This window comes from Lentibacillus salicampi (genome assembly GCF_004565465.1).
Taxonomy (GTDB): Bacteria; Bacillota; Bacilli; order Bacillales; family Amphibacillaceae; genus Lentibacillus; species Lentibacillus salicampi.
Genome location: NZ_SRHY01000017.1, coordinates 1 through 57,671, shown reverse-complemented (window position 1 = coordinate 57,671; position 57,671 = coordinate 1). Strand labels below are relative to the sequence as shown.

At 44.1% G+C, this 57,671-nt stretch carries 62 protein-coding genes, 1 pseudogene and 1 riboswitch (1 of these 64 running past the window's edge); of the genes and pseudogenes, 31 read left to right on the top strand and 32 right to left on the bottom strand.

The window, feature by feature from the left end; genetic code table 11:
• Nucleotides 1-503: the 5' portion of a phosphotransferase family protein gene (locus E4U82_RS11180; protein WP_135110264.1), read on the bottom strand. The gene continues 421 nt to the left of window position 1, outside the view; only the first 503 of its 924 coding nucleotides appear in the window; it begins with the start codon at nucleotides 501-503; the stop codon falls past the left edge of the window.
• A gap of 108 nt (nucleotides 504-611) precedes the next feature.
• A riboswitch (TPP riboswitch) is annotated at nucleotides 612-726 on the top strand.
• An 85-nt stretch (nucleotides 727-811) separates the two neighbouring features.
• Between E4U82_RS11180 and thiW the strand changes: the two genes are divergently transcribed.
• The 7 genes from thiW (at nucleotide 812) to E4U82_RS11150 (ending at nucleotide 5,348) form a co-directional block, all read left to right on the top strand.
• Entirely contained in the window at nucleotides 812-1,303 is a 492-nt protein-coding gene (gene thiW, locus E4U82_RS11175; RefSeq protein WP_135110263.1) for an energy coupling factor transporter S component ThiW, read from the top strand.
• 13 nt (nucleotides 1,304-1,316) lie between these two features.
• On the top strand, nucleotides 1,317-2,120 hold the full coding sequence (thiD, locus tag E4U82_RS11170) for a bifunctional hydroxymethylpyrimidine kinase/phosphomethylpyrimidine kinase (RefSeq protein ID WP_135110262.1): 804 nt from the start codon (nucleotides 1,317-1,319) through the stop codon (nucleotides 2,118-2,120).
• 1 nt (nucleotide 2,121) lies between these two features.
• Nucleotides 2,122-2,889 (top strand): hydroxyethylthiazole kinase, encoded by a 768-nt coding sequence (gene thiM / locus E4U82_RS11165; protein WP_135110261.1) that lies wholly within the window; start codon nucleotides 2,122-2,124, stop codon nucleotides 2,887-2,889.
• A gap of 3 nt (nucleotides 2,890-2,892) precedes the next feature.
• Nucleotides 2,893-3,498, top strand: coding sequence for a thiamine phosphate synthase (gene thiE / locus E4U82_RS11160; RefSeq protein ID WP_135110260.1), 606 nt, complete (start codon nucleotides 2,893-2,895; stop codon nucleotides 3,496-3,498).
• A gap of 157 nt (nucleotides 3,499-3,655) precedes the next feature.
• Complete coding sequence (locus tag E4U82_RS19880) at nucleotides 3,656-4,450, top strand: hypothetical protein (protein ID WP_167751388.1); 795 nt, start codon at nucleotides 3,656-3,658, stop codon at nucleotides 4,448-4,450.
• 4 nt (nucleotides 4,451-4,454) lie between these two features.
• Nucleotides 4,455-4,922, top strand: coding sequence for a hypothetical protein (locus tag E4U82_RS19875; protein ID WP_167751387.1), 468 nt, complete (start codon nucleotides 4,455-4,457; stop codon nucleotides 4,920-4,922).
• Between the two features lie 108 nt (nucleotides 4,923-5,030).
• Nucleotides 5,031-5,348: a hypothetical protein gene (locus tag E4U82_RS11150; RefSeq protein ID WP_135110259.1), complete on the top strand. Its 318-nt coding sequence runs from the start codon at nucleotides 5,031-5,033 to the stop codon at nucleotides 5,346-5,348.
• A gap of 40 nt (nucleotides 5,349-5,388) precedes the next feature.
• On the opposite strand, the gene E4U82_RS11145 is transcribed toward E4U82_RS11150, so the two are convergent.
• Complete coding sequence (locus tag E4U82_RS11145) at nucleotides 5,389-5,907, bottom strand: hypothetical protein (RefSeq protein WP_135110258.1); 519 nt, start codon at nucleotides 5,905-5,907, stop codon at nucleotides 5,389-5,391.
• Nucleotides 5,908-6,073: 166 nt separating this feature from the next.
• Nucleotides 6,074-6,811, bottom strand: a complete 738-nt coding sequence (locus E4U82_RS11140; protein WP_135110257.1) for a MerR family transcriptional regulator — start codon at nucleotides 6,809-6,811, stop codon at nucleotides 6,074-6,076.
• A 175-nt stretch (nucleotides 6,812-6,986) separates the two neighbouring features.
• Between E4U82_RS11140 and E4U82_RS11135 the strand changes: the two genes are divergently transcribed.
• Nucleotides 6,987-7,400 carry a hypothetical protein gene (locus E4U82_RS11135; RefSeq protein WP_135110256.1) on the top strand — a complete coding sequence of 138 codons (414 nt, stop codon included), beginning with the start codon at nucleotides 6,987-6,989 and terminating at the stop codon, nucleotides 7,398-7,400.
• A gap of 716 nt (nucleotides 7,401-8,116) precedes the next feature.
• Here E4U82_RS11135 and E4U82_RS11125 read toward each other — a convergent pair.
• Complete coding sequence (locus E4U82_RS11125) at nucleotides 8,117-9,136, bottom strand: alpha/beta fold hydrolase (protein WP_135110255.1); 1,020 nt, start codon at nucleotides 9,134-9,136, stop codon at nucleotides 8,117-8,119.
• Between the two features lie 122 nt (nucleotides 9,137-9,258).
• On the opposite strand from E4U82_RS11125, the gene E4U82_RS11120 reads away from it, so the two are divergent.
• Complete coding sequence (locus tag E4U82_RS11120; RefSeq protein WP_135110254.1) at nucleotides 9,259-10,152, top strand: LysR family transcriptional regulator; 894 nt, start codon at nucleotides 9,259-9,261, stop codon at nucleotides 10,150-10,152.
• 152 nt (nucleotides 10,153-10,304) lie between these two features.
• On the opposite strand, the gene E4U82_RS11115 is transcribed toward E4U82_RS11120, so the two are convergent.
• The 5 genes from E4U82_RS11115 to E4U82_RS11100 all read right to left on the bottom strand — a co-directional run bounded on the left by E4U82_RS11115 (nucleotide 10,305) and on the right by E4U82_RS11100 (nucleotide 15,794).
• Complete coding sequence (locus E4U82_RS11115; protein WP_167751386.1) at nucleotides 10,305-11,345, bottom strand: DUF418 domain-containing protein; 1,041 nt, start codon at nucleotides 11,343-11,345, stop codon at nucleotides 10,305-10,307.
• Nucleotides 11,346-12,492: 1,147 nt separating this feature from the next.
• On the bottom strand, nucleotides 12,493-13,314 hold the full coding sequence (locus E4U82_RS11110; RefSeq protein ID WP_135110252.1) for a squalene/phytoene synthase family protein: 822 nt from the start codon (nucleotides 13,312-13,314) through the stop codon (nucleotides 12,493-12,495).
• 103 nt (nucleotides 13,315-13,417) lie between these two features.
• Complete coding sequence (locus tag E4U82_RS11105; protein WP_135110251.1) at nucleotides 13,418-14,980, bottom strand: BCCT family transporter; 1,563 nt, start codon at nucleotides 14,978-14,980, stop codon at nucleotides 13,418-13,420.
• Between the two features lie 237 nt (nucleotides 14,981-15,217).
• Nucleotides 15,218-15,382, bottom strand: a complete 165-nt coding sequence (locus E4U82_RS19870; protein ID WP_167751385.1) for a hypothetical protein — start codon at nucleotides 15,380-15,382, stop codon at nucleotides 15,218-15,220.
• 160 nt (nucleotides 15,383-15,542) lie between these two features.
• Nucleotides 15,543-15,794, bottom strand: a complete 252-nt coding sequence (locus tag E4U82_RS11100; RefSeq protein ID WP_135110250.1) for a hypothetical protein — start codon at nucleotides 15,792-15,794, stop codon at nucleotides 15,543-15,545.
• A gap of 70 nt (nucleotides 15,795-15,864) precedes the next feature.
• Here E4U82_RS11100 and E4U82_RS11095 point away from each other — a divergent pair, with 70 nt between their 5' ends.
• The 4 genes from E4U82_RS11095 (at nucleotide 15,865) to E4U82_RS11085 (ending at nucleotide 18,419) form a co-directional block, all read left to right on the top strand.
• Entirely contained in the window at nucleotides 15,865-16,311 is a 447-nt protein-coding gene (locus tag E4U82_RS11095; protein WP_135110249.1) for a YaiI/YqxD family protein, read from the top strand.
• Nucleotides 16,312-16,556: 245 nt separating this feature from the next.
• Nucleotides 16,557-17,132 (top strand): DUF2087 domain-containing protein, encoded by a 576-nt coding sequence (locus E4U82_RS11090; protein ID WP_135110248.1) that lies wholly within the window; start codon nucleotides 16,557-16,559, stop codon nucleotides 17,130-17,132.
• Nucleotides 17,133-17,197: 65 nt separating this feature from the next.
• Nucleotides 17,198-17,410 (top strand): hypothetical protein, encoded by a 213-nt coding sequence (locus tag E4U82_RS20305; protein ID WP_245183563.1) that lies wholly within the window; start codon nucleotides 17,198-17,200, stop codon nucleotides 17,408-17,410.
• A complete protein-coding gene (locus E4U82_RS11085; protein WP_245183562.1) occupies nucleotides 17,379-18,419 on the top strand; it encodes an MFS transporter in 1,041 nt (346 codons plus the stop codon). The genes E4U82_RS20305 and E4U82_RS11085 overlap by 32 nt, the downstream gene beginning before the upstream one ends.
• A gap of 81 nt (nucleotides 18,420-18,500) precedes the next feature.
• Here the strand turns inward: E4U82_RS11085 and E4U82_RS11080 are convergent, their stop codons facing one another.
• Nucleotides 18,501-19,913: a glycoside hydrolase family 18 protein gene (locus E4U82_RS11080; RefSeq protein WP_135110247.1), complete on the bottom strand. Its 1,413-nt coding sequence runs from the start codon at nucleotides 19,911-19,913 to the stop codon at nucleotides 18,501-18,503.
• A gap of 129 nt (nucleotides 19,914-20,042) precedes the next feature.
• Nucleotides 20,043-21,323, bottom strand: coding sequence for a CYP152 family fatty-acid peroxygenase CypC (gene cypC, locus E4U82_RS11075; RefSeq protein ID WP_245183561.1), 1,281 nt, complete (start codon nucleotides 21,321-21,323; stop codon nucleotides 20,043-20,045).
• 123 nt (nucleotides 21,324-21,446) lie between these two features.
• Between cypC and E4U82_RS11070 the strand changes: the two genes are divergently transcribed.
• The gene (locus E4U82_RS11070) at nucleotides 21,447-21,740 is read left to right on the top strand and encodes a DUF3219 family protein (protein WP_135110246.1); all 294 of its coding nucleotides are present in this window, start codon (nucleotides 21,447-21,449) and stop codon (nucleotides 21,738-21,740) included.
• 172 nt (nucleotides 21,741-21,912) lie between these two features.
• Here E4U82_RS11070 and thrB read toward each other — a convergent pair whose 3' ends face one another.
• The 3 genes from thrB to E4U82_RS11055 are packed head-to-tail and all read right to left on the bottom strand — an operon-like array spanning nucleotide 21,913 to nucleotide 25,171.
• Nucleotides 21,913-22,809: a homoserine kinase gene (gene thrB, locus E4U82_RS11065; protein ID WP_135110245.1), complete on the bottom strand. Its 897-nt coding sequence runs from the start codon at nucleotides 22,807-22,809 to the stop codon at nucleotides 21,913-21,915.
• On the bottom strand, nucleotides 22,806-23,867 hold the full coding sequence (gene thrC, locus E4U82_RS11060) for a threonine synthase (RefSeq protein ID WP_135110244.1): 1,062 nt from the start codon (nucleotides 23,865-23,867) through the stop codon (nucleotides 22,806-22,808). Before thrC ends, thrB begins: the two co-directional genes overlap by 4 nt.
• Nucleotides 23,864-25,171 carry a homoserine dehydrogenase gene (locus E4U82_RS11055; protein WP_135110243.1) on the bottom strand — a complete coding sequence of 436 codons (1,308 nt, stop codon included), beginning with the start codon at nucleotides 25,169-25,171 and terminating at the stop codon, nucleotides 23,864-23,866. Before E4U82_RS11055 ends, thrC begins: the two co-directional genes overlap by 4 nt.
• Nucleotides 25,172-25,382: 211 nt before the next feature.
• Here E4U82_RS11055 and E4U82_RS11050 point away from each other — a divergent pair, with 211 nt between their 5' ends.
• Together E4U82_RS11050 and E4U82_RS11045 are read left to right on the top strand one after the other, a co-directional pair.
• A complete protein-coding gene (locus E4U82_RS11050) occupies nucleotides 25,383-25,814 on the top strand; it encodes a MarR family winged helix-turn-helix transcriptional regulator (RefSeq protein ID WP_135110242.1) in 432 nt (143 codons plus the stop codon).
• Nucleotides 25,815-25,826: 12 nt separating this feature from the next.
• Nucleotides 25,827-26,432, top strand: coding sequence for an alpha/beta hydrolase (locus tag E4U82_RS11045; protein ID WP_209300564.1), 606 nt, complete (start codon nucleotides 25,827-25,829; stop codon nucleotides 26,430-26,432).
• Nucleotides 26,433-26,548: 116 nt separating this feature from the next.
• On the opposite strand, the gene E4U82_RS11040 is transcribed toward E4U82_RS11045, so the two are convergent.
• Nucleotides 26,549-27,397, bottom strand: a complete 849-nt coding sequence (locus E4U82_RS11040) for a VOC family protein (RefSeq protein ID WP_167751389.1) — start codon at nucleotides 27,395-27,397, stop codon at nucleotides 26,549-26,551.
• Nucleotides 27,398-27,555: 158 nt separating this feature from the next.
• On the opposite strand from E4U82_RS11040, the gene E4U82_RS11035 reads away from it, so the two are divergent.
• Nucleotides 27,556-28,317 carry a DUF3891 family protein gene (locus E4U82_RS11035; RefSeq protein ID WP_135110239.1) on the top strand — a complete coding sequence of 254 codons (762 nt, stop codon included), beginning with the start codon at nucleotides 27,556-27,558 and terminating at the stop codon, nucleotides 28,315-28,317.
• A gap of 74 nt (nucleotides 28,318-28,391) precedes the next feature.
• On the opposite strand, the gene E4U82_RS11030 is transcribed toward E4U82_RS11035, so the two are convergent.
• The gene (locus tag E4U82_RS11030; protein WP_135110238.1) at nucleotides 28,392-29,117 is read right to left on the bottom strand and encodes an EcsC family protein; all 726 of its coding nucleotides are present in this window, start codon (nucleotides 29,115-29,117) and stop codon (nucleotides 28,392-28,394) included.
• A gap of 232 nt (nucleotides 29,118-29,349) precedes the next feature.
• Here E4U82_RS11030 and E4U82_RS11025 point away from each other — a divergent pair, with 232 nt between their 5' ends.
• The gene (locus E4U82_RS11025) at nucleotides 29,350-30,957 is read left to right on the top strand and encodes a catalase (protein WP_135110237.1); all 1,608 of its coding nucleotides are present in this window, start codon (nucleotides 29,350-29,352) and stop codon (nucleotides 30,955-30,957) included.
• A 265-nt stretch (nucleotides 30,958-31,222) separates the two neighbouring features.
• Here E4U82_RS11025 and E4U82_RS11020 read toward each other — a convergent pair whose 3' ends face one another.
• The 9 genes from E4U82_RS11020 to E4U82_RS10980 form a co-directional block, all read right to left on the bottom strand.
• Nucleotides 31,223-32,824 carry an ABC transporter permease gene (locus E4U82_RS11020; RefSeq protein WP_135110236.1) on the bottom strand — a complete coding sequence of 534 codons (1,602 nt, stop codon included), beginning with the start codon at nucleotides 32,822-32,824 and terminating at the stop codon, nucleotides 31,223-31,225.
• Nucleotides 32,824-33,729, bottom strand: a complete 906-nt coding sequence (locus tag E4U82_RS11015; RefSeq protein ID WP_135110235.1) for an ABC transporter ATP-binding protein — start codon at nucleotides 33,727-33,729, stop codon at nucleotides 32,824-32,826. Before E4U82_RS11015 ends, E4U82_RS11020 begins: the two co-directional genes overlap by 1 nt.
• A 12-nt stretch (nucleotides 33,730-33,741) precedes the next feature.
• Nucleotides 33,742-34,368 carry a TetR/AcrR family transcriptional regulator gene (locus tag E4U82_RS11010; RefSeq protein ID WP_135110234.1) on the bottom strand — a complete coding sequence of 209 codons (627 nt, stop codon included), beginning with the start codon at nucleotides 34,366-34,368 and terminating at the stop codon, nucleotides 33,742-33,744.
• 201 nt (nucleotides 34,369-34,569) lie between these two features.
• Nucleotides 34,570-37,422 carry a UPF0182 family membrane protein gene (locus E4U82_RS11005; RefSeq protein WP_135110233.1) on the bottom strand — a complete coding sequence of 951 codons (2,853 nt, stop codon included), beginning with the start codon at nucleotides 37,420-37,422 and terminating at the stop codon, nucleotides 34,570-34,572.
• 180 nt (nucleotides 37,423-37,602) lie between these two features.
• Nucleotides 37,603-38,064, bottom strand: a complete 462-nt coding sequence (locus tag E4U82_RS11000; RefSeq protein WP_135110232.1) for a YndM family protein — start codon at nucleotides 38,062-38,064, stop codon at nucleotides 37,603-37,605.
• Nucleotides 38,065-38,627: 563 nt separating this feature from the next.
• Nucleotides 38,628-38,999, bottom strand: a complete 372-nt coding sequence (locus E4U82_RS10995) for a hypothetical protein (protein ID WP_135110231.1) — start codon at nucleotides 38,997-38,999, stop codon at nucleotides 38,628-38,630.
• A gap of 104 nt (nucleotides 39,000-39,103) precedes the next feature.
• Nucleotides 39,104-39,511: a secondary thiamine-phosphate synthase enzyme YjbQ gene (locus E4U82_RS10990; protein ID WP_135110267.1), complete on the bottom strand. Its 408-nt coding sequence runs from the start codon at nucleotides 39,509-39,511 to the stop codon at nucleotides 39,104-39,106.
• Nucleotides 39,512-39,516: 5 nt separating this feature from the next.
• A complete protein-coding gene (locus E4U82_RS10985) occupies nucleotides 39,517-40,206 on the bottom strand; it encodes an RluA family pseudouridine synthase (RefSeq protein WP_209300561.1) in 690 nt (229 codons plus the stop codon).
• 477 nt (nucleotides 40,207-40,683) lie between these two features.
• A complete protein-coding gene (locus E4U82_RS10980; RefSeq protein ID WP_135110230.1) occupies nucleotides 40,684-41,691 on the bottom strand; it encodes a DUF3231 family protein in 1,008 nt (335 codons plus the stop codon).
• Between the two features lie 100 nt (nucleotides 41,692-41,791).
• Here E4U82_RS10980 and E4U82_RS20300 point away from each other — a divergent pair.
• Nucleotides 41,792-41,899, top strand: a pseudogene (locus E4U82_RS20300) (VOC family protein); the annotation flags it as partial.
• A gap of 185 nt (nucleotides 41,900-42,084) precedes the next feature.
• Here the strand turns inward: E4U82_RS20300 and E4U82_RS10970 are convergent.
• From E4U82_RS10970 to E4U82_RS10945, 6 genes are all read right to left on the bottom strand, one after another.
• A complete protein-coding gene (locus tag E4U82_RS10970; protein ID WP_135110229.1) occupies nucleotides 42,085-42,666 on the bottom strand; it encodes an NADPH-dependent FMN reductase in 582 nt (193 codons plus the stop codon).
• Nucleotides 42,667-42,926: 260 nt separating this feature from the next.
• Nucleotides 42,927-43,493: an NADPH-dependent FMN reductase gene (locus tag E4U82_RS10965; RefSeq protein WP_135110228.1), complete on the bottom strand. Its 567-nt coding sequence runs from the start codon at nucleotides 43,491-43,493 to the stop codon at nucleotides 42,927-42,929.
• A 131-nt stretch (nucleotides 43,494-43,624) separates the two neighbouring features.
• The gene (locus E4U82_RS10960; RefSeq protein ID WP_135110227.1) at nucleotides 43,625-43,891 is read right to left on the bottom strand and encodes a YesK family protein; all 267 of its coding nucleotides are present in this window, start codon (nucleotides 43,889-43,891) and stop codon (nucleotides 43,625-43,627) included.
• 12 nt (nucleotides 43,892-43,903) lie between these two features.
• Nucleotides 43,904-44,929, bottom strand: coding sequence for a TolB family protein (locus E4U82_RS10955; RefSeq protein ID WP_135110226.1), 1,026 nt, complete (start codon nucleotides 44,927-44,929; stop codon nucleotides 43,904-43,906).
• A 14-nt stretch (nucleotides 44,930-44,943) separates the two neighbouring features.
• Nucleotides 44,944-45,807 carry a permease prefix domain 1-containing protein gene (locus tag E4U82_RS10950; RefSeq protein WP_135110225.1) on the bottom strand — a complete coding sequence of 288 codons (864 nt, stop codon included), beginning with the start codon at nucleotides 45,805-45,807 and terminating at the stop codon, nucleotides 44,944-44,946.
• Nucleotides 45,804-46,127 (bottom strand): PadR family transcriptional regulator, encoded by a 324-nt coding sequence (locus E4U82_RS10945; protein ID WP_135110224.1) that lies wholly within the window; start codon nucleotides 46,125-46,127, stop codon nucleotides 45,804-45,806. The genes E4U82_RS10950 and E4U82_RS10945 overlap by 4 nt, the downstream gene beginning before the upstream one ends.
• A 185-nt stretch (nucleotides 46,128-46,312) precedes the next feature.
• Here E4U82_RS10945 and E4U82_RS10940 point away from each other — a divergent pair, with 185 nt between their 5' ends.
• Nucleotides 46,313-46,666, top strand: a complete 354-nt coding sequence (locus tag E4U82_RS10940; RefSeq protein WP_135110223.1) for a DnaJ family domain-containing protein — start codon at nucleotides 46,313-46,315, stop codon at nucleotides 46,664-46,666.
• Nucleotides 46,667-46,756: 90 nt separating this feature from the next.
• Here the strand turns inward: E4U82_RS10940 and E4U82_RS10935 are convergent, their stop codons facing one another.
• Nucleotides 46,757-47,989 carry a winged helix-turn-helix domain-containing protein gene (locus tag E4U82_RS10935; protein WP_135110222.1) on the bottom strand — a complete coding sequence of 411 codons (1,233 nt, stop codon included), beginning with the start codon at nucleotides 47,987-47,989 and terminating at the stop codon, nucleotides 46,757-46,759.
• Between the two features lie 197 nt (nucleotides 47,990-48,186).
• Between E4U82_RS10935 and E4U82_RS10930 the strand changes: the two genes are divergently transcribed.
• The 11 genes from E4U82_RS10930 to E4U82_RS10880 all read left to right on the top strand — a co-directional run bounded on the left by E4U82_RS10930 (nucleotide 48,187) and on the right by E4U82_RS10880 (nucleotide 57,400).
• Nucleotides 48,187-50,214 carry an ABC transporter permease subunit gene (locus tag E4U82_RS10930; RefSeq protein ID WP_135110221.1) on the top strand — a complete coding sequence of 676 codons (2,028 nt, stop codon included), beginning with the start codon at nucleotides 48,187-48,189 and terminating at the stop codon, nucleotides 50,212-50,214.
• Between the two features lie 273 nt (nucleotides 50,215-50,487).
• Nucleotides 50,488-51,084 (top strand): 2-keto-4-pentenoate hydratase, encoded by a 597-nt coding sequence (locus tag E4U82_RS10925; protein WP_245183560.1) that lies wholly within the window; start codon nucleotides 50,488-50,490, stop codon nucleotides 51,082-51,084.
• 473 nt (nucleotides 51,085-51,557) lie between these two features.
• Nucleotides 51,558-51,983, top strand: coding sequence for a hypothetical protein (locus E4U82_RS10920; RefSeq protein ID WP_135110219.1), 426 nt, complete (start codon nucleotides 51,558-51,560; stop codon nucleotides 51,981-51,983).
• A 71-nt stretch (nucleotides 51,984-52,054) separates the two neighbouring features.
• Entirely contained in the window at nucleotides 52,055-52,375 is a 321-nt protein-coding gene (locus E4U82_RS10915) for a TIGR04104 family putative zinc finger protein (RefSeq protein ID WP_135110218.1), read from the top strand.
• A 100-nt stretch (nucleotides 52,376-52,475) separates the two neighbouring features.
• Complete coding sequence (locus tag E4U82_RS10910) at nucleotides 52,476-52,748, top strand: hypothetical protein (RefSeq protein ID WP_135110217.1); 273 nt, start codon at nucleotides 52,476-52,478, stop codon at nucleotides 52,746-52,748.
• 220 nt (nucleotides 52,749-52,968) lie between these two features.
• The gene (locus E4U82_RS10905; protein WP_135110216.1) at nucleotides 52,969-54,057 is read left to right on the top strand and encodes an IS630 family transposase; all 1,089 of its coding nucleotides are present in this window, start codon (nucleotides 52,969-52,971) and stop codon (nucleotides 54,055-54,057) included.
• Nucleotide 54,058: 1 nt separating this feature from the next.
• Nucleotides 54,059-54,343 (top strand): hypothetical protein, encoded by a 285-nt coding sequence (locus E4U82_RS10900; protein WP_135110215.1) that lies wholly within the window; start codon nucleotides 54,059-54,061, stop codon nucleotides 54,341-54,343.
• 317 nt (nucleotides 54,344-54,660) lie between these two features.
• A complete protein-coding gene (locus E4U82_RS20295) occupies nucleotides 54,661-54,798 on the top strand; it encodes a DUF3953 domain-containing protein (RefSeq protein WP_342447732.1) in 138 nt (45 codons plus the stop codon).
• 364 nt (nucleotides 54,799-55,162) lie between these two features.
• Nucleotides 55,163-56,422, top strand: coding sequence for an IS21 family transposase (istA, locus tag E4U82_RS10890; protein ID WP_135110214.1), 1,260 nt, complete (start codon nucleotides 55,163-55,165; stop codon nucleotides 56,420-56,422).
• Nucleotides 56,406-57,185: an IS21-like element helper ATPase IstB gene (gene istB, locus E4U82_RS10885; protein ID WP_135110213.1), complete on the top strand. Its 780-nt coding sequence runs from the start codon at nucleotides 56,406-56,408 to the stop codon at nucleotides 57,183-57,185. The genes istA and istB overlap by 17 nt, the downstream gene beginning before the upstream one ends.
• Complete coding sequence (locus E4U82_RS10880; protein WP_135110212.1) at nucleotides 57,182-57,400, top strand: DUF5348 domain-containing protein; 219 nt, start codon at nucleotides 57,182-57,184, stop codon at nucleotides 57,398-57,400. The genes istB and E4U82_RS10880 overlap by 4 nt, the downstream gene beginning before the upstream one ends.
• Nucleotides 57,401-57,671 lie beyond the last annotated feature (271 nt).

Here is a 57,671-nt window from a genome sequence, read left to right as displayed (position 1 = left end):
CATGTTTCAGGAACGTCTGTCCATACCGGCACTTCAAACGAATGACTGTCATTATAGGGAAAATAATGATAAGAAAAATTGGTTGCGTCGACTCGATGTATACCAGCCAATGTTTCCGCAAGACCCTCCAGCCATCCCCCCATATTGTCAGGTTTTAATTCGACAGCCCCGTCCAGTTTTGTCATAAGGACTGCCGGGACGCCACACCCCTCCCCAGTTGCATCATAAGCAATTAGCTCCGGTGCCACTACACCTGTCTTTTCAACCACCTGTAAACTTGCCGCTTCATGCTTAGCCAAATCAGGTTCTTCCTTCAGCCACTCCGGGTTATCAAACTGACGGACGACATAATGCCGGACTGATCGCCCTGTTTTTAATGATATGCTATGTAATGTGGATGATGTGCTTCCTTTCAGCTGATAAACCGCTCCAACAGAAGCATTGGGATCGACAGTATTAATGACCCATTGCAGCACATGATCCGGTAAACGATTGGCATTCATTCCAGACCCTCCCCATGTTCTTTCATTCTACCAAAGTTAATTTGAAATTTTAATAACACCATGACAAATCTACTCCCTTTTGTTACACTTAGGATGAACTAAATCATTTAAAACTACTAGGGGTGCCCATAAATGCGGGCTGAGAGGAAAGGCGTCTGAGCTTTCCGACTCTTACGGACCTGATCTGGTTAACACCAGCGTAGGGAAGTAGTCTGACGGCAATTTGATATCAGCTATTTCAGGCCAGGTCCAATCTATGGATCTGGCTTTTTTGATTGTTTCTGCCCCTAACGAAAGGAGGATCCGAATTGAACCGGACGCGTTTGCTGACAACGATGGCTGTTTTTGTGGCGATTGGAACCTTGGGTGCACAGCTCCTATGGTTCCCTGCCGGCGTTGCAAAGGCCTATCCGGTACAGCATGCTGTCAACGTCATGGCTGCTGTCACACTGGGGCCCGGCCCTGCCGTCATGATCGCCTTTATGATTGGACTGCTCCGTAACATGCTCGGTCTGGGAACATTGCTGGCGTTTCCGGGTGGCATAATCGGCGCTTTACTGGCTGGTTACCTTTTTCGCGTGACCGGCAAAAACGGGATGGCTGCACTTGGTGAAGCGATTGGCACCGGGGTTTTTGGTTCACTGTTTGCTGTTCCGTTTGCCCGCATTCTGCTCGGCAGTTCAGCCGGCGCGTTTTTCTTTATACCCTCGTTCCTTGTCAGCAGTATAACAGGCGCATTAATCGGCTGGTTTGTTGTATCGAGAGTGAAACTGGAAAATTTATTGAAAAAGCACGTTTAAGGAGGCTTTTATAATGAAACCTATTCCCGCAGCCTTAACCATTGCCGGCACTGATCCAAGCGGCGGTGCCGGTATCCAGGCTGACTTAAAGACATTTCAGGAATTGAAAGCGTACGGCATGTCGGTCATCACCTCTGTTGTTGCCCAAAATACAACGGGTGTACAGAATGTGCAGCATATGCCGGTTTCAATGATTAAACAGCAATTGGAATCGGTTATTTCCGATATCCCATTTCAGGCTTTCAAAACCGGTATGCTGGCTAACATCACTATCATGGACGCCGTGGCTGAAAAGATTTCCAGATTGGATGTTCCTTATATTATTGACCCGGTTATGGTAGCAACGAGTGGTGACGCCCTAATTTCCGGGGATTCCCGTGATTACCTGCGTGACAAATTGCTTCCATTGTCAGCACTGGTAACACCAAATATTCCCGAAGCAGAGGTGATGACCGGCAAAACCATTAAATCAGCCGAAGATATACAGCAAGCTGCCAAACAGATTGTCCATGAATTCGGTGCGGGGGCAGCCTTAGTGAAGGGTGGCCATATGCAGGGCGAGGCAGTCGACTTTTTATACGACGGTAAAAAAATGCATCCTTTCTCAGCAGAACGCATTGATACGAAAAACACACACGGAACCGGCTGCACCTATTCAGCTGCCATCACAGCCTATATGAGCCACGGCTATCAATTGCCGGAAGCTGTTCAAAAAGCTAAAAACTTTGTGACCGGGGCCATCCGTGATTCATTTTCGATCGGACATGGAAACGGCCCGACCAATCAGTGGACACATCGAACAGAGAGAGTGAACTAAAATGATCAATACCATTCAAGAAGTACGCGACAAGACGCCACTCATCCATCATTTGACCAATCAGGTTGTCGTCAATTTTTCGGCGAACGGGCTGTTAGCATTTGGCGCTGCGCCAGTGATGGCTAAAGCTGAAGAAGAAGTAACTGACATGGCTGCCAATGCAGATGGCGTCCTGCTTAACATCGGCACATTAACTGCGGATGAATTACCAGCCATGATCCGTACCGGCATTGCCGCCAATGAAAAAGGAATTCCTGTCGTCCTTGATCCCGTCGGCGTTGCTGCGACCCCATTCCGAACAACAGCTGTGAAAAACATCCTGAATAACGTGCAGCCGACCGTGATCAAAGGCAATGCGGGTGAACTCGCACACCTGGTTGAAATCCCCTGGGAAACAAAAGGCGTCGAATCAATCGGTGACGGGAATCCCGATGAGATCGCCGCAAAGGTCGCGGAAGTCTATCAAACGGCCGCTGTTGTCACTGGTGAAACGGATGTTATTTGCGCTGACGGTGATATGTTACATAATCACGCCGGTCATCCACTTTTAGGCAAAATAACCGGTGCCGGCTGTCTGCTCGGATCGATTTTAACAGCGTGCCTGACAACGGGTGAAAGCGTCGGACGACCGGCATTGACTGCCGTCCGATATTACGGGTTAGCCGCAGAATACGCCGCGAAACATCCGAATGTCAATGGCCCGGGAACCTTTCTCCCTCATTTTATCGATGCCCTATCGCTTGAACCTGCCAAACTGGAGGGGATCTAACATATGAACCTGAGAAGATATTTTATCATGGGGAGTCAGAATTGTGACCGGAAGCCCGAAAATATCCTTGAAGAAGCCGCAAAGGCCGGGATTACGGCTTTCCAGTTCCGGGAAAAAGGCGAGAGATCGCTGTCCGGACACGAAAAGTTGAAATTGGGGCGCAGACTGCGCGACATTTGCGAACATTATAACATCACCTTTTTCGTTAACGACGATATTGATCTGGTTGAACCACTGGGAGCTGATGGTATTCATGTCGGGCAGGGTGACATAAGGCTTGAAAAAGTACGGGGAATGTTTCCCGATAAAATCGTTGGACTGTCTGTAGCAAATCAGACTGAAGTTGACAACAGCCCCATCCAGCTGGCTGACTACCTCGGAGCCGGGTCAATATTTGCAACACCGTCTAAAGCAGATGCGCAACAAGCAGTCGGCCCTGAATGGATCAGAACATTGAAGCGTCAGTATCCTGACATGCCGGTTGTCGGGATCGGCGGGATTACAACGTCTAATGCAGCATCCGTCATCGATGCCGGTGCCGATGGGGTTGCTGTTATCTCAGCCATTACGAAAGCGGATAATATTAAGAGAGCTGTCAAAAACTTCTGAAAGATTTGAAAGATAGGCATAATAAGACGAAAAACGTCAAGAATAAGCACACTTAGAAAAACTCGCATTCACTCGTTCTTTAGTGAATGAATAGTTTTTCTTATAAGGTCACCCATAACTTATACTTTCTGACGTTATAAAAAATGAGGAGATGTCGTTGCAAAATTATACAAATACAAATCGGCCCCGCCGCTATAGAGCCTATGTCAGTCCTTTAGGTACGACACAAATCCATTTAAGAAATCCGTACGTGATCGCATGGTGGTCGGCTGCCTTTCCCGGAATGGGACATCTCCTTCTGTCCAAGTATCTCAGAGGATTCCTCCTGTTTATATGGGAAATTTTGATTAATGTCAATACCAAGCTAAATGTAGCTATGGTCTATACGTTTGGCGGCCACTTTGACATGGCAAAAGAAGCGCTTGAGCCGAGATGGATGCTACTCTATATTCCTGTCTATATTTATGCCATATGGGACAGTTACCGGACTTCCGTGGACCTGAACAAAGTATATATACTTGCGGCTCGGGAAAACGCCGACTTTATCAATTTCCAAATCACATCACTGGAGATTAATTACCTGGATAAACGAAGTCCGTGGGTGGCCGTTATGTGGTCCTTTTTCATGCCTGGAACTGGGCAACTGTACATTCACCGAATCGTGGTAGCCTTCTTCATTGTATCCTGGTCCGTCGTTATCGTTTATTTTTCACATTTTCTTGAAGGCATCCATTATCTGGTCTTAGGAAATATCCATAAAGCGAACACAGTACTGGATATTGAATGGCTGATGTTTATCCCTTCTGTCTACTTTTTTTCCATTTATGATGCCTATGTGAATACCGTTGAAAATAATAAACTTTATGATAATGAGCAAGCGAACTTTTTGAAGGCGAACTACCAAAGTAAAAGCTTTCAATTACCCGTAAATCGTGTGAAAAAGAACAGGTGATAACATGTATGTCATGGCAACCTTCGAACATACCATCTTTTTGGAATTAGGCATCTCGGCCCTTGAGCGGCAAAATATCCCCAAGGAACATATTCTGGCTGTCCCTCTTAATACGCGAACAGAACAACGAAAGGCTTTTGATAACATCCATCAGGCAGATGGCATTAGCCTATTTGACCTGGGGGCAGCTCTGGCAACAGCCTTCTCCGTTATTGGCGCGAGTGTTGGCTTTCATTTGGAATGGGGGCCTATCATATGGGAGATTGCCGGAGCTTCCGTCGGATTCGTTGCAGGATTTTTGATTAAATTCATAATGACGCGTAAAGCGAAACATAACCACTTAAAGAAAACGAAAGGGAAAATATCGGAACTTATCCTGATTATTCAATGTGAAAGTGACCAGGTTGAGATGATTGAAAACATTCTCTGGGATAATTTAGCCTTTGGTGTTGCTGCACTGGATCTTGAATAATGCTGTTTACATATCAGCCATAAATCCGATTTTTGGAAAAACCTTTCAGAAAAATTATGGAACCTTTGCGCCAGTCTTTCGTAAATGATAATAAGGGTGGTGATGCGGATGGAGATTATGATCTTTATAATCACAGTGCTGTTAATCGGTTTTGTCAATTGGATTGTTGCAAATGTCTTTCATACCAGCTTTCTGGATGTCTCGTTTATGATCGGAATGTTAACCACACTGATTTTATATTTCGTTAATTCTTCCGACAGTCCCGTCACGAGAGCAATGAATGCTGACATACAAGGGGAAACCGGTACAAAGGTTCATACCAAAAGTCGTCATTCGACACGTGGTGTATCTTTTTATGCAGCATTAGTCTATCTGGTGGTGGCGGCGATAGTGACCTTCACTGTTTATTGGGACGCTTTCTTTTAATATCCCCCCGTTTCAGTATGCCGGGTGGGATTTTCTTTTTCTATTGCAAGCTCTTTTCATACAACTCCGATAGTCCTTTCATTTGCTGCAAGTCTTTATCCACTTTCCAGCCTTCTTCTGTTTTCACAACGACGAGCTGTCCCAGGTCATTGATGGTTTCGATGGTGTCTCCGGTTTCGTGATCACTAATCTCAATGTCATAATCAAAACTCCGCTCGTCATCTTCTTCAACATTGCCGGTTTCAAATGAAATATGGTTGACAGACATGTCGCTTTGCCTCTCACGGGATATTTTTTCGATAAAGGTCATTACCCCATTCATGACAAGATACTCACGTTCATTTTCTGTTGCAATATCACCGCATTTTTCCTCGATTCTTTCGGGCGCCGTGAATAATTCCAGTTCGGCAATTTCCTCATAATTAATATCAAATTGGATCTCCTTAAACTCCGTCGCCGCCTCTTTTGCAGCTTCCTCAGGATCAGCACTGCAACTGGTTAAGACGATGAGTGCCGAGATAAAACTTATGAACAGACTGATTTTAATGTTAATACGCACAATCTAGCTCCTTTCATTAGCCCTCTTAGTATCATACGAATGATAATATATAATCGTTTCAATATTCGATAAAATAACCTCTCACAATCGTTTTCCATATGTAAAAGGTGTCATATCCGGTCTGCGGAACATGACACCTTCTTGGATGATCGCTGAAAGTCTGGTGTTACATTTTATTCCGATCCGTATACACGGCCATCACATCACGCATAAACACAGCCAGACCGTCCCCATACTGATCGATATTTTGCCTGAAACGCTCGTCATCAACGTACATTTGCCCGAGTCCTTTAAAGGCATCCAGTGAATAGTCGCCAATCGTATTCAAGTAATCATACCAAACTTTAATGGCAACTTGTGCTTCATCCGAATCGGGATCCTTGTGCCGGACAGCAGCAAGGTTCCGGTAAATTTGATCAAATTCTTCACCCATTGCTTTTTGTTCATCCTTTGACAGTTGATTGATTTTTGCATTTGACGCATCAACCGCTTCATCACCCCAGCGTTCACGGGCTTCCTGTTCGTAGGGATTTTTACTGAAATCAAACCCTGCAAATTTCTCCTGATCACTCATGTGAATCACTCCTTTCGCATGCTGAATGGTCTTATCAATCGTCGCAATCATGTTATCGAGTCGGACACGCTCTTCCAGCAGCATCTTACGCTGAACTTCAAGCGCCCCCTTCTTGTCAAACGATGGGCTATTGATAATGTCCTTTATTTTCTTCAAAGGGAAGCCAAGCTTTTTAAAAAACAGAATCTGCTGCAACGTTTCGAGATTCTTTTCCGAATAAATTCGATAACCTGAGTCAGTCGTCTCGGGTTTGAGCAGTCCGATATCATCATAATGATGCAGTGTGCGCACACTGATGCCAACTAATTCGGCAACTTCTTTGACTTTCATCGCTGGATCCTCCCTCAATTATTACTGTAAAGTATAACGTAACGTGATAGTCAACGGTATATTATAAAAAATTTCGCTGGGATAGGCTTGAATTTCAAAAGGCCATTCAAACGCCCATACACAAATAGACAAAACCCCATAAACTACAATTAAGGACATTTGGGGAGGATTTTTTATGAATTATAATCAACCACCTTATAACGATCAAAGGATTTTTAACTTTCCATGGCTCCAGGGCTCAGGTCCTCCATTTGGCGGACCACCCGGACAGACAGGCGGAGGTCCGCCTTCAGGATTTTCGGGCGGACAACAGCAAGTCAGCGCGCCAACGTCACCGCCTCCACCTTTCACACCACAACAGCCGCAAACACAGCAGGCTCAAAGTGACTTCAGCGTCTTCGCAATCGATCCGGGTGCAATCCAGGGATGCCTATTTCAATTCACGTATATCTGGTTGAGATGGGATTCGTTCTGGTTTTTCCCTGTATTTGTGGGCAGACGGTCGATTTCCGGATTCAGATGGCAGCGGAACAGATGGGTCTACTACGGCGTCGACTTGGATAATGTACAGTCGTTCCAGTGCTATTAACCCTGGACCGGGAATGATTATGCATCAGTTACCAAAGGAGGGATACTATCCATCATTCAACCTTGCTTTATTTCGCTTGTGTTCTAGCAGGGTTTGCACTCGCTAATGTGCCGGCATCCTCCATCATAACAGGAGAATTGACTTCGTTTTTGAATGTAATCGGTGGTATTGTCGTAATCATATTCTCGGCTGCTATCCTCTACCTTGGCTTCAGATCACTGCTGAATAAATGACACCGGGTCAAGAAAAGTGCAGGGCGCCTTGTTTACCCCCCCCCCGAAAAGCTTAAGCAAGAATTTGTAATGGCGGGTTTTGCCACGTAAAATGATTGCTTAAGACCTCGAGGGGGCAGGCGTTGGCCGGCTAAGTTCGGCACGTCCTGTGCCAACGCCGGCACTAGTACGTCCTGTACGTCGAAGCTGGACATGGCTATTGCTGACAAAGAGCATGTGCAGAGTAACGGGCTCTGACTCTAATCTGCATATTAAATTCAGGCTGGGGCAAATTATAGCATCAAAATAAAAATCCGAACAATAATGTGAAATATTTATAATCTGTTCGGATTTCTATTATATAGGGATAGCTTTTCAACTAGCGGAGGAAAAATACAGAGATTCCTGTTTAAAAACAATGATTTATGATCTCTTCGGAATTAACTTGGTAAATCAGTCACTGGAGCACTATGCGATGAACCGACTAATCATTCAAATGATAACCTATCCGTTTGTACCACTCGCCAACAAGTGCTTTAGATTGTCATCAATAAATTTGTTATCATCACTATTGATCCCGCGTCCGGCAAAATGACCCCAAATCGATTCTATTGGCTTAAAGGCAGCGTTAGGTATAAGCCTGGCCTCATATTCGTTATCGTCCGCTGTGCAGAAAAGATCGGTGCTTCCTGGCATGATGCAGGCAAGTGCTGTAATGCTTTTGAGCGCCTCATCGAAGTTTTCATTATAGGTGGGATTTGCACTAATATCAGCAAATTGACCTGTCCATAACATGGCCAGGACATTGTGCGGATCCATCTTCATAAAGCTGTTTTCCCAGACACCAACCACAAAATCCTCCAATGAATCATATTTCAACTCGCGATAAAGTCCTTCTCTGTAAAACGCCTGAGATAAGCCCCATCCCGCATAAACACGGCCAACAGCTCGCATATTTTCAGAAGTCAACTGGTTTAGTTTACTTGAATCAAAGTTAACCGCAGCCGTGAGCGCTGCTTTCATTCCGTCAAGCACCACATACGTATGTGGCCAAGTCTTAGCAGCACCATCAAAAGGTGCAATTCGTTCCACCATGTCTGGATAACTTGCTCCCCATTGGAATGATTGTATGCCTCCCATTGACCATCCAACGACAAGGGCTATCTTTTTAATACCGAATTTTTCGGTCACCAGCCGATACTGTAATTCAACATTGTCATAGATGGTTACCTGTGGAAAATTAACCCGATCAAGTGGGGGAGGTGTGTTGCTGGGAGACGAAGATAATCCGTTGCCCAGCAGATTTGGAACGATGATAAAGTATTTTTCAGGATCCAAAGCCATTCCTTTACCAATTAACCACTCATTGTTTTCATGTGTATCTCCAAATGCAGTTGGGTAAACAACCACATTGCTTTTGTCTTGATTTAATGTCCCGTAGGTCTTAAATGCGAGAAATGCATTAGGCAGCGTCTCACCAGATTGGAATGTAACACTCCCAAATTCAAAGACTTCATAATTCATTTTTACGTACCCCTTTCATAGATTTATTTCTATAGTCTTTAGTATAAAAGGATGTTATCATCAATAAAAGTAAACATTTTTGAATTAGTCATTCAAAAAAAATGAAGGAAGGAAGAAAACTTATGGAAATACGCCAGCTTATGACCTTCAGAACGGTGGCCTTCACACTAAACTTCACCCGTGCCGCCGAAGCACTAAATTATGTTCCATCGAATGTTACGATGCAAATGAAATCCTTGGAAGAAGAACTGGATACTCAACTCATTGACCGGTTAGGAAAACAAATTGTCCTTACTGACGCAGGAAAAAGGTTCCTATTACATGCAGAAAAAGTGTTAAACAGTGTGGATGAAGCACATTTGGCTATGAAAGAAAATGAAGAATTAACGGGTACCCTTACCATCAGTGCCAATGAAATTCCCGGTTCATATCGTTTGCCCGCCGTTTTACGGTCTTTTCGTGCTCGTTACCCTGGCATAAGGCTAATCTTTCGCCCTTTGGCTAATGATCAACTTAAACAAAGTCTTTACGACGGAAAAACGGACATTGTTTTTATGTTGGATGAATCTTTTGGTTCAACAAACCTTATGATTGAACCTTTAATTGAGGAACCCTTTCTCTTTCTCGTTGCACCAGACCATCCACTTGTACAACGGACATACCTTTGTGCAGAAGATTTCCAAGGGGAACCGTTTTTGCTTACAGAGAAAGGATGTCCCTATCGTACACTTTTTAATCGAACCATAGAGCAACAGGGAATCCATGAAAGTATGACCAATTTGGAATTTAGCAGCGCAGAAACAATCAAACGGTGCGCAATGGCCGGTATTGGTATTGCCTTTTTACCCAGAATAGCCGTTAAGGCTGAGCTGGAACGCGGCGAATTGATTTCCCTCCCTTGGAAAATGCCTAACCTCCAGGTTGTTACCCAAATGCTATGGCATAAAGACAAGTGGCTTTCACCTGCGATCAAGGCGTTTTTAGAAATAACCAGAGACGTCATTACTTCAAAATAAATTTTGAAATGAATTTGTAATGATCCTTATACGGTATAACGGGCGCAATGCTTTTGCCACACAAGCGCCCGATAACTTAACACCACTAATTGAAAAACCCTACCGTACGTTTCGACGTTTTGTTGTTGCAACCTTCCTTGGTCTTGCAACCTTTATTTCCTCCGTATTGGAACCCAATTCCCATAAGTTGCGCATCGCCATAGCCATTCTAACGGTCCATAATTGAAATGTCTAAGCCATAGTGATGAAAAAATGATCTGCACACCCACTACGATTAAACAAACAATTGCCGCTACCTTGTATGATACGATTGTATCTACTGGAATAAATACCAGTAAGCTAACCAATATAATCGACTGACCAATATAATTCGACAATGCCATTCGACCGAATGAATGTAACGGAGACAACCATTTTCCTACTGCCGGTTCCAGCAACACGAGAAGGCTAATGTAGAATATAGAGTAAATGGGTGCAAAAACCATGGACAAATCTATGAAATCATAAAAAGCACGATTTGCTTCTGCTTGCGTTTCAGTTATATCATAGTCAAACCCTTCCATATATGACAATAATCCGGCATCAGGCGCGTTCTGCCACAAGAAAACTGTGATTACACTTGTTGCAACGAATGAAAATATGGCTGCTGCTCCCCATTTCTTTTTGTTCTCCATCAGCGTTTGAAACACACGATACTGCCCAAAAGCCAGACCCAGCAGAATAAGAGGCAAGGGTAAAAGCGTCTTTGCTCCGAAAAAACTTCCTGCAATAATGCCTATTATTCCTAATGTAAGGTTAATCTGTTTAGGAGCCTTGTAAAAAAACAGAACGATCAATCCGAAAATTGCGTAAAACAACAGTACTTCACCAGGATTTATTAATTGGTGCAGCATGCCAGCTCCAAGTAAAATCAACATGCGCCGAATAAAAAGGCCATATGGATGATTGCTTTTCCTTTGAGCCCGTGATAAGAAAATCCAAAATCCTAATCCAAACAGGAAGGAAAATATTGCATAAAATCGTCCTTCAACAAAAATATATAAGAAACGCTGTATCCAAATATCTTCTTGTGTCCCAGATAAATTAACGTTATTCCAAAGGGCTAACACATTAACAAATGGAAGTCCAATCAAGGCAAAACCTCGAATTAAATCAAGTACATTTATTCGATCTGTCGTCGTTGTCGGTTTCATTCTCATTCCCTTTCATCACTTTTTCTTGTTGTTCAAACTTTAATACACTAAAAAATCAACACTGTATACCACTAGACCTCGGAACAAAGCGCTCTAATTACTTACTAACCTGACTGGTGTAAATATAAAAGAAGATCTTCACCGTGTTTTTTGCAATATATCCTGAAACTTCACCTTCTCTAGCCATACCTTCAGAAATTTACCAGTCGAACTGTTACGGTACATTCTCGCACTTATTTGCTGAGTTTAAACATGCTTTTCCTGGTTAGAAAAGCGCAGGGCGCCTTGTTCACCCCTGAAAAGCTTAAGCAAGAAGTTGTAGTGGTGGGTTTTGCCACGTAAAATGATTGCTTAAAACCTTGAGGGGGCATTAAATTTACTGTCATAATTTTTTCTCTCTTTCAATAGCTTGATTCCATTATAAGAGATGATCAGTGGCTTTTCCTTCGATTTGGCTAACAAAGAGAAGTCAGCAGATGACGTTTTTGTCACATGTGGTCTAATTCGTACATGTTAACCTGTGATTGTACACATTTGAGACGATGTGATCAAACATGAATGGATCCACGCTAGCTTACTTTTTTCTTTTTGATGCCACTTAGAGTAAAAGTTAGTCTATCTGCTGCGGAAGAAAACCAGATATAAGATGCGGTTAAGTTAACAGTATTTTGGCAATCCAAAACACAAAAATAGGGCACCTCCTTTTTGAGGCATCCCTATTAAATAAACAGCTATTTCACTTTCAAATTCACATGATCAACTGTGTTATCACTGCCAGCGACTGAATGAAGCTAAAACACTATGCTGCATCCTGGCAGGCTCTAAAATACTTTCTTGCACATATTGTTCATACGATATACCGCTGATTCATACAATTATGGCACCTATAAGGGCATAGGCGTCATTGGAATATCTGAATTCAGTTCCGGGTGCCCCAAGCGGTATGAATTCTGCTTTTGCAATGGCATCCAATGGACTCCCTTTGTAGTGGCGGGGTTTGCCACGTAAAATGATTGCTTAAGACCTCAAGGGGTTAGGCGCTGGAGCTGGACATGGCTATTACTGACAAAGAGCTTCATATAGCCAAAGGTTTCTTATCTTTAAAAAGAAAAAGCCACCATTCATATATCAAACGGTGGCTTTTCCCTTAGTCATTTTTTATATCCTCAACAATGGTTTCGACTTCATTTCTCGAAATCTTTTCACGACCTTCTTTTAGAGCTTTTACCGTTCGTTTTGCAAGAGCAAGTGGAATTCTGCAAAACAGCTTAATCGTTCGTGTGTTGATATCTTTCATATATTCATCAGCCTGTGCAAGGTTGCCTTCAGTGTAGTGGAATAAATCATCCCGGGTCCAGCCATCCGGCACAAAATTAACACCGCGCTTGCTGTCTTCATCCTGGTTCCGTAAAATATTTACTGCCTGCAGCCCACGCCCGTAGCCAATCGCCAGCTCCCGGTCGGTTTCTGTTCCGTCATACCACTTCCAAATGTCCGATAGCATAACTCCGACAAGTCCAGCCACAAAGTATGTATAATCATCCAGGTCTGCTTTATTTTTAATATTCCAACTCTTCTCTGCCCAGTCAGCCATTCCGGCAGCCATGACACTCGTCGATTCCTTAACTTTGCCGGCAATCCCATCCGGACAAAGGTGAATCCAATCGCCTAATCGTCGTGTCACTTCAGGCAGCTGCCTTTCATACGGTTGCACTAACTCACGATAGGCCTGATGGTCAAAATGATCGCGCTTTAATAAATCACTCGTTGTTCGGAGCAAATGTTGTTTTGTTTCCCTATCCAGCGCTTCATGATCTTCCATCTCATCAACAGCACGCATGCATAAATAGGCTGACCCGACCGTTTGGTTCAGCGGCGATTTCAGCAATGTGATCGGTATGTAAAATGTCCGGCTTGTCCGTTTTAATATAGTATCCGCATCTTTTTGCAGTCTTTTCGCTTCACTCAATGGTGACGCCTCCCCTTCATTCTAATTCCATTATACCAAAAATCAACTGCAAATAATATGACAATCATTAAACAAAAAAAAGAGTACCCTAGAGTACCCCATACTATTTTCTATGATCAATTTTAATCGGTCTGCCTTTTCGCGGTCTTTCCCACATCAGTCCCTGTTCCAGCGCCATCTTTCTGGCAATCTGCGGGGCATTCCATAACGATGGCAACAGCAGAAACGACACAGGAACAGCCGTGATGACAATCGAGTTTTGGATAGCTGTAATACTTCCTTCGCCAATTGTCAAAATCATCATTGTCGTGCCACCAAAAATCAAAGCCCAAAAGACACGGAGCCAGCGGGCGGGATGGTCATTTCCGGTCAATGTTACCGATACGGTATAAGACATCGTATCAGTTGTGGTGGCTACAAACACAATCGATATGACAAGAAATGCAACGCCCATCAGGGTGCCCATTGGCAATTGATCCATGATCGCCATCACCGCAGCGGGCATGCCTGCCTCATTCAGAGCACCGGAAATAGAACCCGGATTCTCCATTTCAAAGGATACGCCTGTTCCGCCGACAACGGAAAACCAGAAGTTCGTCACAAGCGGTGCCGCAATCGATACCGCGATAATCAATTCACGGATCGTTCTGCCGCGTGAGATACGGCTGATAAAGATGATCAGCATTGGCCCATAGCCGATAAACCATCCCCAGAAAAAGATAGTCCACGCCCCAAGCCACGCACTGTCGCCACGGTAAAAGCTCATCGCAAAGAAGTTATCCAAATAAAAGCCCGTTCCACCGATAAAGGCGTCAAGGATGAACAATGTCGGGCCAATCAGGAGCATAATGATACCTAATACAAACGTCATACCAACATTGACCCTGCTCAAGAGCAGAATTCCCCGGTCAACCCCGGTCGCAGCGGAAATTGCCGCAATCACGACCAGAACAACAACGACTAGAATACTGACCGTCACAGTGTTTGGAATAGCAAATAAATGGTTGAGTCCATAAGAGATTTGCAGACCGAGAAATCCTAACGGCCCTAGCGTTCCCGCCGCCGTTGCAATGATGGAAAAAATGTCTGCTGCAGATCCGAGTACACTTTTGTGAAAAATTTTCTCCCCGAATACCGGGTATAATAAGGCTCTTGGACGCATTGGATAGCCTTTCGAATAATGCACATACATCATCACAATCGTTGCCAGCGTGCCCAGGATGGCCCACGCCATAAAGCCCCAATGCATAAAAGCCTGCGCAAACGCTGCCAATACATGAGTGGACTCCCCACCACCGAATAACGGGGGCGTTGTCATATAGTGATACATCGGCTCAGAGGCAGCCCAGAAGACACCCCCGCTCGCCAGCAAGGTTACTAAAATCATCGCAACCCAGCGATAATAACTGTATTTCGGTTTATCCATTTTTCCCAATTTGACGTTTCCATACCGTGAAAAAGCCAAAAATATACCAATTGCAAAGTTACCAAACAACAACACCTGCCAATACGCTCCAAACAGATCGGCAGAATAATTGAACAAGGTCGTAATCCATTCCCCAACCATGGTACTGTTCATGAACGACAACACAATAAACAAAATCAAAAAACCGCCGCTTACTGCAAATACGGTCCAATCTGTTTTTACTTTCTCAGTCTCCTGCACGTTTTTCCTCCCATTTTTCAGGAACAAGTGTCTATAACCCGTGCGCATTACAGACCGTTGGATGGAAAATGATTATCCTTTGCCCAAACCATTTGTCAACTCTGTCTCTCTAAAAACCACCGGCTTGCCCATGTTATTATCAAACATAGTGTTTAATTATAGTTCCGATTAAGCAAATCGTCAATAAGGAATTTAAAAATATCATCACTTATAAACAGTATTATCATTTGCAAAATTTCACAATTTAGTCGATCTCCCCAGCAAAGCCATGGCCAGAAAGCCGACGCCCATGCCAATCATGGTACTGGCTGCTACATCCCCGGCCAACATGCCAATCCCGATCCCGAGGAAAAAGCCCCCAATAAAATCAACACCGCCGCGGCTATTATTCCTATCATTCACCTCCGTTTACATTAACGTAATCGTTCATACTAACCTGAATTTGCTGCATTTCGATAAATCCCTTCCGTTCTGCCACATTAAATCCCCGATCAGCATGTTAAAGATATGGACATTATATGTGGCAGCTATCACGAATATCAGTACAATTTTATTGATCTTCCTAATTAGCATAATGGAAGTTGATACTGTCATGATAATCCAAATGAACATCGTCAGGGATTTTCAAATAGATGAGCCGTTCCCCGCCTGTGTAAACATTTTCGAACCACTTTCCGCCTTTCCGGCTGGTGAACTGTGAAACCGGAAATTCCTGTTTGAACATGGAAAGATCAATCACAGCCGGAGCGGGGGCATCAATCCTGACCGTTCCCGAAGAAAGGTTAACGTCTATTGGATTCAACTGATCAGACATTTTTCCCCCGGCCAGAGTGGCTTCACAATCGAACATTTGCTAAAATGATGGTTAGACGGAGGAGATTTGAATGAAGGTTTATGTTGACGCTGATGCCTGTCCGGTTAAAAAAACAATTATCTCGGTAGCCTTGGAATGTGATGTCCCGGTCGTGCTCGTAAAAAGCTTTTCCCATTTTTCACACGATGACGAGCATCCTGGCGTGGAAACGATTTACGTCGACACAGGTGCTGAAGCGGCGGATTATCGGATTATGCGACTCGCCCAATCAGGCGATGTAATCATTACCCAGGATTACGGACTCGCTTCATTAGGGCTTGCCAAAGGCTGTACCGTTCTGCATCATAAAGGGTTCGCCTATACCAACCGAAACATCGACCAGCTGCTGCAGACTCGATATATAAACGCCATGGCCCGCAAAAGCGGCAAACGGACAAAGGGGCCAAAAGCTTTTAGCTTCGAGGATGAAATAAAATTCCGTGACTTGTTCAGCGAAACACTCCGAAAATCGCGCTAGTCTACACCGAAACTTCTGCCGAGTAAACTGCGGGTTACGAGGAGCGCTACTTCCCCGAAATAACTTCCAACACGACGAGCACCAAGTGTTTTTCCGCAGCGAATACTATAATCCAGTCTAGTTTATCAACCATAGATCTTGATGTTGATCCAATTTTAAATCATAAGAATCTTTTTTAAAGATTGCTATTGTCACACCTATCTAATTAGATTATAATCTAATTAGTGATGTTTGGAGGATCAAATATGCAGCTCGATAAAATTGTTCATTTCCATAAGACGGTCGGTGACAAGACACGTATTCAAATCATCGCCCTGTTAAAAGATGGGCCACTGCACGGTCAGGCCATTGCCGGAAAACTTGGACTGACCCCGCCCACCATTTCGTATCATCTCACAAAACTAAAAGAGATTGACGTCATCTTCCAGCGGCGTGATAAAAATACCATCTATTTTCACCTGAATGAAAAAACACTCGTATTGATGGCTGAGGCCATTTTGCGGATCGGAGGGGAAAAAGAAATGGATGAATTCAAGGTGAATGATCAGGAGCGATATAATGTTATCCAGAATTTTTTTGCGAGCGACGGCACACTCATAAGTATCCCAGCGCAGCGCAAGAAAAAACTCATTGTGCTTGAACACCTTGTCAGAGGGCTACAAAAAGGCAAAACATATCAGGAAAAAGAAATCAACGACTATATCAAACCATTTCATGAAGATTTCGCAACGATCAGACGGGAATTTGTCATGGGCGGCTTCATGACACGACAAAACGGCGAATATGAGTTGAATCCAGAATCGTTATGGCTGATCCAGTAATCAGCTTATTTTTCGCCAATCTAATTAGATATATATTAAATTAGATATTGAAATAGGTGGTTATTATGTCAAATTGGGTCGTTTGGAAACAGGAAAATAACTATCGAAAGTTGTTCTGGGCAGGTGCAATCAGTGGGATCGGCAGCAGATTCACCCAGGTTGCCATCCTGACATTACTTTACCAAATAACCGGATCGGGACTGGCGATCGGAATTTTTTTTCACAGTAAGGATGGCGCCGTTTTTATTGGCAGCGCCGATTGGAGGTATGCTTGCTGATCTTTTTCCCAAAAAAAGTCTGTTAATAACGATTGACTTATTAAGAGTCCCGTTTGCCTTGTCACCATTGCTTGTGCAGGGGCAGGAGCATTTATGGATTATCTATACGGGAGCATTTTTTCTTGCTGCAGGAGATGCGTTCTATTCGCCGGTAAGAATGGCGTCCATACCCGCTCTGGTCAAACAGGATCGCCTGTTGTATGTCAACGCCATCGAACAGATTATGGTCGGAGCTGTACTTGTGGTTGGTTCCAGTACCGGAGGGATCATTTCCTATTTATTCGGATTGCAGGCCCCGTTTATTTTGGATGGTATATCGTTTATGGTATCTGCATTATTTTTGATCGGGTTAACAATACCGTCTGCGGAAAAATCCCTAAAACAATCGGACCCAGTTGAATCTGGCCCATCGACCTGGAAATTTATATTCGGCTCGGCTGCACTCCTTACTTTCATAACAATTGAACTGACAATGCCCCTTGCAAATGGCGTTGATAATGTTTTGATGAGTGTATATGCGCTGGAAGTATTTAAAATGGGGGACCTCGGCGTCGGGTTCATTTATGGTGCGCTGGGACTGGGGTTTATTATAAGCTCATTCTTTTCCAATCTACTGAAACGTAAACTTGTGCCACTCATTGTGATTTTTATTGCACTGGAGGGGCTGGGGCATCTGATTTTGAGCTCCGTCCCTACATTTTCCCACGCCATTGTCGCTGCTTTATTCATCACTTTCGTCGGTGGAATCAGCAATATCTGTCTAAGCACGCTTACGATGAAAATCGTTCCGAAATCGCAGCAGGGACATTTTTTTGGGCTGACCGAAATGATTTCCAAAACGACAATGGGCATATCGATGGGCGCGGCAGGATTTTTGCTGGAATTATTTGATCCGCGGACACTGAGTTTTTGGGTTGGTAGCACCTATGTTTTCTTCACGATTGTGTATGCTATTCTGTTTTCACGGGTGGATCTTATAAAAGAAAAAAAGCAGTTGAGACGAATGTAATTTTTCCTTATGCTCACACATAATTCCAACAACAAACCTTTGAAACGAACGTCTATGGCGTCTCAAAGGTTTATTGATTGATTAAAACTTCCGGACCCTGAAGTTATCCTGCAGCACCGGCCAATTTTGCGAAAATGGAGTTCCCAATGTCCAGTAACTCACACCTCTCAGACCATAAGCTCTTGCCGTATCATATTTCGCTTGAACACTGCGGGCATCTTCAAACCAGACCTCGTGTTCCTGACCGTTCTCGTCTGTATAGCGGAAAAACGACGATTGATACGTCTCATCATATTGGATAGGCACGCCATACATTGCTGCCAACTGGACCGCCTCTTTCGGACTCACAGTACTTGCAGTCGTACCCTCTACCCACGGGATATTCCAGTCACGACCATATAAAGGCATTCCCATCGAAATTTTATCGCGGGGAATAACTGTTATAGCATAATCCAGCACATCCCTTACTTCGTTAATTGGCGCAATCGCCCATGGCTTTCCACCGGCCCAGCCCCATTCGTATGTCATTAGGATCACAAAATCAGCAATTTCACCGTGTGCCTGGTAATCATGGGCCTCATACAACAATCCCTGCTGATCCGCTGATTCTTTTGGTGCCAGGGCTGTTGTGACCAGAAAACCTTCCGGATGCAACCGCTCCACAACCCGCCTGAGAAAATGATTATAGTTTTCGCGGTCTTCCGGATATACGTATTCAAAGTCAAAGTTGACGCCTGCATATCCTTTCGCACGCATTGTTTCCAGGAGATTCGTGATAAGCGTTTCCTGGGTTTCAAGATTACGAAAAACAGCAGCGGCTAGATCCGAATTGAACTCACCCTGGGCAAAGTTGGTGACCACCAATAATGGGGCAACAGTATTAGCCCTGGCAGCCTCAAGAACCGGCTGTTCCTGCAGTTCCGAAAGCGTGCCATCGTCACGGATACTGTACATAAACGGAGAAATGTACGTCAGGTATCTGCCCAATCGCCGGACTGTGGCTCCTCCTTGTTCATCCAATCGTGTTATAAAACCGTTCACTTCCGTAACAGGTCTTGCTGCAATAGGAATCCGTAACGTTTGCCCGGGAAAAATCAGACCAGGTTGCCCGATATCATTGACCGCGATAATTTGTTCGGGACTGACACCGTACTGCTGCGCAATCCCCCAAATATACTCGCCAGCCTGAACAACATGCGTTAAATAAGGGTTCGTCAGCATTTGGCCTGTAAATAGTAACGACGGGTCTGTTATATGATTGGCTACCGCAAGTTCCTGAGGCGTCACTCCAAACATCTGCGCGATTATCCATAACGTATCACCAGGCTGGACAACGTATTCACGGCCAGGCTCTGGAATCACCAGCGACCGTCCCACCACCAGCACATCCGGATGGTCCAATTCATTCAACAACACTATCTGATTTATATCCGTCCCATAACTTTGTGCAATCTGCCATAACGTATCACCATGTTGCACGACATGTATTTGCATAGTTTTTCCTCCAATTTGCATGCTCTACATACTATCCTATTCATTGGGTGATTGTCCCAGTAACACATTTGGGGGGATATTTTCACATACAAAAAACGCCCTCTTAAAGAAGGACGTTTTTTGTCGTTTTCAGCTGGATATTGCTACATCGCGCATGATAAACCTGCTCTTTGGTATGGATGGCATGCGGACCATGCTGTAATCCAGGTTTTGCTTCGGCACGTTGTAATCAATCCGATTGGCCAAAAATGCCAGACTTACTTTCATAATGTCAATCGTTATCCATTCACCGGGACAGCGGTGTCCCATATCATAACCGCCACCCTGGGGGATGAAATCAAACGGGCTGCCCTCCCATTCATCGAAACGCTCCGGGCGGAATTCATCCGGTTTATCCCATAAATCCGGATCATGATTGGTGCCATAAATATCAAGCAGGACAAGCGTTCCTTTCTTAAATTGATGACCAGTCCATTTGAAGTTGCTGCGGACTTTTGCACCTAAAAACGGACCGAATGGGTAGTAACGGCGAACTTCCTGAACGAACATACGAATGTAGTCATCATCGCCTACACGGAGCTTTTCCTTCGTTTCCGGAAAATCATTTATTGCCAAAGCGCCAAATGTCACGAAACGCCCGACAGCGACAATCGGCCTGACGATATTAAGCAGTTCCACCGCCGCTGTTTGCAGATCCAGCAGACGATCCTGCAAATCACGGTGCCAGGCAAATGTATATAAAGCCGTCTCCTCACGTGGCTTTAATTCACCACTCCGGACCTGGGCAATAATTCGTCTAATCCATCGCTCAGACCGGTTTCGTGCAATCCTTCCCTGCCAATGCCTCGGCCCAATTGCCCCAAACGCATCAATCATTGCCGATAAATCACGTGTGCGCTGACTCAGTTCATTCGCCCACAGCGGCACACCTGCCCATTCACAGGCAATGCGGCACATGATTTTTTCAGCTTCAGGAAATAGAATAACCCGGCGTTTCTGCTGCCAATCAGCAATCGCCACTTCCCACTGTTTTTCCGTGAGCGCCGTCAATTCGCTGAGCCGCTCAGACGTCATCAGCGACATAAACATCGTTTTCCGGTGACTGTGTGCGTTACCTTCCAGGACATGGACACCATTTTTCCCGAACAGCGACTCTTTCATGCGGTTGGGTATTGCCCCGATTCGTGTGAATTTGTCCTCATCATAAAAAACTTCTGCTGCTTCCTTTCCGCCGATACAAATCACTTTCTGTCCCAGTAGTCTGGTCTGGAAAATATCTGACTTAAAATGCCGGCGCCTGCCGGGTATATAGTGATAACCTTCTCGTAACAGTGTAAGAGTGTTATCCAAAACGTTCTCGCGCGGAATCGCCACTGGCGCTACCCCTTTCATATATGATACTTTTCCCATCCCTTCTTATCCCACTGAACAGACGTTTTATACCTTACGGGTGTCGAAGAATTCAAAACATGGAAGCCGCCCCCCCACACCTGTTAAGATGGGGTATGAATTAAAAACAGAGAAGGTGAGCTTATGTCTCAGAAAGTGATCATTAACCATATGGAAATTAATGCATCTGACGTTCATTCAGATATGGTCAGCAGAAATGGAAAAGAACTGGCAAAAATTCGTTTTCACTTTCAAGTGACGCACGAAACATATCATGATATGACGACGCTGCTGTATAAAAATGACTTTATTGTGAAGGTGCCCGATAAAAATCTGGAATTCCCTGCTATCATCACGAACTACTCGACGTCCATCACGAACTTATATGAACCAGGCACAGTGGGGGACTTTAGCCTTGAACTGACAGAAAAAGCGTAATGCAGCCAGATTAAACTATTCATCATGTCCTTCAAAACCAATGAAGGACTTTTTCTATGTATTTCGGCTTCCTTTAGATCTTCACTTCACCTAACATCTTCCGGAAGCACATAAAGATGGCAGAGACACTTAACTGCAAATGTCTCTGCCTTCACATTTCGCTTCTCCCAATTTAACCTTGGAGGCTTATGACCGCTCCATCGTGATCAATCTGCAATAACGCCACCTGATAATCTGGCAGCAACTCTTTAAAATGACTGACAATTGATTCGCCTTTACCTGTAGGTGCAAACGACATCATGGTCGGCCCGGAGCCGCTGAGGACCGTCCCATATGCACCAGATTTTTTGGCTTCACTTCTGATATCATCATAGTTTGGAATCAGCTCAGCCCGATATGGTTCGTGGAATAAATCGCATTCCATCATGTTACCTGCCAGATGAAAATCACCTGAGGCAAGGGAAGCAACGAGCACATTGCTGCGGGCGCTTGCCGAGGCAGCGAGCTCCCGTTGATAGGTATCCGGCAAAGCTTTTCGCGCGGCTTCTGTCATTAATCCTGCTTCCGGAATATACACAATTACATCTGCATCAGGCATAGGCAATTGCACCCAGTCAATTGCCCGATCAGTGACCGTCGATATGACAAAGCCTCCCATTAAAGCCGGCGCAACATTATCCGGGTGCCCTTCCATTTCGGTGGCAAGCTCAAGCTTCTTCTCACGTGTCAGGGCCAAAGCACATGCCTGGTCAGCCAGTTCAATGCCGGCAACAATCGCCGACGCGCTGCTGCCAAGCCCGCGTGCCAACGGGATATCACTCCAGACAGTCATTTTGCAGGGAGGAAATTCCTGGTTCCAACGCCCCGCAATGTCACGGGCGATGGTAACAATATAATGATTATCAACATCTGTCACTTCCGGCAAATGGGATGAATGCTGCTCAATCTTCCATGTCGCTGAAGCTGACACATCCAGGGTGAGGTACAAGTTGAGTGCCAGTCCCATCGAATCAAATCCCGGCCCAACGTTCGCCGAGCTTGCTGGAACACGTATCCTAAACGGCGTCATGCTTCCACCAGCTTTTCAATATAATCCGTGACGGTTTGTTCATCATTTGGCAGTGTGACCGGTTCGGCATCCATCTGATCGATAGCTGTCTGTGGATCCTTCAGCCCATTTCCTGTCAAAACAGCCACAACCTTTGTTCCCTCAGCCATTGCACCCTCTTGTCGCTGCTGGATCACACCGGCAATCGATGCACAGGAGCCCGGTTCGGCAAAGACGCCCTCCTTTGATGCCAACAGCTTTTGTGCCTGGGCAATTTCAGCATCGTTTACCGAGCCGATATTACCACCGGATTCATCACGTGCCTTCACGGCCAGCTCCCAGCTCGCCGGGTTGCCGATCCGAATGGCGGTTGCGACCGTCTCCGGATTGGCGACTACTTTATTCCGGGCGATAGCCGCTGCTCCCTCTGCTTCAAAACCAAACATCCGTGGACGGCCTGTCTGTTTCTTAGCATCGTATTCCTTAAATCCTTTCCAGTAAGCGCTGATGTTGCCCGCGTTGCCGACGGGAATGGCCAGGATATCAGGAGCAGAACCCAGCACATCGCAAACTTCAAACGCCGCTGTTTTCTGCCCTTCCAAACGATACGGATTAACTGAGTTGACGAGTGTGACCGGTGAACGTTCACTTATTTTCCGGACAATTTTCAGGGCATCATCAAAATTACCGTCAATTTCCACGATATCCGCCCCATACATGACGGCTTGAGCCAATTTTCCAAGCGCTATTTTGCCTTTAGGAATGACAATGATTGCCCTGATACCGGCTCTTGCTGCATAGGCTGCAGCCGAGGCGGAGGTATTGCCGGTTGAAGCACAGATAACGGCGTTGCTGCCTTCCTCAATCGCTTTAGCAACTGCCAGCGCCATGCCACGGTCTTTAAACGAACCGGTCGGATTAGCCCCTTCCACCTTACCATATAGCTCGATTCCCAATTGCTCAGACAACGACAGAAAATGAATAAGGGATGTGTTTCCTTCCTGTAACGAGATCTTCGGGGTCTTTTCTGTAACAGGCAAATCAGATTGATAGTGTTTGATCAAACCTTGCCACGTCATGCGTCAGCATCTCCTTCTACTTTGTAAAAACTCTTGATATCAATCACTTCATCCAGATAGTCAAGATAATCCAGAGCCTGATGCATCATTTCCAGTGATGCGTGGTGTGTAATCACGACAATTTCTGCTGCATTTGTTTCTTTTGCCGGACTTTGCAGAATTTGCTTAAAGCTAATATCATATTCATTAAATAACGACGATATCCGGGAAAATACGCCCGCTTCATCTTTCGCATGCAAACGGACGTAATATTGGCCAAACCGCTGATCCGCCGGTTTTAGTTCCTTTTTAAATCGCGGTTCGACAAACTGACTGCCCGTCACACCCCGGTGCATATTCTTAATGACGGTGATGACATCCGATATAACCGCTGCAGCAGTTGGCATGCTCCCGGCACCCGCACCGTAAAACATGGCTTCCCCAACCGCTTCACCATAAACATAGACAGCATTATACTCATTTTTGACATCTGCAAGTGGATGCTCTTTGGAAATGAGTGCCGGCTGGACATTCACTTCCACTTGTTTACCGTCAAATGTCGCAAACCCGATCAGCTTCATGGTGAATCCCAGGCTATCGCCATATTGCAAGTCTGCTAGCTCAATACCATTTATCCCGGTTATCTCAACATCTTCCAGATCAATATACGTCGAAAAAGCAAGCCTGCCAAGAATTGCCATTTTTCTCGCAGCATCAAGCCCTTCCACATCAGCTGTCGGATCAGCCTCCGCGAAGCCAAGTGCCTGGGCTTCTTTTAATGCATCGTCGAACAGCACGCCTTCATTGTGCATTTTCGTTAATATGTAATTCGTGGTTCCGTTGACAATCCCCATAAGCTGTTCGATGTGATCGGAAGCAAATCCGTCGGTAATCCCCCGTAGAATGGGAATTCCACCCGCGACACTTGCCTCATAATAGAAATCACATTTATTTCCGCCTGCAACTTCATGCAATTCAGCACCATGGAGGGCAACTAAATCCTTATTGGCCGTGACCACATGCTTTTTGGATGCAAATGCTTTTAAAATTGATTCACGAGCTTCTTCAATACCCCCCATCACTTCAACAATGACATCAATCTCCGGATCATTCAAGACATCATCAGGATTCGTTGTAAGTGTTGTCCCATTCACCTTTGCATCAACGCTACGTGCTTTTTCGGGATTCCTCACCAGTGCACTTTTGACATGGACACCACAGCCAAGCTGATGCGCAAGCTTTGCCTGGTGTTTCTCAATGAGACTGATGACACCTGAACCCACAACACCTACACCTAATAAACCAACCGATACCCTATCTTCCAAATCATCACCTCATATTCTGTTTAATGATATTTTATACATTTAAACACGAATAGCGACGTATGGCAATAGCGAATTTTTGAACGATTTTGATTGACCTCCCCGCTGCTCGGGATTGGTCCGGTTCAGTTGACATCCATTGCATCAGGATATTATTATTAATTTGAATTTAATTTAAATAAATTCAAACTAAATGATCTGGAGCGAGATGATTATGGAAGACAATTTATCATTAAAATCATTTGTTGTTTTGATGAAGGCCTCAAAATCGGTCACTGAATACGTCAAAGAGGACATCAGCCGGTATGATATGAAAGCGACCTATTTCGCTGTACTGGAAGCCCTGTATCATAAGGGCGATCTGACCGTGAGGGAGATTTCCCAATCAGTCCTTATTAAGGCCGGATCCATGACGTATGTGATTGATAAACTTGAAGCCAGGGATTTACTCGAACGCCGGCGTGGTAAGGGAGATCGCCGCGTGGTCCACATTCATATCACCGAGGAAGGAAAACAGCTGATGGATGACATTTTTCCAAAACACCAGGAAGCAATTGAAAAAATTTTTCAGGACCTGAGCGTCGAGGAGAAGAAAACGGTTATCGATCTGCTAAAACGAATCGGACAGAACCAATTATTCAAATAAATGGGAGGAGACATCATGAAGCATATTTTTCAAAAAGGAACGGATCAGACAAAACCAACGTTGTTATTTCTGCACGGGACAGGGGGCACAGAGCAAGATTTACTGGGTCTCGCTGGTGAAATTGACAAGGATGCAAACGTCCTGAGCGTCCGCGGAAACGTTTCTGAAAATGGAATGCCGCGCTTTTTCAAACGGCTGGCAGAAGGTGTGTTTGATGAAGAGGACTTGATTTTCCGAACGAAAGAGTTACATGAATTTCTTGATGAAGCAGCGGAAGAACACGGCTTTGATCGCAATCATATCGTGGCGGTCGGTTATTCCAACGGTGCCAACATTGCCGCAAGCCTGTTACTCCATTACCAGGATTCGCTAAACGCCGCTATTCTGCATCATCCGATGGTACCGAGACGCGGCATTGAGCTGCCGGACCTCTCCGGAAAAAATGTCTTTATCGGCGCGGGAACGAATGACCCGATTTGCTCATCAGAGGAATCGGAAGAGCTTAAATCCTTACTGGAAAAAGCCGGAGCCAATGTTAAACTCCATTGGGAAAACTTGGGCCACCAATTATCGATGGGTGAAGTGAAAACGGCTGCTGAATGGTATAATAATCTGTAAAGCACGGCCATGCCATGTCGTTTCTGACCCTGAATTTGCGTTTTCGGACCATCCTTTGGCGTTTTTCAGAGACTTGAACAGTAAAATCGTTCGGATAAACGCCGAACGATTTTGGGTTAATCTGCCAATAGCAGATGAATTTCATTTTTAGAAGGGTCCTTGACGATGTACGCGTCATTTACCTGCTTAACTTCTGTGCCGATATGCTCCAAGTTTTTGACTTTTTCCTCTCTGCTTTGTTTATCAGGAAAAATAAGCGAATACCAATTGAGCCCTGCGCGATTCTCTGTCGGTGCCGGTGCATTTTCCCCGTTCCATATATTCAAGCCAATATGGTGGTGATAGTTACCGGTTGATGTGAACAATGCGCCGGGATAGTTTGTCACAACCTGAAAGTCAAGCCCATCGACATAAAACTTTTCTGTGTTTTGAAGATTCGCCACATGCAAATGAATATGCCCCATGACTGTCTTGTCAGGTAAACCTGCCCATTCCTGATCACTTTCAGCAAGCAGGCTTTTGGCATCCAGTGGTTCTGTCGACATACTGACCTGTCCGTCCGACCAGTTCCATTCGATTGCCGGCCGGTCATGATACACTTCAATTCCATTGCCGTCAGGGTCATTCAGATATAATGCTTCACTTACCAGGTGATCAGATGCTCCGAGTTGTGCCCCTGAATTGGCGACGTGTCTTAAAAAGGCGGAAAGATCAGCTCTTGATGGAAGCAGAATGGCAAAATGAAATAACCCCGTCGTCCGCCCCTCTTTTGGTAACACATCTGCCGGCTGTTCCAATGTCAGCAACGGCGTTTCTCCGTCTGCTGTCAAAACAGCTTTCCGGTCCGTTTGCTCCAGCACGTTGAATCCAATTACATGCTCATAAAAAGGTAGTGATTGGTCCAAATCCGTTACATTTATATTCACTTCACCAACATATGTCGCTGGTTTTTCGAAAAATTTCATTTCCAATTTGGTCAGCCCTTTCTTTCAAGGTATATGATTATTTTTAAATACTAACTTACCTTTTGTAAGTATTATAGCGTGTTTTTTCGTTTTTAGCAAGATTCTATTTTGAAAGCTGTCTGTCATTTTGTATACTAAACTCAGAAAGGGTGTCGCTTATGATTGTAAGAGAACGCCAGAACACGTATATTATGATCGATCAGGACCATCATGCACAGATATCAGGGCAAATGGCAGCCAGCCTGAAGGATTCATTCTTTCTCGAGGAACGTTTGAAGGATTCTGTTCTATTTGCCATTCGGAACCATGATTACGCGTGGAAAATGATTGACAAACAGCCATTCTGGAACGATCAAAAGCAGAAGCCATATATGTTCACGGATTTTCCCAACCCGGCTAAAACAGTTTTTTATAAACATGGTATTGATGAAGTCGCGCATCATGATCTCTATGCGGCTCTGTTATGCAGCGAGCACTATACACGATTTCTTCTGGATGATCCGGAAGAGTCTTCACGGACGTTTGTACAACATGAACGGGAACGTCAGCAGCAGATTATTCAGCATCTTGAGGGGTATGATAAAGATACTTTTGCTGTTCATTATGGCTTACTGCAGTTTTTGGACAGTCTGTCATTGTATATCTGTCTGAATGAGCCAGGTGTGACCAAGGAAGACGAGCATCCATTTTTCAAAGATGGGATTCCGGTTTCACAGCACCTTACTTTCTTCCATACAAACAAAGTCGGGATTAACTGGAAAGATCAAGAAACAGTCGAAATGGACGTATTCCCATTTGACAGTCCAATCGACATGACCATTCAACAAAAATCGGTTCCGAAAAAGGCCATAGCAGAGAATGGATTGGTGAACAGTTACGAGCGCACTGAGGAAGAATCAGTATCAGTCCGGCTGGTGTAACGCTCGGGGCTCGCTCGATTTCGGTCCGGTGTCGCGCGATTTATACACTATCGTAAACTCAGTGCATAAAATCTTTAATAATCTCGCGGTTGTGCAGTCAAAAGGCGCATCCGATATGCATTCATCGCCGCTTCGCCTAATGTGTCCATCAGGTTGTGGTTTGCATACGCACCAACAATGGCGCCGAAGCCCGGAACAAGTTGCAGTAGTTTAATCAAATCAATGTAATCCCGATATTCCTGCTGAAACACCCGCCAATCCATGTCAACCAGCGACTCCTTTTCTGTTTCCCAATTTTCCAGCACACGAAGCGTTTCCTTTCGTTTTGTGTCACTTGAAAAAGCCAGCTGGAACACATGGAGAATGAACAGGCGCTCTTCATATTTTCGTGTATCAAACCCATAAACCGCTGCTGATTCAAATAAAAACTTCATTTTAATGGATAAAAGCATCGGGAAATCAGCAAGCCCCAGGAAAAAACCGCCCGCGCCTGTACCGGCTCCTTCAATCACAGCTGTCTTCCGATAAGAAATAAGCTTTTCCTTCAGCAGTTCATCTTTTTCAAAAAGACTCAGACCTGCTGACTGCTGTTTATTTGTCGTCATATTGGACCCAACCAGGGTTGCTTTTACCATATTTTTAATACTTTCGGTGATAATCCTATGGGCTTTTTCGGGAATTATCCCATTTAATTTTGATTGGGTTTTTTTCGACAGTTGCGCGAAAAGACCAGATTTTTTTAATACACTTTGCCGCCATGTTTTTAGTTCCTCATATACCTTTTGTTCATAAACATTCATGTTGATATCATCCTTTTTTGTTCTACTAATCTATACGGTTTTTCCGAAAAAAAGATTCATCCCACGTCTCCCATTACTATCCTGTTATAAGTATAACTCACCTGTGCCACATTCATCCTATCAAAAAGTGGCTTCCCCGTTTATTTAAAAACAGCACCCGGTGAATTGATTAATTTGGCTGTGATTGGACAAACTGGATAAGGTGAAACTATTTTAATGGAGGGTGGTATAAATGGCTAAAGAGCAAAACAAACAACATCAGACAAATATCGAAAATGAAGACACGCTGACAAACCGGCAGGGGCATCCTGTCACCAACAATCAAAATATCAGAACGGTAAACAATCGTGGCCCTGCCACATTGGAAAACTATGATTTCGTTGAAAAAATCAGCCATTTTGACCGGGAAAAGGTGCCTGAGCGTATTGTGCATGCTCGCGGCGCCGGTGCACATGGCTATTTTGAAACCTATGGAACAGTCGGGGATGAGCCTGCATCAAACTATACACGGGCAAAAGTTTTTCAGGAAAAAGGCAAACAGACACCGGTCTTTGTCCGCTTTTCGACCGTGGTTCATGGCATGCATTCACCAGAGACACTTAGAGATCCGCGCGGTTTTGCTGTTAAGTTTTACACAGAGGATGGCAACTGGGATTTGGTTGGCAACAATATCAAAATCTTTTTCATCCGTGACGCCATGAAGTTTCCGGATATGATCCATGCATTCCGGCCTGATCCGGTAACCAACATTCAGGACAGCCAACGTTTCTTTGACTTCTGTTCCAATTCACCTGAGTCGTTCCATATGGTAACGTTTATCTATTCACCCTGGGGTATCCCGGCCAATTACCGCATGATGCAGGGATCCGGTGTCAACACCTATAAATGGGTCAATCATGATGGTGAAGCAGTACTTGTCAAATACCACTGGGAACCGAAGCAGGGCATTAAAAACTTGACTGTAAAAGAAGCGAACGATATTCAGGGTGAAAACTTCAATCACGCGACACAGGATTTATACGATGCGATTGAGGACGGTGAATACCCGGAATGGGAGCTGTTCGTGCAAATCATGAGCGACGATGAACATTCTGAACTGGACTTTGACCCGCTGGATGATACAAAGATTTGGCCGGAAGATCAATTCCCATGGCTGCCGGTTGGCAAAATGGTATTAAATAAAAACCCCGATAATTACTTTACAGAAGTGGAACAATCCGCATTTGGTACCGGGGTACTTGTCGATGGCCTGGACTTTTCAGATGACAAAATGCTGCAGGGACGGACATTTTCCTACTCCGATACCCAGCGCTACCGGGTAGGTGCCAATTATCTGCAAATTCCGGTAAATGCGGCCAAAAAACGGGTCGCGACGAACCAGGAAGGCGGATCCATGCGGTATGAACCCGAACACTCTTCAAAAAAGAACCCGCATATTAATTATGAACCATCGTCTTTAGGAAATTATACAGAAGCAGAACAAATCGGCAAAGAATACACACCAAAAGTAGAAGGAAACCTTGTCCGGGAGTCGATTGACCGGAATGACAACACGAAACAGGCAGGCGAGACGTTTCGTTGGTTTGAAGACTGGGAAAAGGATGAATTAATTTCGAATCTCGTCGGCGACATTTCCGAATGCACCCAGGAGATTCAGGATAAAATGATGGCCCTCGCCGAAGAAGCAGACGAAGAGTATGGACGACGGCTGCGTGAAGGGCTTAAAGAAGCAGCCAAAACGATGTCTGACGGATCAAGCAGAAATCCACTTGGCAACAAAAATGCAGAACAAGCACCGGATAAAGCGGTTGACAAGGGCCATGACGCAGATCCGTACTAAGAAAAAAATAAGTCTGTTCTGATTTAAATGATATCAGGGCAGACTCATTTTTTTGAAGATGAGCAAGGTGAAATTCGCGTTGCAACAGTGCTGCTTCATTGAAATAGATTCCGACACAGCACGCTTAATACAAGGATTATCGGAGCAAACTGCCACCTGTGGGGAGGATTGTATAAAGGAAAACACTTGCCACAGGACGCAACAAGTGTTTGAACCTTTTTGTAAAAATTAAACAATCCGTTTGACTTTGTCTTTTCAATCGTTATCAACCTTGGATATCCCGCCTGTTAAAGCCCAGCATACCAACCGCTGTCAGACCAACTGCGATAACAATCAGAATAACCACAGGCGCCCATTCCATCTCATCCACCGGCAACTCTGGGATATACCCGAATGGTGACAGCTTGCCGACCCATTCCGGGAATTGGAAAACACCGCCAAAATACAGAACAAAAAATGAGTAAAAGACATACAGCCAGACCACACTGCTTACTTTTGGTACAAACCCGATCAGAAGCACCACCAGGCCAACCATGACTAGCATTGCCGGGTAATAAGCCAGACCGGCACCATAAATCTCACCAAATGCAAACGGTTCCTCCATCACACTTGCAGCGGCCAGCCAAAGCCCTCCTGCGGCCAGGGAAAGCATCAGAAACCCATTAATGACAGCAATAACCAGATATCCCGCCACCAAACGTGTACGAGATACGGCTCTCCCCAGTAAATGGTCGAGCCGGTCCTTCTTTTCTTCCCCATTTAACCGGAGCACAGCCATCACGGGTGACACTGTTCCAATTAAGGCCACGACAACCATCAGCACGGACACAAATTGTGCGGTAAACGAGGTGCCTTCCTGTGATGCCAATAGTTGCTGCATCATCTCATTACTTCCAAAAAATGAATCAAGATCACCCATGACCGATCCGTAAGAAACGCCCACCAGCAGCATGGCGATTGCCCACGACATGATCCCGGTCCGCTGCAGCCTGAACGCCAACCCGAGCGGACTGAGCAATAATGGCGACGCCTGTCTTTTACCGGATCTTGATGGCAAAAAACCTGCATCCAAATCCCTGATGGCGTTCAAATAGAAAGCCAGCGCAACGAATAGCAGCGTACCGCCAATCAGCAGCAACAGCACCCACCAATTGTTGGCACTGTATACCTCAGCTGCCGTCACCCATCCCAATGGTGAAACCCAGGATAACGCTTCATGACCGACATCCCCTATCGCCCGTATTAAATAGGCGATTAACAGCAGCGCCAACGAAAACCCAAATACAGTCCGGGCATTTTCTGTTATTTGTGCTATCAGAGCGGTCAGACCTGCGAAAAATAGGCCTGTCACTCCTAAAATCAGACCATATAATAAAGATCCCGACAGTCCCATGCTATCGATACCTAAAGCATATAATCCAACGCCCGTTATAATGGCCAGTAAACTATTTAATAGGCTCAATATAATAAATGAAGCATTTAAATTCGCAAGTTTTCCCACCGGCAGCGATCGAACCAGTTCCCGCCGGCCATCTTCCTCCTCTGACCGTGTATACCGGTTCATCAGCAGAATATTCATCAACCCGACAACGACCGCCGTCAACAGCAGCATCTGATGGGCAGTCATCGCCCCTACGGTATAGTTTCCCAAATCGCCCGGGCCTACCATGGCTGTCATGGCCGGATTTTCCATCGTTTCAGCCATCACATCACGATCGGCCTGTGATGGATACAAATCCAAAAAGGCGAGTGGCACCATCAGCGTGAAAAATGTTAGTGCCAACAGCCAGATCAGCATCCTGAAACGGTCAAGGCGCAGTATAAACCGCACCAGTTTACCAGTATTGGCAAACGACTGCTGATTCATCAGGACTCACCTCCTGAGGCAGAGGCTCCCTCATAATGCCGCATAAACAAATCCTCCAGTGTAGGCGGGGCGCTTTCCAGTTTCACAACGCCGAACTGGCTGATATGCCGGATCACATCATCCAGATTCTCAGTATCGACTTGCAGTGACAGTGCCTGTTCTTTTCGTTCAACATGATGAACACCTTTCATATCATCCAGCGAGGTAATCTGCTGCTTCGTCTCGACATTCAGATTGGTTCGCGTTAAATGGCGCAATTCATCCAGTGAACCCGATTCAATAATCTGACCGTCCCGAATAATTCCGACCCGGTCACAAAGCCGCTCCACTTCTGACAAAATGTGGCTCGAGAGCAATACGCTTTTCCCTTCATCCCTGGCTTCCATCACACATTCCTGAAACGTCCTTTCCATCAGCGGGTCAAGTCCTGACGTCGGCTCATCCAGAATATACAAATCAGCATCAGATGCAAACGCAGCAATCAGCGAAACTTTTTGGCGGTTCCCTTTCGAATAGGTCCTGCATTTTTTTGACGGGTCAAAGTTAAACTTCCCGATCAATTCCTCACGCCGATTTTTATTCATAGCACCGCCACGCAATTTCATAAACAAATCAATGACTTCACCGCCCGTCAGATTCGGCCACAAATTCACGTCCCCCGGAACATAGGCGATCCGCTTATGGATCTCCACGGCATCCTGCCAGACATCTTTGCCAAAAATAGAGGCTTTCCCGTTTGTCGCCTTCAGCATTCCCAGCAAAACGCGGATGGTTGTCGATTTCCCTGCCCCGTTCGGACCGATAAAGCCGTACACTTCCCCTTTTTGCACGTCTATGTTAATGTCATCCACAGCCTTGAAGTTTCCAAACATCTTTGTGAGACCTTCTGTTTTTAAAAGAGCCATTTGCCCACTCCCCTACCTATAAAAACTTTTTTTCAATATCTCCAGATACGCATAAAACTCTTCCCAATATGGACCAAAATCGACTGACGTCAGCTTCTGACCTTGCAAACGATTGATCACCTCATTTTGGTACCCATCCATCGCCCATTGAATCAATTTGAATACTTTATCCACATCGACATCGTCCCTGAATAAGGTCTTATCGATATTGTCATACATAATCGCATTGCCTTCTGTCAATAACTGTTCATATTGTTGTGATAGATAAGACGGCAGATCCGGCACACTATCCAGAAAAAAAGTTCCAAGAAAATGAAACACATTCGGATTTTCAGCAAAACATGTCATTTTAACCTGTGTTGCTTGTTTCATCCGCTCGATAAAGTCCGTTGCCTGCATGTTGATTCGATTCAAATAGTAATAACGTATAATTTGCAGTGCATTGTCAACTAAGTAATGATACAGTTCTTTCTTGTTTTGAAAGTAGTAAAATAGCATGCCTTTTCCGATGCCGGCATTTTTGACAATGTGATTGGTCGATGCCCGCTCATAGCCATTTTCGGCAAATTCCTTAAATGCTGCATCTAAAATGCGCTGCTGCTTGTTTTCATCAAGGTTCTCAAACTTTTCGTGAATCACTTTTCACCCTTTCTGTACCATAGCTATTCAAATATCATTCAGTTTAGACCACATCGGTCGATTTTATTGTAGCACTTTAGACCGGACTGGTCAATACTTATATTTACCCTGTGATTGGCTATCTTGTTTTTCTGTTTCGTCATCCTGAATAAAGAAAAATGGGATAGCGTATTACGCCACCCCATTTTTTTCATGCTCAATTTATTCTTCCTGGTTATCCGATGTTTCGCCATTACCCTCAGGCGGCCCCTCGGAATTCTCCGGAGCACTGGAGGCGTCTGTTTCATCAGATGACTGTATTTCATCCAGCTGACCTTCCAATTCGCTCATGATTGACGCCGCCTCTTCCCAATTACCGTCAGACAGGGCCTGCTGGTATGAGTCAAACAGATCGGAAAACTCCTGTAATTGTTCCTCTGCTTCCATGATCGGTTCTGATGGATCCTGAGGTTCTTCCTGCTCACCATCCTGAGGTTCTTCATTCTCCTGCTGACCCCCGTCCTGACTGTCAGGATCAACGGTTTTCAGTATTTCCTCAAGTGCTTTATCAAAATTAGCTTCCATGACAATTTCATCTTCATAGGCCACTACAACCCGTTTCACTTCCGGAAGAGATGTCTCATTGTTGGATTCAATGTAAATCGGCTCGACGTAAATGATCGTATCTTCAATCGGTATCGCCAGCAAGTTCCCGCGAATAACCTCTGAACCACCTTGTGACCATAAGTTTAATTCCTGAGATATCTCACTATCTTGGTTAATCCGGTTCTCGATCTGCTGCGGCCCGTAGATATTCCGCTGTTTAGGGAACTGATACACAAACGTCTCACCATAATTTTCCCCATCGTTCCGTACACCTATCCAGGCGATCATATTCTGCCGGTTTTTCGGTGTGTAGGGAAGCATCTGAATAAATTCTTCCTCATCACTACCAGGCAGCTTCATCGTCGTATAATACGGCTCCATTTCAATGTCTTCACTGAAATAGCGTTCAGTTGGAAATTGCCATGTATCCTCACGATTATAAAACACTTCTAAATCTGACATATGATAGGTACCATACATTTTAGCCTGGATGGTAAACAAATCTGTTGGATAACGGAAATGGGCCCGTATATCTTCAGGCACCTCTTCTGTTATCAAATCAGGGAAAATATTCTGGAACGTTTGCAACAGTGGATCTTCCGGCTCAGCTGCATAAAAATTCACTTCGCCCGTATACGCATCAACGGTTACTTTAACGGAGTTCCGAATATAATTTGTTTCACCTTCGAAAGCCTCGGAGTACGGGTAATTGTCAGCACTCAGGTAAGCATCGATCATCCAGACCATACTACCATCGTCACGCACAACTAAATAAGGGTCCTGATCGTACGTGAAAAACGGTGCAATCCGATTCACACGATCCATGATATTTCTGGTTGCCAACAGCTGGCTATCGTCCGTTAGCTGATCGGAAACAAGCATACGGAAGTTACCTTCACTCAGCGCAAATAGCAAACGTTTCATACCGCTCAGCTGAATCCCTTTATCCGCCTCATATTCGATGTTGACATTTTCATCGCCTGATGGATAGTCAAACTCCTCCACAGCACTATTGGTAACCACATTTGGCGAATTTTCCTCACCAAAATAGATTTGCGGTCGGCTGACATCCATGACCCCTTCAGGTGGAATATCCTGCAGCATATATTCTGGCTGGCCCTGCTCTGTCACCTTGTTGACATGGCTCATCGCAACCCCATACCCGTGTGTATACCGCAAGTTTTGGTTGACCCATGTTTTCGCTTGGTCAGGCAAGTCGGACGTATTCAGTTCCCTGGCCCCCAGGAATACTTGCTCATAGTCACCGTCGACTTCATAACGGTCAATGTCGACATCATTGTATTCATAATACGTACGGAATGTTTGGACCTGATTGTACACATCAAGTAAAGGCCGCACATCATTCATGCGTACATTATCAATCGTACCGGCGTTTCGTTCCACCATTTCCGCATCCAGCGAATTGTTCCCCGGATGCTCTTTCTCTTCAATATTTCCTAAATCATAAGCGGCTTTGGTATAATTTAAATTGTCTTCCAAATAAGGTTCTTCCTTAGCAAATTCATTCGGGGAAACAACAAAATTTTGTACAGCCAGTGAAACTCCCTGCCCCACAATAACCAAACCAATATAAACAACAATTGGCGTAATCATCGTTTGGATGTTACCCTTGACAAGTTTGATGATCATCCAGATTGTCATCAGGAGCGCCACTGCAGCCAGGACATACGCTTTTGGAATATTGATAACATCATCCGTATAGCTTAATCCGTTCACAATACTTTCCTGAAACAAATTGACATGGGTTGTCGACAATGTTCCATACGGCTGCAGAAGGTGAAAACATGCTAGCATCAGCCCAATAAACCCAAGGGTTACACCAAGATGCAATTGCGCGGAACGACTCATCCGATACATATGAAATACAGAATAGGCACCAATTTCCACCAACAGGAAAAGGATGCTTAAACCTAACAGAACAAAGACAACTAAATTAAGCATCGGCAGCACATACACGTAGAAGGAAATATCCATGCCAAAATACGGGTCAGTCTGTCCAAATGAAGCGTGGTTGAGCAATTTTAGCGCTTGTTCCCAACCCACGCCTTGAATAATGCTACTCCCGAACAGCCCGATAACAGCCGATATACCGAGCATAATCAGCATCATTAACTTCCGCTTTTCCAGAAGCGGCGGCAGTTGACTTGAATTAAAATGTTTTAAATACGATCGTCGAATCCAAAAAAGTGTGAAAAATGTGCCGATCGCAAACACGACAAACCCGGCAACGCCCAGCAGCACTTTACTCGTTAATATGGTTGTGAACACGCTTGAAAAGTCAAGCGAATCCATCCAAATATAATCGGTAATCAGCTGCAGCGAAAATAACCCTATTATCACCACCAGGATAATCGCTAGTACTATGTAGCCAATCCAGTTAAATTTTTTATTCCACGTTACTTTCCGGCCGTGGTTAGAACCGTTTGAGCCTCCGTCGAAAACATCCAATTTTTTCTCCCCCTACTAGCCTCTGAAATATCGTATATCTCCATAACAATGATTTTCTGGTGACAAATATCCAGTTACCATCATACATGACTTATATGATAAATGAAAATGATTGTTATTCTTCTATACGATTAATGAAGGGGGGAGGTTTCATAAGCCGGGAAATATAATTTTTTGCCGTCATTTATCACGCCGGTTTTCGTGGTCGTCTGTCAGATCTTCCGACTCAAATTCTTTTGCAAATTCAGTCTGCAACTGACCTGTCCGCGGTGACGCCTCGCTTTCCTCAAACCTTTCTTCTTCAAGGTTCTCGGTCATATACGTGTGAATAAACGGCTCGCAGCAGGTTAGAAAGAAAGCGGCCATCAGAGACGTTGTGGCAATTGGAATACTTGCTTCAATGAACAGACTTCCCAACAGCCATATTGAAAGAAACGCCAAGGGAAAGTCCGCAATAGAAGCGGTAATATTGCCGAACCTTCGAAGCACAAATAAATCGCCGAGAAGAAAAGAAAGCCCTGTTGTCAGTAAACTGATCCAAAATAAATTCATCACATCAGCATTATAAAAAATGCCAAACAACGAGAAAACGGTGATACCTATTGCAATCGCCTTAATGCCCAATGTTTTTAAATAAACCATTGTACATGCCCGTCCTTTCCAGCATTCGTCGTAGTTATAGTGTGGCTGAAAAGAATGGAAATATACATGGCGCCTACATGTCTTTTAAATAGGAGCGTTTTTTCGGAAGCGGGTTTCTGCTGTCAGCGGAAAATCGGTTTTCGGGTGGAAGTTCCTGTTTTCAGGCAGGTACCCTGTCTCTCGCGCGAAGTTTCGACTCCCGGGCGTTTTTTGATAGAATCTGCCGTTTTCTTTTGCGGAGGTTCTCAGGATATCGTAGCGAGCCACCCGGCATACTGGAGCTGCACAATATTCGCCGGATAGATTCTCTTTAAATTCAGTAAGGGTTATCAGGTCAGCATCGTGCAGACAAATTGAATCGATGACCGGATCAAAAGTGGTTCCCCGAGTCAGTTTTATCGGAAAAAATGCTAAAAAGTGCTGCGAAACCACTTCTCAAGTCGGTTTTATCGGAAAAAACGACGGAAACTGTTTCGACAAAGCTTCTCGGGTCGGTTTCACAAGAAAAAAAGCGCAAATGTGTTTCGAGAAAGCTTTTTCCCCGCCCTGACGGATATCCCGTGTCAATTTTTCCTGAGGCTCTTGGTCACATAATGCGTGGCATATTTTTCTTCAATAGCGGGATGGCCTGTTTTCGAAAAGCGCAACTGCCTTTTCGGCCCTTTTCCCCACGATTTATAGACTGTTTTCGATGGCTTAAGATTTTGTTCGCTTGCAAACTTTTGCAGCGTTTTTAAAATAAAGTTCATCTTTCCCAGCCCGCCGACAGTTACCCGTTCCAGATACGGGATTCTTTTCATATGCCAATCTTCCACTTGCTTTGGCTTCAGGCGACCCATTCGGACCAAAAGATCCACTGGGCTTATGTACCCCTTTTCTTTCAAAAGTTCTGTCGCATGACGGCGAACCATTTTCTCGATCGTTTGACGGCTCATCCTTCACTTCCTTGTCACTCAATATATTCAAGTCCGTTATCTTCACAAAAATTCGTCCACAAGTTCAGATAATTTCACTTTGCCAACCATCTCATAACACCTCATTAACCTTGTAAAACTTTCATATGCACAGTTCGTGTTCTCGGCCCGTCAAACTCGCAAAAAAAGACGCTTTGCCAGGTGCCCAGAACCAGGCGACCATCAGCAATGATCAGTGTCTCACTTGCCCCGACAACTGATGACTTCATATGCCCGTCGGAATTGCCTTCCATATGGACATACTCGGGTTTATTCGGAAACGTTTCGTCAAGTCCGCGTTTCATATCGGTTTTGACATCAGGATCAGCATTTTCATTGATGGTAATCGCCCCGGTCGTGTGCGGACAGTAAACAACCATGATGCCATCCTGCACGTCACTTTCCGTAAGCGCTTTGTCCACTTGGCTATCCAAATTTGTGAAGGATTGTTTGTCATGCGTTGAAATGGTGAAGGTATGTAACGTTTGTCCCACTGTCATCAGCTCCTCCTACAATATTCCGGCCAAAGATGCCACGGGTATTCCTTTGGCGGCAGGGACTCAGCCTCAGTTGTATCCTTTTTAGTCGGATGCTCAAATGTCAAAGTATGTGACCAAAGCGCGATCTGCTGGCCCGGTTTATTCACCTTTTGCCCGTATTTCTGATCACCGTAAATGGGACAGCCGATTGACGCCAATTGCACACGGATTTGGTGCGGCCTCCCGGTGTGGAGGTTGATCGCTAATAAACTCAAGCCGTTGTGTTTCCCGATCATCTCATAATCCAGCACTGCTTTTTTTGCCTTTTTCGTCTTCGGTGAAACTACGTGAACTTTATTATCACGATGGTCTTTCAGCAAAAAGTCCTCTAATTTAGCCTTATCTTTTGTAGGCCTGCCCCGCACAATGGCTAAATAGCGCTTATCGAACGCGCCTCTGCGTATGGCATCCGACAGACGTGAAGCCGCCTTGGATGTTTTAGCGAATACCATCACACCGCCAACCGGACGATCGAGTCGGTGGACGAGTGCCAAATAGACATTGCCGGGCTTCTGATAGCGTATTTTGATATCATCTTTCAGCATTGTCAGTAAATCGTTATCCCTTGTACTGTCTTCCTGCACGGGTATGTTCACCGGCTTTTCAACCATAAGGAGATGGTTGTCTTCATAAAGGATTGGAATCTCCACCCGCTCATCACGTCTCCTTCGTTCTTAGTAGTTATAGCATAACATATCAATGTGGTTTAAAATAAAGTCACGACATTCACTTAGAGAGGTTGTTCAAAAAGTCCGGTAAAAATGACACATCGAATTTCTTCGGTGGCTTGTTTTTCCGCTCCTTGGAAAAGAAAACCACGTTTCCTGCGTGCGATGCGGATTCAGTGAAGCATTCCTTATGCTCATGTATCTAAAGCCATAGGGGAAGTTCTGCTAAAACCGTCCACGTCAATCGCCAGCGCAGAACTCACCACATCCTGTGGAAGCCCGCGCTCGAAACTGCGTCGCCTCGAACTTCGACGCACAGGACGTGGTAATATCGGCGTTGGCGATTGACGTCGCAAATTTAGCCGGTGACGGTCCTTTTTATCCTCCTTTTTGAACACGCACTTAAAAAAAAATTCTTGTTAAAAAATATCTTCCCTTTATGGAAAGATATCGTAATAGTTAGTATTTGTCTTTTGCTATTCTTTTTCTATCGGGGGCGATTGGTGGTTGTTCCAGCCATCTATTCTTTGTCATGATATTAAACCATTCCTTCGTCACCATCAGATTTTTTAAAATGATCTGTTCATAATTGACAACAAGATCTGTTCGCATTGCTGTTGCAAGTCCTGTTCCATGATAGGCTTGTCCAGTCTGCAATAAAAAACCTATATGAAATAACATCAGCTTATCAGAAAACGGTGAATCCTGAGAAGTTGTCACCTCTGATTCCCATGACATTGGTACAGGGAGATTATCTTGGTGCAATACTTTCCCAAACGACTGAATTTGTTTATCAGCAGAATTTTGTGCTGACTTCAAAAATTTCCTTACTTCTTTTGATTGTACTACCTGACTAAACCCAATGGAGAGGGATTTCTCCATTATTTTTTTCTTCATATTTAAAGAGATACTGATGATTTCTGTTGCGGCCAAAGGGCGTTGGTCAGCAAAATAGCCATCCATAAATTGTTGGCCAGAAACAAATTCAGGATTTTTCTCAGGATAGAAGTACGGATCTCTTTGAAAATGACCTTTTTCTAATAGTAAGTCAGTCGTTTGATGGTACATTTTCTTTCCACTATCACTGCATGAATCATAAAAATCTCTCAAATCCTTTCTCACAGATGAACTTAACGAAGTCGTATGCCCTAACAAACCGTGTAATGTCATAATATGTAAGTAGTGTAGGCAGAAAATATCTGAAAACAATCGTTTTGCACCTTTATTAAGATCTGATTCTGAAAATCCGAATGGAACAGGAAATCCATCATTTTCTATGAACAACGAAATCTGTTTCTTTTGTTTTTCAAATGTTTGTACTGCTTCCTCAAAGAGCACTTTAATTTTTTCGTCTTCTACGATTGATAACATGTATTTGTTAACCATATGAACTGCTGTTCCATTTACGTATTCTCCCCACAATGTTCCGATTTCAGCAGATGTAAGTTTTAAATCATCTTTATTCACAAAATCACCTCATTTCTATGTTTCCATTTATATGGATATATTATTCAAGAAATGGGCGCGCCCTAAGTTCCGCTATAAACGCTTTGAAGCGTGAATATGCGAAGGACAAGAATTTGTGTGCATTGATAGTTTACCTGTTCATAATTTCTCTTTCACACCTTCCTTCTCAATCTTTATGACGTGTGATTCGGAAGAAGAGCTGAATCACAAAGCTACAATCCATATCTGTCCTCTAAGCCATAATTCGATTGGTCCGGTGCATACCCCGGTATTAAACCAAATTAATTTTGCCGGTTGGGCGTTTAATTGCGCTTGAAAATGTGAACTTTATCATCCAACAATTGAAAAACGGGAAATGCCTCTCCAAAGCATTTCCCGTCATAATATCTATGATTAGTTTGTAACGGCCTCGGCATTTTCACGTACTTGTTTCAGTGCACCGCTCCAGGCAATCACCTGATCCAGCATTTTGTTAGCATTATCGGCATGATAATCGGCAGGCTTAAACACACTGAAATTTTCAAAGTCTGTCATCAGTGAGAATGTGACGGCTGTCTGGACATCAGCAACCTGGAGCTCGCCAAAGATCAGACGCAGGTTTTCATGTGCCCGTGTACCGCCCAGACTGCCGTATCCAACAAGTCCTGCTGCTTTGTTGGCGACTTCCGGTTTCAGGTGGTCCAGCGCATTTTTCAGTGCACCGCCAACCGCATGATTATATTCCGGCGCCACGATGATATAGCCATCAAATGAGGCCATTTTTTCTGACCAGGCTTTCACGCTCGCCTCTGCTTCCTGCACCTGTGTTCCAGGAACCACCTGGCCTAACAATGGCAGCTGATAGTCAGCAAGATCCACAATTTCATATGTGACATCATCATTGCGCTTTTCCGCAAAGTCATGAATCCAATGGGTAACAGCTTCTCCATTGCGGGTTTCGCGGACACTGCCTAAAATAATTCCTATGTTTAACACGTAATCTTCCTCCTGTATTCCCAAAATGTACTGAACTCAATTCACTTGAATTCATTACTTTAATTGAACAAACGTATCGTACCATCATTCATTCCGATATTCAATTCATTTGCTTGTGGTTTGTAACAAACTTATTAAAAGTAATTATAATACGCTTACAAAGCTCTGACAACGGATACCTGAAAAGTCTTCCGGTTGTCGCGTTCATGAATATAAAAAGGTTATGCCAATTCATCACAGCACAACCTTCATACGGCCTGTTAAAATGGAAAGGCCGAATCCTTCTCCTGCTGGATCTCGCTGAAGACGTTGATGCCATGCACCAGATCATCCGCGAGCTGGTGCAGTCTGAATATCGCGTCATCATCCACAATCTTTTTCTGGTAGTAATTTTTTTCTTCCACAAATACATACTTCGGTATAATCACGGCTTTCATATACGAAAGAATCGGCTTCAACTGATGTTCCGGCACTAAGTAATGTTTGGCAGAACCCGCTGTTGCCACAATGCCGACAACCTTCTCCCGGAACGCCTCATTTGGAAGCAGATCAAACAGGTTTTTCAACGCTCCCGGAATGGACGCCTGGAAAATCGGCGTTCCGATAATATAAGCATCTGCCGCCATGATTTCTTCCAATACCCATTTTGTATCACCGCTGTAATCCCGGTAATCCCTGCCATCACTGAATACAAGCTCATAATCACTTAAGTCAATTAAAGTTGTGTCCACTTCCTGATAATCATTTTTCATTTTATTTAAAATCTGTTCGACAGCAATCCGTGTTTTTGAGCCGACAACAGATCCGGCTATGCCAGCTATCTTCAAAATAAATGCCCCCTCGATACTTTCACGTGCAAACAAATGTCAATTTCCTTTACTGCTATTTTACACAAAAAGCTTGAATAATACAGCTAATTAAACTGGGAGCATTCAACCGATTCCATAAAAAGGCAAATTCACTTTACTTTCAAGAAAACACTGACGAAAAGGCCAGCTGTCAAACCAAGGAAAATGGTAACAGAATAAAATCCAATCCCCATACCTGTCCAACCGCCGATGACAAAACTGAATACAAGCATCAGCAGACTAAGCAGCATAAGGGTGAACGTTGTGATAAAAAAGGTACCTGTTGCACTATACCGGCCCAACATAATGACAGCTGCAAAGGCCACAATGCCCGCAACAATAATTGGGAGCCATCCTTCCAGTAACAACGCATCCATTAACAGTCCCTCTTATGATTCAGGCATCTCAATCATCACGCGTTTCCGCTCTTTCCCGTCTGCAGTGATTTGCCAATAACTGTTATCCGGTTCAGCCCCGGCAAAATTTTTATCAACTGTGACGATCAGTTTATCCTCGTTATGAAAAAAGACCGGACTTGCCACATGTTCATAGAATGATGTTATCTGCTCGGCTTTTCCGGTGTCCAAATCCATCCGAAATCCTTCGTAAACATAAGTGCCCTGTTCATCTTTTGCGGCAACATCCGAGAATACAACATGCTCCCCATCCGGTGATAGTGTTGGCGATGAAATAATCGGCGCCTTGGAGCCAAAGTCACCCGCTGGTACAATCGTCTCCTCCTTGCCGTCTTCAAGCGAATGCAACACCAGCTGATCACGATTGCCGTACGTTTTATACATAAGCTGATCGCCATCCGCTGACACATTCAGTGACGACATACTGTAAGCTTCTTTGGACGTCAGCTGTTCGATGTCTTTTGTCTTTAAATCCATACGGAAAATATCAAAATCGTGCGGTCGCTCGGAAGAAATCGGTGAATAATTTTTGAACACACCAGCCTTCAGGAAAAACAATGAGCCACCATCGGGCGAAAATACCGCTTTCGTTATGTAATCATTCGTATTCATGAGTGTTTCCGTCGTCTGATCTTCCCTGTCCACGATACGCAGCTGGCTGTAGCGCTGCTTCTTCTCCTCCCCTTCTTCCTCCCATTGTTCGACAAAAGCAATTTTTCCGCCATCCGGAGAGAATGCCGGGTTGAGAAACGATTTGCCTTCATCGGGTTTTGCCAAAAGTTCAGCCTTTCCGCCGCTGACAGGAACAGTATACAATGCCGCATCATCGCCATGATAATATGAAAAGACAAGTTCACTGTCATCCGGTGAAATGTCGGTTGATTGACCAAAGCCGGAAAATCCTTCAGGCGGGCTGGCAAACGACCCTGCTCCCCAAAGCACAAAGAATAACAGAACGATTCCGGTGATAAAGCTGATATTTTTCATTTTGCGTGACATCTCTTAAAACCTCCCTAAAGCAAACGAAGGATCATAAAAGGCAATACAATCGATAGTACAGAAAAGCCAAGACCTGTTGCTATCGAAATAAGCGGTTTTTTAGGAATATACCGCATCTGAAATTTGTACGTAATGACCCAAATGATAATGGGAACCACCGTCAATATGACGTCAGCCTTCGCTTCGGAAAAAGCCAGCAACGCCCACAGAAAGAACAGACTCACACCGGCCACGACCAGGCCAAAGAGCAAATTGACAATATGACTGAGCAGTACCATTCCACGATGACGCTGTTTACTTGCTGCCGGACTGCTTGAATAATAGGCATTTCGGATAACCGCGACAAGACCAAGCCCAACCAGCACTAACAGATAAATGCCGAAGAAGATCGCCTGCCACCGGGGCCTCACTTCCATGATCGCAATATTAATCCCATTCCATAAAACATTGACGAGCAGTAAGACATTTACCAAATAAAAATAACGGCCAACAAACGAAATATTGATGGCAGCCAGGGTAACTGTTCCGCCTGTGACTAGCTGGATAGCCAGCCACACTGGAATCGGATTATGCAGAAAAAATGCCGACGTTAAATAAAAGATAACACCAAATAAAATGGTCCCTATTCCAATCACATATAACAGCCCGCGCTGGTAGGGATACATCGATTCCTGCAGCTGGTTTCCGATCGTCTCCGCGCTGCCAAATTCCGATAACACCCGCTTTTCGGCCTGTTTTTCGTTAAAACCACCGCTGATATAGTGTTGCTTCGCTTCTTCCAAATGATTGAGAACTTCCTCCCGTATTTCTTCACGCTCATCATGTGGACTTTGCATTTGCTCCAATATTTTTTCCACGTGCCTTTCCATATTGGTCATGATAAATCCCCTGATGTTTTCGTAATCAGATGATGGACACTGTTCCACTCGCCCAGCTTTCTGTCCAATTCAGCCTTACCATCGTCTGTAATCCGGTAATACTTCCTTCTTCCGTGTTCCATTTCATGCCAATACGACTGAAGCCAACCCTTTTTTTCCATACGCTTCAAAGCCGGATACAGTGTCCCTTCTCCCATATTATAAAGCTGCTCACTTTTCTCCTTTAGAACTTTAACCATTTCATAGCCATACATATCGTTCCCGTTCAGCAGATTGAGCAATAAAATATCAATGCTGCCTTTCATGATTTCACGGTCCATTCCAGTATCACCTCTTTTGATATTGTATTACGATGTGCATCGTGTTACAAGGGTTGGAATAAAACAAATCAATAAATATTCATGCAACAAGTTCGTGTTTCAATCCTGGAATTCGGTTTTGAAAAGGTTTAAGCAAACGTAACCATTTTTTGATATAATGAAAGAACTAAAGAAAGGGTGCTTCTATGTACATGTTTGTCGAGGATCAAATTAAAGAAGCCATTGATAACGGTGAGTTTGACAATTTGCCCGGTAAAGGAAAAAAGTTGAATGTACGGGATGAACTGCCTGGTCTGTCACCGGAACTCAACCAAGCGTTTAAAACTTTGAAGAATGCCGGCTTTGTGCCCGAGGAAGATGACCGTAAAAGCGGTCAGGATATGAGCGACAAAGATTTAATGACCTACGCAACCGGTGAGGAATATAAGGACGATGTAAGAAAAGGCAAACAGCTTGATGACCTTGTCGAAAAGAAAAAGCTGCACCGTAACCTGAAATTTCCGTTCTATCGGAAAAAGATATTCAAAAAGCTGTCCTGATGGAACTGGTTAATGGCATACATGTAACCAGTTTCCCTTTTTTATAGTGGAATACCCTTCCATGCTGTACACCAAAGACCTGGTCTGAAATCAAAAAATCCGAATATCCTGCTCCGCCCGCTCAATCGTAATGTCACGAGCTTCATGAAATGCCACAAAGGCCTCCAAAGCATCCTTCAGATCCCTGCGAAGGGTTGGCGTTATTTCCACATCGGATTCAATCTGCAACAGACGGACGTTTAACACCTGATTTTCTCTGTCCAATCCAGGATCAATCCGGCCGATCAGGCGATCTCCGGCGAGGATTGGCATGGCATAATAACCGTAACGACGCTCGGCTTTTGGCGTATAAACTTCCCATTTATAGTTGAACTCAAAAAGGTCGACAAGCCGCTCCCGGCGCCAAAGCAGATTATCCAGCGGCGGCAAAAACCGGACTTGCGCATCATCCGACAGTCCACCTTCCCGCACATCCTGTTCATGGTTTTTTAGCCTGTCCAGATCTTCAGGCAATATATAATACCGCCGGCGTACACCTTCTATGTCCAATGGGATAACGCTTCCTTCTTCAACCCGTTTCATGATCGCTTCCTGACGTTCTGCGGCGCTCATTTTTTGCCATCCCAACCGTGCATCTCCTGCATCAAACACACGGTAGGCCCGTAGATACTTTTCCAAAAGTGCTTTTTTCGATGTAGCCGTGTCCATATTTTCAGCATCCTGCAATAGGGTCTCCGGTATCGTCCGTTCTGTTAAGTCAAAAAACCGCTCACTGCCTGCCCGGCAGACAACGCGGATCACCCCTGTATCAAGCAGCAGATTCAAAGCATGAGAAGTTGCCTTGGTTTTGGGCAGTTTATGATCCCATGCCCCGTGTACACGGTCTTTTGCTCGGAACGACCGCGACGGAAGCGGACCTTCACGACGCAGCCGAGCCAGAACACCATCCACAACAGATCCGAGCTTGCCGAGTTCTTCACGCATTTGGCTTCGGAAACGTATGCGGGTTGCTTCAAACAGCGGATAATCCTCCATTGGAATCGTACACGCCGCGTTTGCCCAATACTCGAATAAATCGCCTTGTACCAGCAGTTCATTTAGCATGTCGGGCCGGTAATCGGGAACCCGCGCTGCCAGTACAAGATGCTGATTACGCGCAACAGAAGCCACAGCATCCATCTGTACACATTCCAGCTGACGTATCATCTGTAATGTCTTATCTTGGACAGATTGATCCATCCTTTGATCGTTATTTGACAGCAAGTGCTGCGTATCCAGCAAAAATCGCCGGACTGCACGCCGGTTTACCTGGTATGGTTTCATTGCTTTTTCCTTCCTTCAAGGTCTTATAAATTAAACTTGAACGTATCGAATCTTCATTTATTTTACCACATAAATGGCCAGAGATATTAGGATATTCCAGGATTTTGACAAACCATCTATTCAGCTTTTTCAATGCTTATGGTAAACTGTTACTATTCTCAGAATACAGATATAGCATCATACCTTGGGGGATTACAATGAAGCTGGCCAAAATTGTGGTTTTTTATTCACTTGGCATTTTCGGAATTATTTGTATTAGTGTGTTTCCAAAATTTATAGCAATGTCGGGGCTGGCAAATCCGTTAGACTATTTTGCAGGACTGGGAGAATTTTTAATCACGTTTATCCAGCCGGGTTCGTGGGTCTATGATGTTCCCATGTCATCAGGTGAATTTTCCCTGATTGGTACGCTATGGGACCCGTTTATTTATTCAATGGAGATCCTGTTCAGCGCGCTGCTTCTTGGGTTTTCCCTCGCATTTCTGTTGGCATTCGGCGCCAACTTTCTCCCACAGAGGGCCATGCAGGCTGTCAAACGGGTTCTTGATTTTCTTGAATCGGTTCCAGATATTGTTGTAGCGGCTCTTGTGCAGATGCTGATGCTTTTTTTGCTGAAAACATTTGACGTCGAATTGTTCCGAGTTGCGTCCTATATGGAAAACAAGGCATACGCATTACCGATTATCACGCTGGCCATTTTGCCAATGGTCTCGCTGTTTAAAATTATGCTCTTGATGATAGAAGAGGAATTCGCAAAGGATTATGTTATTTTCCTGAAGAGTAAAGGCATCCGGAAAACCGGTATTTTAATCGTCCATGTCCTGCGCAATATAATGCCGACAACGTTGCACCATACTAAAATGATTATCTGGGCCGCGCTTTCCAGCCAGTTTATCATTGAGCGAATATTTAATGTGCACGGTATCAGCTTTTTCATTCTGGAGAGTTTTACACCGATGACCATCGCCGCCTCATTGATTATGTTGTTCACGTCATTTTTCTTTATTTTTCAACTGACGGATTTTTGGCTAAGCGAAAGCCGTGAGTCTGAACTAGAGACAAATTTAAAAAGACAACGACTATATCATCCGGGCGGGTTTTTGAAACGTCTGCTTTATCACTTCAAACGGATTGAATGGCAAAAGTTGAACCCGCGGCGGCCAGCGGGAAGACTATTTCGTACGCTTTACGGCTATATGAAAAACTGGAAAATTGCTGCCGGCAGTCTGTTTTTCATTGTATTGATCAGTATCAGCGTGATCTATTCCGTGACGGCAGATGACCATGTCGATCAAGCCTCAATTGTTTACGAAGAGGATGGCACTACTATCAAAAGCACACCAGCGCATGCGCCGCCGGAACCGTTTTTGCTCGGCTCTGACGGGCAGGGTTTCAGTATGTTGGATATGCTGGTTATTGGTGCAAAATATACACTTTTTTTCGGATTGCTGATTGCATTCCTGAGGGTGTTTATCGGGCTGGCAGGCGGCGTGCTATTTGCATTCGGATGTGGTCCAAGACGTCAAAAGTGGCTTGAAAAGACGGCTGATTCCATTCATTTTTTGCCTTTGAGTCTGGTCGCCTATATCCTGCTGCGGCCGATTTTAACCGAAGCGCAAACCGGATTCGCTTATTCGATGACGGAACGGATCGTGCTGGAAATCATTATTCTAACCATACTGGTCGTTCCGCTCACTTCTGTCCTGCTGGGGAACGAAATGAAGCGGGTGTTGAACAATGAATTTATTAAAAGTGCCCAGGTGCTCGGTGGCGGAAGATGGCACATTTTCCGGCGGCATGTCCTCCCGCATATCAGTGCCCGCATGACAATTCTGTTTGGACAGCAGTTTATTCAGGTTTTGATTATCTTTATGCATCTGGGAATTTTCGATCTTTTTTTCGGTGGTACAAACATGACATTCGGGCTCGTACAGGACCCGCCAAGATCGATATCCTATGAATGGTCGGGACTAATTGGTTCAACCACCCATGCCCTATCATCCGGCGAGTACTGGCTCTTTGCCTGGGTGCTGCTCGCGTTCATGGTAAGTATTTATGCCATGCAGTTCATCATTTATGGGGTTAAAGAAGTCCAGCAGACAAAAGTGGGTGTCATCTTTAACGTCAGGAAATTAAGGCGAAACAAACTGCAGCAAAAAGCCGCCTCGAATTATGAGGTGGACAGTCAACGTTTCCGGCGCGTTGGTAAATCTGAGGCTAACTAGGCAGCTTAACAAAAATCAGGCGCCCCTTTATAATGAAAGAAACAGCGTTATCATTTCAAACATGTTCATTCAACGAGGGAGGTTACCACAATAACCGATATCAACAGGAAAATCGTCCATAGGCTGCAGACTGCTCATGAGAGAAAAGAACCGATTGAGTTTATCCGGCACCATTATACATTAGATGAACCAACAGCCTACACCATTCAGGAACAGTTTATTCAGAAAAAACGCGAAAGCACACTTGAGTGTATAAGCGGCTACAAGATCAGCATGACAAGCCCGGATACACAGGCATATGCCAATACTGATGAACCGGCGTATGGGACATTCACTGAAGGAAATCTCGTACAATCACAGGATACGGTCTCATTGGACACGCTATTCGATCCGCTGATTGAGACGGAATTAGTATTTATCCTGACAGACGACCTATCGATGAGTGCAACGGAAGACGAAATCCTTTTCAAAAGCAAGGTCGCTGCAGGACTTGAGATTCCTGACTCCCGTTATAAGGACTGGTTCCCCAACTTTACGCTGGAAGATCTCCTGTGTGATAATGGCGCCGCAGGACTAGTGGTCATTTCAGATGCAGTTGTTCCCCCATCTTTTGAACAATTGGGCGATATCCACATGGCATTATACCATCAGGACGAAAAAATTGGCGAAGGAATCTCGTCCAATGTGCTGGACAATCCGGCCTCATCCGTTGCATGGCTTTCTGGTAAACTGAAAAGCCATGGCAAATCGCTGAAAAAAGGTATGATCATTGCATCTGGTACATTCATCCCCCCTCTGCGTGTTAAGGAAGGAACATATCAAGCCACCTTCACAGGTATCGGAGACGTTAGTGTCACATTTTCGCGCTAGTTCACTGGCTCTGTAAAATAGTGGAAACCTATAAAACAATGAAAAGCCTCCGCGTTTACAGTAACGAATTCAGTTCTGGGAGAGAAAATACAAAATAACATACCAAATAACATACAACTTATAAGATGGTTCACTCCCAAAAAGGTCATTCGGCCCTTTTCGATATCACATACAGTGTTAGTAACATCTTAAAAACCACAATACTTTGTGCTTTTTAAGATGTTATTTTTAAATAAACACTTTTTAGGGACTAACCATAAGATGTACATAAATTTATGTACCCTCGTTAATATGTCTGTCAAAGTGCTTGTTATTTGTAATGCATTTGACGTGAAGATTATAGGTTAATTTATAAAAAATTTAATAAAACCTCCAAGTTTTTTAGAAGGTGTGAATTCAATATGTTAAAATATTTGTATACAACAATCGGGCCAGATTGTGGCATAGTTTTATTTGTATATGGGGGGATTTTTGTGAGTAAATTAAATAAGTTCTTTTATGATTATTTAGGAATGGAGAACAAAAACCTTGATGAGCTTACTATTTATAATTTGGGGCTGGGAATGAAAAAGGAAAAGTTCCCAGAAAAATTAATTGCAGATATACTTGGTGAATTTAATAAAATTATAAACGAATTGGGAGAAAAGAAATTTCAGGAATGGCTTTTCAATCTACATTTTCAGATACCAGACCCTTTTAAAAATGAATTGAGAGCCGAAGACATATACAATAACTATGAGAATTGGATAGAGCGTGAAATAGTGAATTTAGAAAATGAAACTAATTTATCCTGGGAAAAACAATCAGAGGATATTGCAAATGTAAATATGAAAATCAGAAAAACACAATTGGTACTGAGGCATAGAATTTCAGAAGTTGTTTTAGATTTATTAAACTAACGGGCGCTTTTGTCGCACAAGGTTGTGCTAGAAACTGGCCATATTATTGAATTACGAGAGGAGGGATTAAAGTGCCTACCTGCGAAAATTGCAATAATAAGTGGAGTTGGAAACAAACAGTTAAAAAGACGACTACCTTGGATCCAGCGATGGTTTGTCCTTACTGCGAAAAAAAACAATACCAAACACAGAAATCAAAAACAAAAGGTGGCTTTTTAACGGGCATTGTTGTTTTCCTGATGATTATGATACCAAATTTTCTTAATCTATCATTAGCTGGCACACTTGGTTTGTTGCCTGTTTTGATTGCTATTATTTTACTTATATATCCATACTTAGTGGAGTTGAGTTGCAAAGAGAAATATATAAACTTTTTTGGAGATAAGGAATGAAAGAAGGGTTATTCCAGAAACGGGCGCACATCTGGAATAAAGGATAGCGCCCAATTTGCCATTGTAGTGCATTTTGAGGAATAAAGCGGGGTGAGAAGGAATGATTATTTTACTTGCAGCATTAGCTGTAATACTGTTTTTAACTGCTACCAAAACTCAGTTTTTCAAAAGAAAACACTCAAATAATAAAATCATGACCCAGCTGGGAATGGCGATATTAGTGGCAGCTATTACGATAAACGTTCTTTTTGTGAGTCACGGAAATACAGCTTTTAAATATACAGCTGTTGGTATGGGGATAATGTCATTTATTGCGATTTTGGTTGAGATGGTAATTACAAAAAAGAAACGGACTCATCATGAATGTAGTTAATTATTTTATCCAAGAATAGGGTGCCTATCTAGAATAAGACCTGGCGCCCTCAATGTACATAAGGGCCATTTTGTTCAGGTTCAAATTTTACTTTTGAGGGGGGAAGAACTAGTAGAATATACCAGAAATTCCTTCCAGTTAATTTTTTTAACATACTCCCGTTTAGCTTGTTAGACTGGAAATATAATCCAGTTTACCAACTTCTAAGAGGTGAGTAGCCATGTTATCTCTTTCAAGACGCGAAAAAAATGTGTTGCATCACTGGAAAAATGGCCAAAGCATTGAATTTCGAATGAAATTAAGAGCAACAATCATCTGGCAATTAACCCTGGAAAATCAAACAGAACATCAAGTTGCGGAAAATCTGGACATCTCGGTAAAAACCGTTAAAAAATGGCGCGATCGTTATGTGGAAAACCGGGAAAGCGGACTTTACGACCATTACCGATCCGGTGCTCCTGCCAAGTTTAACGTCCAGCAGCGATGTGAAGTCATTGCGATAGCCTGTGACCAGCCATGGAATTATGGTTATTCGACTCACACTCATTGGAACCTGGATATCCTCTCTGAAGCAGCAGCGCATAACGCACAGGGTCCAGTCATGAGTCGTTCGAGCGTCCAACGTACTCTAAAACGTAACGATCTCCACCCGCAAAGTTATGAGATGTGGCTACACAGTAAAGATCCAAGATTCCGGGAAAAAGTGAATGATGTCGTGTCGCTTTATCTTGATCCGCCAAAAGATGCCGTGGTCATTTCCGTTGATGAGAAAACCGGTATGCAGGCCCTGGAACGCAAAATGGAGCCGCAACCTGCTTTACCTGGCCAGCCCGGCCGTTACGAGCATGAATATATACGTCATGGTACAGAATCACTAATTGCCGGGTTTGAGATTAACACTGGCAAGGTTGTCGCACAGATACGTCCTACCCGAAAGGCTGATGACCTGCTGGCATTTATGGAGAAACTGGCCTGTGCCTATCCCGATCAAAACGTCATCATCATTTGGGATAATTTAAATATTCATAAGGATGGCCCATCCCAGAGATGGAGCAGGTTTAACGAAAAACATAACAACCGATTTTCTTTCCACTATACGCCTATTCATGCCTCTTGGGTCAACCAGGTGGAGATCTTTTTCGCCATCCTGCATAAACGCTGCCTGAAATGGAGCAGTTTCCATTCCACAGCGGAATTGAAAAAAGCTGTACTGGCTTTCATTGAGCAATGGAATCAGGAAGAAGCACATCCGTTTAACTGGACATTCGGCGGCTACCCGATGCAACATGAAACTAAGGAGGCTGCATAACATGACAACCGATCCAATGGAAAAAGATGTGCTGGAAGGTATCCTGGAACGGAAAGGATTCACCCATTTGAATGTCCGTAAACACGGGAACCACCTGGTCATTTATTCGGTAGAAGACGACGAAAAAGTGAACCGGGCGAGATTGACAAAGGTCACTGCCCAGTACTACCAACTTGGCATGGCTGACCACCGTGGAAAATGGGAATCCACACCCTTCAGAGGAACCATGGACGAAATGGTCACGTTACTGACAAATGATTTCGCCTTTGCCCTGGCTCCTTGGTAGGTTTGAGGTCAGCAGTTAAATATGGACAACTCGAATTTTTAAAATAATCTTGTGACAGATATGAGATGTATATCTTTTTTAGGTGCTAAAGACAAACGATATATTCAAAATAATATATTTTGTTCGCAAACAAGTAGAATGGGTTACTTTTTTAGCTTAAACATTTGCCTTTCCGAAAAAAAGTTTCCCTACCGACAACTCAGCCGGGAAAGGACTTTTGAAATGTTCTACTAGTGAAAATACTTAGAATAACTTTAGCGATTGTTGTAGTAGTCCTATCTAGTTATAGTTTGATAACTGGTATAACTGGAATAATAATGCCTTATGTTTTGCTGTTAATAGGACTATTGTGTCTTCTTATGGGGATAACTGAATTTCAAAAACGAAAACCATCTGCCTTCACAATGTTTCTTGCGGCTGGGTTTAGTCTTTTTGTTGGAGTTTATACCTTATAAAGCAATAGGGCACGATTCCCTAATAAGGAATCGCACCGATAACACATATAAGGGCCAGATTGTGAAGTGAATGAACAGTTATTTGGATAAGGATATGGGGTGTTTTAATTGAAACAAATATTTGCTTTTGAAACAAAAGAGGAATATGAAAATATCAAGAGTTGATAGGCAAATTCACAAAGAAATTAAATGAATATCAGCTTATATTAGAAAAGCATTTCGAGCTAAAAGATAAGCCCAAAGGTATTGTTTGGACGTTGGTACAGACGAGTGTAAAATTAAGAATATAGCCGGAATAAAACTTTAGAGTTTCGACACTTTTTACCGTAATAGGTTTATAATCTATTACGGGAGGCGAGAAAAAGTGAACTATGAAATGAGAGAAGAGGTTTTCTGGATGATTCAGGATTTACACAAGAAAGGATGGAGTATCACGGCTATAGCGGAAGAAATGCAAGTTAGCTGGCCGACAGCTAAAAAATACACAGAAGAACTTCCTGAAAAACAAACACGGCCCAAAAGGAAAAGCAAGCTTGATCCGTATAAGGACTACATAAAGCGACGGATCGAGGAAGGAACGACAAACTGCGAAGTTCTCTTTGATGAACTGCAGGAAAAGGGTTATACCGGCAGGAAGACAATCCTGAAAGATTTTGTGACACCGTTTCGAAAGGCCCCTGGTAAACAAGGGATCCCAAGGTATGAAACTGGACCTGGCGAACAAGCTCAAGTGGATTGGATGGATTGTGGGATCCGAGAGATGGATGGATCCCGAAAGCGAACGTATGGTTTTATCATGACCATGAGTTATTCACGGAAACGATTCCTTTGTTTTACAAGGAATATGAAAATGAATACGTTTCTACGCTGCATGGTACAGGCATTTGAGTATTATGGCGGTATTCCAAGGAAGGTTCTGTTCGATAACATGAAAACCGTTGTCCAGCAGCGACTTAAAAAGGAAATTATCCTGACATCGGAATTTAACGATTTTGCCTTTTATTACGGATTCAGAGTAGATCTATGTCAGCCTGGAAAACCCCGGACCAAGGGAAAAGTTGAAAACTCGGTAAAATACGTCCGAAATAATTTCCTGCAGCGGAAGCATGAACCTTCTTTGGATGCTTGGAACGAAGATGCATTGGCATGGCTTCTAACGGTGGCAAATTACAAACCCAATCAAACGACTGGTGTAGCACCTGATGAGAGATTTAAAGAGGAACAGGACAAGTTACAGCCAATTACAGGAATTAAACCTTACACCGTTACAAAATGGGAAAAACGCGTGGTAAATGACGGGTATATCTCGATCAAGTCCAAAAAATATTCCGTTCCGAGCCGACCATCATTAAAAGAGGTTCGAATCCGCTGGATAGACAGGGATACCTTTGAGGTATGGGATCACAAAGATAAAATCACGGAATATGTAGTTGATATAAATCCGGACAAAACCGTTGTTTACCGGCCTGAACATCTACCAAAAATAAAAGGAACTCCTGACGAAGGGGATATGGGTTTGGCGACCTCCCCACACGTTCAGAAAGCTCCGGATGTAGAAGTTCGGTCCCTCGACTATTATGAGAATTTAAAAGAGGAGGAATCCGATTATGCAAGCAATAGATGACCTGCATGAACGATGTCTGCAGCTTGGATGGAAGGCGGTGGCTCAAGACCTCGACGCCATCCTGGAACAAGCCTCTAGTAAAAGTATAACATATGCCGAATTTTTAAGTACAGTTCTGCGTTATGAAGAAGATTTTAAGAAAGAAGCATCCTGGAATCGCCGAATCAAAAAAGCTAAATTTCCATTTGTGAAAACGTTGACGGAGTTTGATTTTACGGTTCAAACCAGTGTAAGCGAAAAGCGTATTCGCGACCTAATATCGCGCTCCTTTTACCGGGATGGACATAATATTTTACTTTTGGGACCTCCTGGGGTGGGAAAAACGCATTTAGCTGTCGCCATTGCCCTAGAAGCAATTGACCAAGGAGAAACAGCTCTATTTATCCGATCTGATGAATTTATCGAAGCAGCAAAGGAAGCTGTAGAACACAATCAAATCAAAAAGTTTCTGCGGCAATATGCGCGGCCTACCGTTCTCATTATGGACGAAATTGGGTACGCCCCATTTGATGCCACCAGTGCCCAAATCCTGTTTCAAGTGGTATCTAAACGATACGAGGAAGGCTCTCTCATTATTACGTCTAATAAATCGTATAGTGAATGGGGAGACATGCTTGGCAGTACCGTATTGGCAACAGCCATTTTGGACAGACTCCTGCATCATAGTTCCGTTTTCAACATACGAGGTGACTCCTACCGTCTGAAAGAAAAGATCCAAGCGGGCGTTGTACCGACAAAAGCGGGGGCGGAGGGGATACAATGATCAAGTACAGCATGCATTATGACCAGAATCAGGAACAATGGTTCGTTGAACGACAGGAACGAGACTACGCCCTCCATTGCGGAGAAACCTTTGCGCTATACATTGGTCGAAGATCCATTCCCTGTCGATTGGAATTAGCCGACAAGTGGTACGTCGTTATGGAAGATGCCAGGTTTGATTTACGGGAAAATGATCAATATACGATTTATTTATAGGAAAGATGCCCACAGCCAGTCCCCGCCAGCCGGCGCGAAATTTTGGTGAAGGAGGTGGGCTAGCCCACCTCCTTCACCAAAATTCTGGCTATACTCTAAAAAAGTAAACCGGCTATATTATAAAATTTTAAATTGGCCTTGACAACGTCAGAAGAACTAGCAACAAATGTTTTTTCAGATGTTCCTATACCTGCATTTACTAATAAAGATATTATCTACTTTTCTCCTGATTTATCAAATTGGAAGAATTTATTTATTAAACAACTAGAGG

Excerpts from the sequence above, each read along its gene's own strand:
- E4U82_RS11070 (WP_135110246.1), top strand. The coding sequence starts at position 21,447 with ATGTCTCAGAAAGTGATCATTAACCATATGGAAATTAATGCATCTGAC.
- E4U82_RS11150 (WP_135110259.1), top strand. The coding sequence starts at position 5,031 with ATGGAGATTATGATCTTTATAATCACAGTGCTGTTAATCGGTTTTGTC.
- E4U82_RS11030 (WP_135110238.1), bottom strand. The coding sequence starts at position 29,117 with ATGAATGTTTATGAACAAAAGGTATATGAGGAACTAAAAACATGGCGG.
- E4U82_RS11140 (WP_135110257.1), bottom strand. The coding sequence starts at position 6,811 with ATGAAAGTCAAAGAAGTTGCCGAATTAGTTGGCATCAGTGTGCGCACA.
- E4U82_RS20295 (WP_342447732.1), top strand. The coding sequence starts at position 54,661 with ATGCCTTATGTTTTGCTGTTAATAGGACTATTGTGTCTTCTTATGGGG.
- E4U82_RS10945 (WP_135110224.1), bottom strand. The coding sequence starts at position 46,127 with ATGGACCGTGAAATCATGAAAGGCAGCATTGATATTTTATTGCTCAAT.
- thiD (WP_135110262.1), top strand. The coding sequence starts at position 1,317 with ATGAAACCTATTCCCGCAGCCTTAACCATTGCCGGCACTGATCCAAGC.
- E4U82_RS11050 (WP_135110242.1), top strand. The coding sequence starts at position 25,383 with ATGGAAGACAATTTATCATTAAAATCATTTGTTGTTTTGATGAAGGCC.
- E4U82_RS11090 (WP_135110248.1), top strand. The coding sequence starts at position 16,557 with ATGCAGCTCGATAAAATTGTTCATTTCCATAAGACGGTCGGTGACAAG.
- E4U82_RS19875 (WP_167751387.1), top strand. The coding sequence starts at position 4,455 with ATGTATGTCATGGCAACCTTCGAACATACCATCTTTTTGGAATTAGGC.
- E4U82_RS11115 (WP_167751386.1), bottom strand. The coding sequence starts at position 11,345 with ATGAAACCGACAACGACGACAGATCGAATAAATGTACTTGATTTAATT.
- E4U82_RS10995 (WP_135110231.1), bottom strand. The coding sequence starts at position 38,999 with ATGAGCCGTCAAACGATCGAGAAAATGGTTCGCCGTCATGCGACAGAA.
- E4U82_RS11100 (WP_135110250.1), bottom strand. The coding sequence starts at position 15,794 with ATGTCTGATCAGTTGAATCCAATAGACGTTAACCTTTCTTCGGGAACG.
- E4U82_RS11015 (WP_135110235.1), bottom strand. The coding sequence starts at position 33,729 with ATGGCTCTTTTAAAAACAGAAGGTCTCACAAAGATGTTTGGAAACTTC.
- E4U82_RS11120 (WP_135110254.1), top strand. The coding sequence starts at position 9,259 with ATGGAAATACGCCAGCTTATGACCTTCAGAACGGTGGCCTTCACACTA.
- E4U82_RS11135 (WP_135110256.1), top strand. The coding sequence starts at position 6,987 with ATGAATTATAATCAACCACCTTATAACGATCAAAGGATTTTTAACTTT.
- E4U82_RS11035 (WP_135110239.1), top strand. The coding sequence starts at position 27,556 with ATGATTGTAAGAGAACGCCAGAACACGTATATTATGATCGATCAGGAC.
- E4U82_RS10950 (WP_135110225.1), bottom strand. The coding sequence starts at position 45,807 with ATGACCAATATGGAAAGGCACGTGGAAAAAATATTGGAGCAAATGCAA.
- E4U82_RS10925 (WP_245183560.1), top strand. The coding sequence starts at position 50,488 with ATGACAAGCCCGGATACACAGGCATATGCCAATACTGATGAACCGGCG.
- E4U82_RS11095 (WP_135110249.1), top strand. The coding sequence starts at position 15,865 with ATGAAGGTTTATGTTGACGCTGATGCCTGTCCGGTTAAAAAAACAATT.
- E4U82_RS11020 (WP_135110236.1), bottom strand. The coding sequence starts at position 32,824 with ATGAATCAGCAGTCGTTTGCCAATACTGGTAAACTGGTGCGGTTTATA.
- thrB (WP_135110245.1), bottom strand. The coding sequence starts at position 22,809 with ATGACGCCGTTTAGGATACGTGTTCCAGCAAGCTCGGCGAACGTTGGG.
- cypC (WP_245183561.1), bottom strand. The coding sequence starts at position 21,323 with ATGGGAAAAGTATCATATATGAAAGGGGTAGCGCCAGTGGCGATTCCG.
- E4U82_RS10880 (WP_135110212.1), top strand. The coding sequence starts at position 57,182 with ATGATCAAGTACAGCATGCATTATGACCAGAATCAGGAACAATGGTTC.
- E4U82_RS10935 (WP_135110222.1), bottom strand. The coding sequence starts at position 47,989 with ATGAAACCATACCAGGTAAACCGGCGTGCAGTCCGGCGATTTTTGCTG.
- E4U82_RS11080 (WP_135110247.1), bottom strand. The coding sequence starts at position 19,913 with ATGCAAATACATGTCGTGCAACATGGTGATACGTTATGGCAGATTGCA.
- E4U82_RS10930 (WP_135110221.1), top strand. The coding sequence starts at position 48,187 with ATGAAGCTGGCCAAAATTGTGGTTTTTTATTCACTTGGCATTTTCGGA.
- E4U82_RS20305 (WP_245183563.1), top strand. The coding sequence starts at position 17,198 with ATGTCAAATTGGGTCGTTTGGAAACAGGAAAATAACTATCGAAAGTTG.
- E4U82_RS11000 (WP_135110232.1), bottom strand. The coding sequence starts at position 38,064 with ATGGTTTATTTAAAAACATTGGGCATTAAGGCGATTGCAATAGGTATC.
- thrC (WP_135110244.1), bottom strand. The coding sequence starts at position 23,867 with ATGACGTGGCAAGGTTTGATCAAACACTATCAATCTGATTTGCCTGTT.
- E4U82_RS10955 (WP_135110226.1), bottom strand. The coding sequence starts at position 44,929 with ATGTCACGCAAAATGAAAAATATCAGCTTTATCACCGGAATCGTTCTG.
- E4U82_RS10910 (WP_135110217.1), top strand. The coding sequence starts at position 52,476 with ATGATTATTTTACTTGCAGCATTAGCTGTAATACTGTTTTTAACTGCT.
- E4U82_RS11025 (WP_135110237.1), top strand. The coding sequence starts at position 29,350 with ATGGCTAAAGAGCAAAACAAACAACATCAGACAAATATCGAAAATGAA.
- E4U82_RS11125 (WP_135110255.1), bottom strand. The coding sequence starts at position 9,136 with ATGAATTATGAAGTCTTTGAATTTGGGAGTGTTACATTCCAATCTGGT.
- E4U82_RS10900 (WP_135110215.1), top strand. The coding sequence starts at position 54,059 with ATGACAACCGATCCAATGGAAAAAGATGTGCTGGAAGGTATCCTGGAA.
- istB (WP_135110213.1), top strand. The coding sequence starts at position 56,406 with ATGCAAGCAATAGATGACCTGCATGAACGATGTCTGCAGCTTGGATGG.
- E4U82_RS11040 (WP_167751389.1), bottom strand. The coding sequence starts at position 27,397 with ATGAAATTTTTCGAAAAACCAGCGACATATGTTGGTGAAGTGAATATA.
- thiM (WP_135110261.1), top strand. The coding sequence starts at position 2,122 with ATGATCAATACCATTCAAGAAGTACGCGACAAGACGCCACTCATCCAT.
- E4U82_RS10940 (WP_135110223.1), top strand. The coding sequence starts at position 46,313 with ATGTACATGTTTGTCGAGGATCAAATTAAAGAAGCCATTGATAACGGT.
- E4U82_RS10905 (WP_135110216.1), top strand. The coding sequence starts at position 52,969 with ATGTTATCTCTTTCAAGACGCGAAAAAAATGTGTTGCATCACTGGAAA.
- thiE (WP_135110260.1), top strand. The coding sequence starts at position 2,893 with ATGAACCTGAGAAGATATTTTATCATGGGGAGTCAGAATTGTGACCGG.
- E4U82_RS10960 (WP_135110227.1), bottom strand. The coding sequence starts at position 43,891 with ATGGATGCGTTGTTACTGGAAGGATGGCTCCCAATTATTGTTGCGGGC.